This is a genomic window from Dietzia sp. WMMA184 (assembly GCF_002441635.1).
In the GTDB taxonomy this organism is placed as follows: domain Bacteria; phylum Actinomycetota; class Actinomycetes; order Mycobacteriales; family Mycobacteriaceae; genus Dietzia; species Dietzia kunjamensis.
Map to the genome: position 1 here is coordinate 1,780,499 of NZ_NXEI01000001.1, position 56,113 is coordinate 1,836,611.

General features: G+C 71.0%; 53 protein-coding genes, 1 tRNA gene and 1 pseudogene (2 of these 55 cut by a window edge). 23 read left to right on the top strand and 32 right to left on the bottom strand.

Features of this window, described 5'->3' with window-relative positions; genetic code table 11:
- Positions 1-2,358 carry the 3' portion of a Pls/PosA family non-ribosomal peptide synthetase gene (locus CK206_RS08190; RefSeq protein ID WP_096906118.1) on the top strand. The gene continues 1,491 nt to the left of window position 1, outside the view, so only the last 2,358 of its 3,849 coding nucleotides appear in the window; the start codon falls outside the window, past its left edge; the stop codon is at positions 2,356-2,358.
- Positions 2,359-2,371: 13 nt separating this feature from the next.
- Here the strand turns inward: CK206_RS08190 and CK206_RS08195 are convergent, their stop codons facing one another.
- Positions 2,372-2,782, bottom strand: coding sequence for a transcriptional regulator (locus tag CK206_RS08195; protein ID WP_227022180.1), 411 nt, complete (start codon positions 2,780-2,782; stop codon positions 2,372-2,374).
- Entirely contained in the window at positions 2,779-3,228 is a 450-nt protein-coding gene (locus tag CK206_RS08200; RefSeq protein ID WP_096906120.1) for a hypothetical protein, read from the bottom strand. The genes CK206_RS08195 and CK206_RS08200 overlap by 4 nt, the downstream gene beginning before the upstream one ends.
- A gap of 160 nt (positions 3,229-3,388) precedes the next feature.
- Here CK206_RS08200 and CK206_RS08205 point away from each other — a divergent pair, with 160 nt between their 5' ends.
- From CK206_RS08205 to CK206_RS08215, 3 genes are read left to right on the top strand one after another with little or no spacing between them, the layout of a single operon-like run.
- Positions 3,389-4,792, top strand: coding sequence for a M1 family metallopeptidase (locus CK206_RS08205; protein ID WP_167492377.1), 1,404 nt, complete (start codon positions 3,389-3,391; stop codon positions 4,790-4,792).
- Positions 4,770-6,071 (top strand): polysaccharide biosynthesis protein, encoded by a 1,302-nt coding sequence (locus CK206_RS08210; RefSeq protein ID WP_096906121.1) that lies wholly within the window; start codon positions 4,770-4,772, stop codon positions 6,069-6,071. Before CK206_RS08205 ends, CK206_RS08210 begins: the two co-directional genes overlap by 23 nt.
- Positions 6,068-8,041, top strand: a complete 1,974-nt coding sequence (locus CK206_RS08215; RefSeq protein WP_096906122.1) for an arabinofuranosyltransferase — start codon at positions 6,068-6,070, stop codon at positions 8,039-8,041. The genes CK206_RS08210 and CK206_RS08215 overlap by 4 nt, the downstream gene beginning before the upstream one ends.
- Before the next feature lie 59 nt (positions 8,042-8,100).
- Here CK206_RS08215 and CK206_RS08220 read toward each other — a convergent pair whose 3' ends face one another.
- Positions 8,101-8,448 (bottom strand): hypothetical protein, encoded by a 348-nt coding sequence (locus CK206_RS08220; protein ID WP_096906123.1) that lies wholly within the window; start codon positions 8,446-8,448, stop codon positions 8,101-8,103.
- A 7-nt stretch (positions 8,449-8,455) separates the two neighbouring features.
- Positions 8,456-9,352 carry a glycosyltransferase family 2 protein gene (locus CK206_RS08225; RefSeq protein ID WP_067711529.1) on the bottom strand — a complete coding sequence of 299 codons (897 nt, stop codon included), beginning with the start codon at positions 9,350-9,352 and terminating at the stop codon, positions 8,456-8,458.
- Positions 9,353-9,415: 63 nt separating this feature from the next.
- On the opposite strand from CK206_RS08225, the gene CK206_RS08230 reads away from it, so the two are divergent.
- Genes CK206_RS08230 through CK206_RS08250 form a run of 5 tightly spaced genes read left to right on the top strand, consistent with a single transcriptional unit; the run spans position 9,416 to position 13,377 of the window.
- Complete coding sequence (locus tag CK206_RS08230; RefSeq protein ID WP_096906124.1) at positions 9,416-10,168, top strand: glycosyltransferase family 2 protein; 753 nt, start codon at positions 9,416-9,418, stop codon at positions 10,166-10,168.
- Positions 10,165-10,554: a DUF2304 domain-containing protein gene (locus CK206_RS08235; protein WP_069389183.1), complete on the top strand. Its 390-nt coding sequence runs from the start codon at positions 10,165-10,167 to the stop codon at positions 10,552-10,554. Before CK206_RS08230 ends, CK206_RS08235 begins: the two co-directional genes overlap by 4 nt.
- Before the next feature lie 8 nt (positions 10,555-10,562).
- The gene (locus CK206_RS08240; protein WP_096906125.1) at positions 10,563-10,904 is read left to right on the top strand and encodes a hypothetical protein; all 342 of its coding nucleotides are present in this window, start codon (positions 10,563-10,565) and stop codon (positions 10,902-10,904) included.
- The gene (locus tag CK206_RS08245) at positions 10,901-12,547 is read left to right on the top strand and encodes an alpha/beta hydrolase (protein ID WP_096906126.1); all 1,647 of its coding nucleotides are present in this window, start codon (positions 10,901-10,903) and stop codon (positions 12,545-12,547) included. Before CK206_RS08240 ends, CK206_RS08245 begins: the two co-directional genes overlap by 4 nt.
- An 11-nt stretch (positions 12,548-12,558) precedes the next feature.
- Positions 12,559-13,377 carry a hypothetical protein gene (locus CK206_RS08250; RefSeq protein WP_096906127.1) on the top strand — a complete coding sequence of 273 codons (819 nt, stop codon included), beginning with the start codon at positions 12,559-12,561 and terminating at the stop codon, positions 13,375-13,377.
- A 21-nt stretch (positions 13,378-13,398) separates the two neighbouring features.
- Here CK206_RS08250 and CK206_RS08255 read toward each other — a convergent pair whose 3' ends face one another.
- From CK206_RS08255 to CK206_RS08265, 3 genes are all read right to left on the bottom strand, one after another.
- Positions 13,399-14,337: an SDR family NAD(P)-dependent oxidoreductase gene (locus CK206_RS08255; RefSeq protein ID WP_096906128.1), complete on the bottom strand. Its 939-nt coding sequence runs from the start codon at positions 14,335-14,337 to the stop codon at positions 13,399-13,401.
- Positions 14,338-14,429: 92 nt separating this feature from the next.
- Complete coding sequence (locus CK206_RS08260) at positions 14,430-16,616, bottom strand: DUF6541 family protein (RefSeq protein WP_173674782.1); 2,187 nt, start codon at positions 16,614-16,616, stop codon at positions 14,430-14,432.
- A gap of 136 nt (positions 16,617-16,752) precedes the next feature.
- Positions 16,753-18,747, bottom strand: coding sequence for a hypothetical protein (locus tag CK206_RS08265; RefSeq protein WP_254050521.1), 1,995 nt, complete (start codon positions 18,745-18,747; stop codon positions 16,753-16,755).
- 374 nt (positions 18,748-19,121) lie between these two features.
- Between CK206_RS08265 and CK206_RS08270 the strand changes: the two genes are divergently transcribed.
- Positions 19,122-19,967 (top strand): HNH endonuclease family protein, encoded by an 846-nt coding sequence (locus CK206_RS08270; protein ID WP_067711506.1) that lies wholly within the window; start codon positions 19,122-19,124, stop codon positions 19,965-19,967.
- A 45-nt stretch (positions 19,968-20,012) separates the two neighbouring features.
- On the opposite strand, the gene CK206_RS08275 is transcribed toward CK206_RS08270, so the two are convergent.
- The 4 genes from CK206_RS08275 to CK206_RS08290 form a co-directional block, all read right to left on the bottom strand.
- Positions 20,013-20,885: a hypothetical protein gene (locus tag CK206_RS08275; protein ID WP_096906129.1), complete on the bottom strand. Its 873-nt coding sequence runs from the start codon at positions 20,883-20,885 to the stop codon at positions 20,013-20,015.
- Between the two features lie 73 nt (positions 20,886-20,958).
- Entirely contained in the window at positions 20,959-22,110 is a 1,152-nt protein-coding gene (locus CK206_RS08280; RefSeq protein ID WP_096906130.1) for an acyl-CoA dehydrogenase family protein, read from the bottom strand.
- Positions 22,107-23,270: an acyl-CoA dehydrogenase family protein gene (locus CK206_RS08285; protein ID WP_096906131.1), complete on the bottom strand. Its 1,164-nt coding sequence runs from the start codon at positions 23,268-23,270 to the stop codon at positions 22,107-22,109. The genes CK206_RS08280 and CK206_RS08285 overlap by 4 nt, the downstream gene beginning before the upstream one ends.
- A gap of 8 nt (positions 23,271-23,278) precedes the next feature.
- Positions 23,279-24,082: a crotonase/enoyl-CoA hydratase family protein gene (locus tag CK206_RS08290; RefSeq protein WP_096906132.1), complete on the bottom strand. Its 804-nt coding sequence runs from the start codon at positions 24,080-24,082 to the stop codon at positions 23,279-23,281.
- Between the two features lie 383 nt (positions 24,083-24,465).
- On the opposite strand from CK206_RS08290, the gene CK206_RS08295 reads away from it, so the two are divergent.
- The 5 genes from CK206_RS08295 (at position 24,466) to CK206_RS08310 (ending at position 27,894) form a co-directional block, all read left to right on the top strand.
- On the top strand, positions 24,466-24,723 hold the full coding sequence (locus CK206_RS08295) for a hypothetical protein (protein WP_096906133.1): 258 nt from the start codon (positions 24,466-24,468) through the stop codon (positions 24,721-24,723).
- A 618-nt stretch (positions 24,724-25,341) separates the two neighbouring features.
- Positions 25,342-25,470, top strand: coding sequence for a DUF3800 domain-containing protein (locus tag CK206_RS20105; RefSeq protein WP_216824125.1), 129 nt, complete (start codon positions 25,342-25,344; stop codon positions 25,468-25,470).
- Between the two features lie 27 nt (positions 25,471-25,497).
- The gene (locus CK206_RS08300; RefSeq protein ID WP_096906134.1) at positions 25,498-25,824 is read left to right on the top strand and encodes a transposase; all 327 of its coding nucleotides are present in this window, start codon (positions 25,498-25,500) and stop codon (positions 25,822-25,824) included.
- Positions 25,817-26,968, top strand: a complete 1,152-nt coding sequence (locus tag CK206_RS08305) for an IS30 family transposase (RefSeq protein WP_007633757.1) — start codon at positions 25,817-25,819, stop codon at positions 26,966-26,968. Before CK206_RS08300 ends, CK206_RS08305 begins: the two co-directional genes overlap by 8 nt.
- A 20-nt stretch (positions 26,969-26,988) precedes the next feature.
- Positions 26,989-27,894 carry an IS3 family transposase gene (locus CK206_RS08310; protein ID WP_223210264.1) on the top strand — a complete coding sequence of 302 codons (906 nt, stop codon included), beginning with the start codon at positions 26,989-26,991 and terminating at the stop codon, positions 27,892-27,894.
- Between the two features lie 149 nt (positions 27,895-28,043).
- Here the strand turns inward: CK206_RS08310 and CK206_RS08315 are convergent, their stop codons facing one another.
- Together CK206_RS08315 and CK206_RS20290 are read right to left on the bottom strand one after the other, a co-directional pair.
- Positions 28,044-28,334 carry a hypothetical protein gene (locus tag CK206_RS08315; RefSeq protein WP_096906135.1) on the bottom strand — a complete coding sequence of 97 codons (291 nt, stop codon included), beginning with the start codon at positions 28,332-28,334 and terminating at the stop codon, positions 28,044-28,046.
- A gap of 187 nt (positions 28,335-28,521) precedes the next feature.
- A complete protein-coding gene (locus CK206_RS20290) occupies positions 28,522-28,923 on the bottom strand; it encodes a hypothetical protein (protein WP_254050522.1) in 402 nt (133 codons plus the stop codon).
- A 79-nt stretch (positions 28,924-29,002) separates the two neighbouring features.
- Here CK206_RS20290 and CK206_RS20740 point away from each other — a divergent pair, with 79 nt between their 5' ends.
- The 3 genes from CK206_RS20740 to CK206_RS08330 all read left to right on the top strand — a co-directional run bounded on the left by CK206_RS20740 (position 29,003) and on the right by CK206_RS08330 (position 30,847).
- Complete coding sequence (locus CK206_RS20740; protein WP_363426216.1) at positions 29,003-29,575, top strand: tyrosine-type recombinase/integrase; 573 nt, start codon at positions 29,003-29,005, stop codon at positions 29,573-29,575.
- The gene (locus CK206_RS19990) at positions 29,514-29,681 is read left to right on the top strand and encodes a hypothetical protein (RefSeq protein WP_173674743.1); all 168 of its coding nucleotides are present in this window, start codon (positions 29,514-29,516) and stop codon (positions 29,679-29,681) included. The genes CK206_RS20740 and CK206_RS19990 overlap by 62 nt, the downstream gene beginning before the upstream one ends.
- Before the next feature lie 68 nt (positions 29,682-29,749).
- A complete protein-coding gene (locus CK206_RS08330; protein ID WP_081470573.1) occupies positions 29,750-30,847 on the top strand; it encodes an IS630 family transposase in 1,098 nt (365 codons plus the stop codon).
- A 193-nt stretch (positions 30,848-31,040) separates the two neighbouring features.
- Here CK206_RS08330 and CK206_RS20590 read toward each other — a convergent pair whose 3' ends face one another.
- The 5 genes and pseudogenes from CK206_RS20590 to CK206_RS08350 all read right to left on the bottom strand — a co-directional run bounded on the left by CK206_RS20590 (position 31,041) and on the right by CK206_RS08350 (position 36,074).
- Complete coding sequence (locus CK206_RS20590; protein ID WP_096906138.1) at positions 31,041-31,661, bottom strand: DUF2335 domain-containing protein; 621 nt, start codon at positions 31,659-31,661, stop codon at positions 31,041-31,043.
- 48 nt (positions 31,662-31,709) lie between these two features.
- Complete coding sequence (locus CK206_RS08340) at positions 31,710-32,807, bottom strand: IS630 family transposase (protein WP_081470573.1); 1,098 nt, start codon at positions 32,805-32,807, stop codon at positions 31,710-31,712.
- Positions 32,808-33,069: 262 nt separating this feature from the next.
- Positions 33,070-33,693, bottom strand: a complete 624-nt coding sequence (locus CK206_RS19515; protein WP_143337707.1) for a hypothetical protein — start codon at positions 33,691-33,693, stop codon at positions 33,070-33,072.
- Positions 33,694-33,860: 167 nt separating this feature from the next.
- Complete coding sequence (locus tag CK206_RS08345) at positions 33,861-34,796, bottom strand: phage major capsid protein (protein WP_096906139.1); 936 nt, start codon at positions 34,794-34,796, stop codon at positions 33,861-33,863.
- Between the two features lie 348 nt (positions 34,797-35,144).
- Positions 35,145-36,074: pseudogene (locus CK206_RS08350) on the bottom strand (IS5 family transposase).
- A 70-nt stretch (positions 36,075-36,144) separates the two neighbouring features.
- Here CK206_RS08350 and CK206_RS08355 point away from each other — a divergent pair.
- Entirely contained in the window at positions 36,145-36,579 is a 435-nt protein-coding gene (locus CK206_RS08355) for a tyrosine-type recombinase/integrase (protein WP_216824126.1), read from the top strand.
- Positions 36,580-36,646: 67 nt separating this feature from the next.
- Here CK206_RS08355 and CK206_RS08360 read toward each other — a convergent pair.
- Together CK206_RS08360 and CK206_RS08365 are read right to left on the bottom strand one after the other, a co-directional pair.
- Positions 36,647-36,719, bottom strand: a tRNA-Thr gene (locus CK206_RS08360).
- A gap of 75 nt (positions 36,720-36,794) precedes the next feature.
- A complete protein-coding gene (locus CK206_RS08365; RefSeq protein ID WP_096906140.1) occupies positions 36,795-38,009 on the bottom strand; it encodes a DNA polymerase III subunit delta' in 1,215 nt (404 codons plus the stop codon).
- 73 nt (positions 38,010-38,082) lie between these two features.
- On the opposite strand from CK206_RS08365, the gene CK206_RS08370 reads away from it, so the two are divergent.
- Positions 38,083-39,654, top strand: a complete 1,572-nt coding sequence (locus CK206_RS08370) for an adenylate/guanylate cyclase domain-containing protein (protein WP_096906141.1) — start codon at positions 38,083-38,085, stop codon at positions 39,652-39,654.
- 76 nt (positions 39,655-39,730) lie between these two features.
- On the opposite strand, the gene topA is transcribed toward CK206_RS08370, so the two are convergent.
- Complete coding sequence (gene topA, locus CK206_RS08375; protein ID WP_067711464.1) at positions 39,731-42,709, bottom strand: type I DNA topoisomerase; 2,979 nt, start codon at positions 42,707-42,709, stop codon at positions 39,731-39,733.
- 135 nt (positions 42,710-42,844) lie between these two features.
- Entirely contained in the window at positions 42,845-44,551 is a 1,707-nt protein-coding gene (locus CK206_RS08380) for an alpha/beta fold hydrolase (RefSeq protein WP_069388589.1), read from the bottom strand.
- Positions 44,552-44,795: 244 nt separating this feature from the next.
- Between CK206_RS08380 and CK206_RS08385 the strand changes: the two genes are divergently transcribed.
- Positions 44,796-46,799 carry a 2-oxoacid:acceptor oxidoreductase subunit alpha gene (locus CK206_RS08385; protein ID WP_096906142.1) on the top strand — a complete coding sequence of 668 codons (2,004 nt, stop codon included), beginning with the start codon at positions 44,796-44,798 and terminating at the stop codon, positions 46,797-46,799.
- Positions 46,800-46,823: 24 nt separating this feature from the next.
- Positions 46,824-47,894, top strand: coding sequence for a 2-oxoacid:ferredoxin oxidoreductase subunit beta (locus CK206_RS08390; protein ID WP_067711452.1), 1,071 nt, complete (start codon positions 46,824-46,826; stop codon positions 47,892-47,894).
- A gap of 68 nt (positions 47,895-47,962) precedes the next feature.
- On the opposite strand, the gene CK206_RS08395 is transcribed toward CK206_RS08390, so the two are convergent.
- From CK206_RS08395 to CK206_RS08405, 3 genes are all read right to left on the bottom strand, one after another.
- Entirely contained in the window at positions 47,963-48,748 is a 786-nt protein-coding gene (locus CK206_RS08395; protein WP_067711449.1) for an NRDE family protein, read from the bottom strand.
- Between the two features lie 78 nt (positions 48,749-48,826).
- A complete protein-coding gene (locus tag CK206_RS08400) occupies positions 48,827-49,414 on the bottom strand; it encodes a hypothetical protein (RefSeq protein ID WP_067712074.1) in 588 nt (195 codons plus the stop codon).
- 88 nt (positions 49,415-49,502) lie between these two features.
- Complete coding sequence (locus CK206_RS08405; RefSeq protein WP_067711447.1) at positions 49,503-49,706, bottom strand: cold-shock protein; 204 nt, start codon at positions 49,704-49,706, stop codon at positions 49,503-49,505.
- Between the two features lie 199 nt (positions 49,707-49,905).
- Here CK206_RS08405 and CK206_RS08410 point away from each other — a divergent pair, with 199 nt between their 5' ends.
- Positions 49,906-52,278, top strand: coding sequence for a DEAD/DEAH box helicase (locus tag CK206_RS08410; protein ID WP_096906144.1), 2,373 nt, complete (start codon positions 49,906-49,908; stop codon positions 52,276-52,278).
- 4 nt (positions 52,279-52,282) lie between these two features.
- Here the strand turns inward: CK206_RS08410 and CK206_RS08415 are convergent, their stop codons facing one another.
- From CK206_RS08415 to CK206_RS08445, 7 genes are all read right to left on the bottom strand, one after another.
- Complete coding sequence (locus CK206_RS08415) at positions 52,283-52,687, bottom strand: Rv3654c family TadE-like protein (RefSeq protein WP_371606852.1); 405 nt, start codon at positions 52,685-52,687, stop codon at positions 52,283-52,285.
- A complete protein-coding gene (locus CK206_RS19860; protein ID WP_159981113.1) occupies positions 52,684-53,043 on the bottom strand; it encodes a TadE family type IV pilus minor pilin in 360 nt (119 codons plus the stop codon). The genes CK206_RS08415 and CK206_RS19860 overlap by 4 nt, the downstream gene beginning before the upstream one ends.
- Positions 53,043-53,315 carry a DUF4244 domain-containing protein gene (locus tag CK206_RS08425; RefSeq protein ID WP_371606853.1) on the bottom strand — a complete coding sequence of 91 codons (273 nt, stop codon included), beginning with the start codon at positions 53,313-53,315 and terminating at the stop codon, positions 53,043-53,045. The genes CK206_RS19860 and CK206_RS08425 overlap by 1 nt, the downstream gene beginning before the upstream one ends.
- A gap of 69 nt (positions 53,316-53,384) precedes the next feature.
- On the bottom strand, positions 53,385-54,047 hold the full coding sequence (locus CK206_RS08430; RefSeq protein WP_082923650.1) for a type II secretion system F family protein: 663 nt from the start codon (positions 54,045-54,047) through the stop codon (positions 53,385-53,387).
- Positions 54,044-54,901: a type II secretion system F family protein gene (locus tag CK206_RS08435; RefSeq protein ID WP_067711437.1), complete on the bottom strand. Its 858-nt coding sequence runs from the start codon at positions 54,899-54,901 to the stop codon at positions 54,044-54,046. Before CK206_RS08435 ends, CK206_RS08430 begins: the two co-directional genes overlap by 4 nt.
- A complete protein-coding gene (locus tag CK206_RS08440; RefSeq protein ID WP_067711434.1) occupies positions 54,898-56,082 on the bottom strand; it encodes a TadA family conjugal transfer-associated ATPase in 1,185 nt (394 codons plus the stop codon). The genes CK206_RS08435 and CK206_RS08440 overlap by 4 nt, the downstream gene beginning before the upstream one ends.
- Positions 56,072-56,113, bottom strand: the final stretch of a protein-coding gene (locus CK206_RS08445; protein ID WP_132062774.1) for a chromosome partitioning protein. Its footprint extends 972 nt past the window's final position; 42 of the gene's 1,014 nt are visible here — the last part of the coding sequence; its start codon lies off the right edge, out of view — the gene reads right to left on this strand; it ends in the stop codon at positions 56,072-56,074. Before CK206_RS08445 ends, CK206_RS08440 begins: the two co-directional genes overlap by 11 nt.

Here is a 56,113-nt window from a genome sequence, read left to right on the forward strand (position 1 = left end):
GAGTCGGAACTCGACGGCATCGAGGCGTGGGTCGCCGAACTGTGGTCGGCCGCCCTCGGGGCCGACGTCTCCGGGGTCGACGAGGACTTCTTCGCCCTCGGGGGCGGTTCGCTCGCCGCCGCGCACGTGGTGGCCCGCGTCCGGGAACGCTTCCCCGCGGTAACCGTCGGCGACATCTACGACCGCTCACGCCTGGGCGACTTCGCCGGGTTCCTGGACGAGCTCGAGCCCGAGGCCGAGGTCGAACCGCGACACGTCCGACCCGTCGGCCGCGGCGCGCAGCTCCTGCAGATGCTCGCCACGATCCCGCTGCTCACCCTGACCGGCTTGCAGTGGCTCACCTGGGTGGGTATCGCCAACAACGTCGCCGTCGGCCTCGGGCTGCCCTGGGCGCGGCCGGTGTCGTGGTGGGTGCTCGGGATCATGGTGGCTCTGCTCCTGCTGCCCGCCGGCCGCATGCTGGTCACCGCCGGCCTGTGCCGGGTGCTCACCGCCGGCGTGGCGCCGGGGACGTACCCACGGGCGGGGTCGGTGCACCTGCGGATCTGGGCCGCCGAGCGGTTGGTCGAGGTCTCCGGGGCCGCCAACCTCGAGGGTGCCGGGTGGCTCACCCCCTTCGCCCGGTTGCTGGGGGCGCAGATCGGACACGGTGTGGACATGCACACCCTCCCACCGGTCACCGGCCTGCTCCGGGTGGGCGACGGGGCCTCGATCGAACCCGAGGTGGACCTGGCCGGGTACTGGATCGACGGCGACCTCGTGCACGTGGGCTCCGTGGAGATCGGCGAGAACGCGGTGGTGGGCGCCCGGTCCACCCTGCTGCCCGGCGCGGTGGTGGGCCGCGGGGCCCACGTGGAGATCGGGTCCGCGGTGGTCGGCACGGTCAAGGCCGGTAAGCGCTACGCAGGCTCGCCCGCGCTCAAGCGCGGCAAGCGTGGATCGAGTTGGCCGGCCGAGCCCGCGCCCCACAACCGGCTCTGGAGCCTGGTCTACCAGTTCTCCGCCGTCGCGCTCGGTGCGATGCCGCTGGCGGCCCTGCTCGCCGGCCTCGCGCTGGTGGCCTGGGGAGCCCGCGGCGCGGGCAGCCCGAGCGAGATGGTCCTACTCGCCGCACTGTGGTCGGTCCCCGCCACCCTCCTCGCGCTCGCACTCTTCGCCGCGGCCACCCTCGGGGCGGTGAGGCTGCTGTCGATCGGCCTGGACCCCGGCTTCCACCCGGTCCACTCGCGGATCGCCTGGCAGGCCTGGTGCAGCGAACGCCTCATGGACGCCGCCCGGAACTGGCTCTACCCGCTCTACGCCTCCATGCTCACCCCGGTCTGGCTGCGCATGCTGGGAGCCAGGATCGGCAAGGACGTCGAGGCCTCGACCGTGCTGCTCATCCCCGCGCTCACCACCGTCCGCGACGGGGCGTTCCTCGCCGACGACACCATGGTCGCGCCGTACGAACTGGGCTCCGGATGGATGCGTCTGGAGCACGCCCAGGTCGGCAAGCGCGCCTTCCTCGGCAACTCCGGGATCGCCTCCGCCGGGCGGAAGGTGCCCGCGCGCGGCCTGGTCGCCGTGCTCTCGTCCGCCCCGCAGAAGGCCAAGAAGGGCACCTCGTGGCTGGGGTCGCCGCCGCAGAAACTCCCTCGCGCCGTCGCCGACACCGACGACGTCCGCACCTACCAGCCGCCGCGACGCCTCAAGGTCGCCCGGGCGGCGTGGGAGACCCTGCGACTGGTCCCCGTCTGGATGTCGTTCCTGCTGCTGGTGAGCGTCCTGGTGGTGATGCAGGAGATCCACCTGGAGTGGGGCTTCCGCGTGGCGGCACTGACCTCCGGGCTGACGCTCGCCTACGCGGGCCTGGTCGCCCTGGTGGTCGCCGCCCTGGCCAAGTGGATCCTCGTGGGCCGGATCCGCGCGGGCGAGCAGCCGCTGTGGTCGTCGTTCGTGTGGCGCAACGAAGTCGCCGACTCGTTCATCGAGTTGCTCGCCGCGCCGTGGATGGCCCGGCCCGCGTCGGGCACCCCGGTGATGAACGCGATGCTGCGCCTGCTGGGCTCACGGATCGGCCGTGGCGTGTGGTGCGAGTCGTACTGGCTGCCCGAGGCGGACCTGATCACCCTCGGGGACGGCGCCACCATCAACCGCGGGTGCGTGGTCCAGACCCACCTGTTCCACGACCGCATCATGCAGATCGACCGGGTGACGATCGAGGCCGGCGCCACGCTGGGGTGCCACTGCGTCGCGCTGCCGGCGTCGTCGATCGGTGACGGCTCAACCGTCGGCCCGGCCTCACTGGTGATGCGCGGCGACCGCATCCCGCCCGGCACCCGCTGGCAGGGCAATCCGATCGCACCCTGGCGGGGCTGAGCCGGTGGGCGGGTCAGCCGCCGGCGATGGCCCGCAGCGCCGCCAGGTGGGACGCGTAGGCCTTGCGTCCGTCGCGGGTGAGCGACAACCACGTCCGCGGTCGCTTGCCGACGTACCCCTTGCTGACCTTGACGTATCCGGCCTTCTCCAGCACCGATGCCTGCTTGGACAGTGTCGAGTCGGTGACCTCGACCGCGTCGCGGATGGTGGCGAAATCCGCGTAGTCGACGCCAGCCAGGGCCGCGACGATGGAGAAGCGGACGGGCGCGTGGATGACCTCGTCCAACCGGTGGCGGGCGTGCCCTCCCGATCCGCCGCCCGCCCCCGGGGCGGAGCCCCCCGATGCAGCCGGGGTGCTCGTCGTCGTCTCGTCGCCCGTCATATGACCGCCCGTCGTCTCGCCGCCCATCTTCTCTCCGCTCACCGCTCGGATCCCCGCCGGTCGATGATCGCGGCGGCCACCAGGCCGGGCAGGGCGACCAACAGAACCCCGAGGAGGTACCACCAGGCGGTGAGCCCGATCGTGGTGCGGATGACGTTCAGGCCGGTGACGACGACGAGGATCATCACGCCCGATCCCGCGACGCCCCACGTGTAGGTCCGTCCCGATCCGCGGGGGCCCGCCTTGATCGCGCGTCGCTGCCAGAAGATCGCCACGAAGAGCAACAGCACGTACGGCACGAGCGCCCAGTTGGAGAACATGATCGCGACTGTCCCGATCCCCATCAGAAGCGAGATGGCCGCGGCGAACGCCGCGAGCAGGCGGGCGTCGTGCCGGGAGCTGACCGGTGGGCGACCCTCGGCCTCGGCGAGCATGCGGGCGGCCTCCGCTCGATCGACCTCGCCGGTGCTGGAGTTCTGCGGGTCCATGGGTCTGCCTTCCGTCGGTGCCCCGGGGGAGTTTCCGCCGCGGAGTGGTCTTGATAGTAGGCAAGTACTTTCCAGTTTGGCAACTACTTTCTCGGGATCGGCCACGTCTCGCGTCGAGAAGGGCGTCGCCGGACGCGGGTCCTCTAGACTCGCGCAGGTCATGGAATTGAAGGCAGTGAAGTCAGACCTCGTCGCCAGGATCGCGTCCCCACGCACGCCGTCGGGCGCCGATCCGGTCGACCCCTACCTGCCCGGCGCGGGCAACCACGGATATCGCGTCACGCGCTACGAGCTGGACCTGAGCTACAAGGTGAGCCCCAACAACCTCCGTGGCGAGGCGGTGATCACCGCGACCGCCACCGAGCCGCTGGAGACGATCCGGCTCGACCTCTCCCCACACCTGACCGTGTCCAAGGTGCTCCTCGACGGGGGCCGCGTCACCCGCTTCACCCGGCCCCGCGGCAAGCTCTCGATCACCCCCGCCGAACCGCTCGCCGTCGGATCAGCGTTCACCCTGACCATCCGCTACTCCGGCAACCCGAAGCCGATCCGTGGGCCGTGGGGCGAGGTGGGCTGGGAGGAACTGACCGACGGAGTCCTGGTCGCGGGCCAGCCCAACGGCGCCGCCAGCTGGTTCCCCTGCGACGACCACCCCTCGGCGAAGGCCCCGTTCCGCATCAGGCTCACCACCGACTCGCCGTACCGCGCCGTCGTCACCGGCACGCTGGTCGGCAAGAAGCGCAGTGGCAGCACGACCGCATGGGACTTCGACCTCCCGCACCCCACCTCCCCTTACCTGGTCACCGTCAACCTCGGTCAGTACGACCACCTCGAGTCCACCGACGGGCCGGTGCCGTTCCACGCCTTCGTCCCCGCCGACCTCAAGCGGGGATTCCGGCAGGCCTTCGCCCGGCAACTCGAGATGATCACCGTGTTCTCCGATCTCTTCGGCCCGTACCCGTTCGACAGCTACAAAGTCGTGGTGACCGACGACGAACTCGAGATCCCGCTCGAGGCGATGGGCATGTCGACGTTCGGACGCAACACGTGTGAGGCCGCGGGCCGGCCGGACTCGGACGAGCGACTCATCGCCCACGAGCTGGCCCACCAGTGGTTCGGCAACGCCGTCACCATCGCCGAGTGGAAGCACATCTGGCTGCACGAGGGGTTCGCCTGCTACGCCGAGTGGCTGTGGACCGAATTCTCCGGCGGCGCCGACGCCGGCAGTCACGCACTGCGCTACTACTCCAAGCTGCAGAACTCCCCGCAGGACCTCCTCCTGTCGGACCCCGGACCCGAGGACATGTTCGACGACCGTGTCTACAAGCGCGGCGCCCTGACCCTGCACGCGCTGCGCCTGACGATCGGCGACGACCGCTTCTTCGATCTCCTCCGCGCGTGGGTCGCGACGTACTCCGGCAGGACCGTCACCACCGACGACTTCCTCCACCTGGCCGCCGACCACTCCCCCGTCGACCTGCGGCCGCTGTGGAACGCCTGGCTGTTCTCCGAGCCCCTGCCGCCGACCCTCGGTATGCCCGATGACGCCACCGGCAGCCACTGAACCGACACCCACCACCGGCCGGTCGGCCGCGGGCGGGATGCGGGCACTGACGCTGGCGACCGTGTTCGCCGCGGCCTCCGGGTACCTGGTGATGCTGGTGGCCGGCCGCGCACTCGGCCCGGCAGACTATCCGTTGTTCGCCACCTACTGGGGAGCGTTCTTCGCCCTCGGCGGCGTCGCCAACGGGCTGATGCAGGAGGTCACCCGCGCCGTCCGCTCGGCCCGCGGGGGTGGGACCGGCACGGTCGGCGCGCGGCCGCCGCGGTCGGCCGTCCGGTTGCTGTCGGCCGGGCTCACGCTGGGCCTGGTCCTTGCGGCCGCGGTGGCCGTGAGCGCACCGGCCTGGCCCGCGCTGGGCCTGCCCACGTTCTCCGGCGTCGGCGTCGCCATCATGGCGTTCGGCATCCTCGGCTTCACCCTCCAGGCCGCCACCGCGGGCGCCCTGTCGGGAACCGAACGCTGGGGCCTGTACGCGGTCCTGCTCACCGTCGACGCGGCGCTGCGCCTGGCCGTGGCTGGCGTCGCGTGGTGGCTCGGCGACGCCGGTCTCGGATTCGCCGTGGCCACGGTCGCAGGCGCCGTCACGTGGGCGCTGCTCATCGCCCTGTCCCCCGCCACCCGCGACGCGCTGGCCTCCGCCGTCGACGCCGGCCGCCGGCGCTTCTGGCGCAACACCGGGGCAGCCATGCTCGCCTCCGCCGGCACCTCGGCCCTGGTGACCGGGTTCCCGCTGTTCGTCACCGCCACCGTCCGCGCGGACGATCCGGCCCCACTCGTCGGCGCGGTGATCCTCGCCATCACCCTGACCCGCGCGCCGTTGCTCGTGCCGCTCACCAGTTTCCAGAGCGCGATCATCGTCTACTTCGTCCAGCGCCGCGCCCGCGGACCGCGGTCGCTGGCCGCCCCCCTCGGCCTGGTGACGGCGGTGGGAATCGTGGGAGCAGGGGCCGCGTGGCTGGTCGGCCCGTGGCTGATCCGCGTGTTGTTCGGCGGCGACTTCGAACTGCCCGGTGCGGTGCTGGCCGCCCTGACCGCCGCGTCGGTGGGCACCGCCGCCCTGATGGTGACAGGCAACGCGGCGCTGGCCTTCGACCGCCACCTCCTCTACAACGCCGGGTGGTGGGTCGCGGTCGTCGCCGCGGCGGCCCTCCTCGTCGCCGTGCCCGGACCACTCGACGTGCGCGCCGCGATCGCGCTCCTCGCCGGCCCCGGCATCGGGGTCGCGGTCCACGTCACCGGCCTGGCCGTGACCGCGCGCCGCCCGGAAACCGACGCATGACCGACGTCCGTCTGCTCGCCCGCCGGGGCGGCGAACTCCTCGCCGCCCTCCTGGTCGCGGCCGTGGTCGGTGCCCTCACGTTCGCTGGAGTCGACGCGCTGCCGTTCGTCGAACCCAGCTGGCTGCCCGAGACCTTCGGCGCGACCCTCGCCGCGGGGGTCGTCATCCTCGCCGGGTGGCTGTTGCTGCGCAGGGCCACTGGCGGCCGGGCCCTGTGGCTGCTCGGAACCGCCGGGCCGGCTTTCCTGGCCTCCTCCCACCTCGGACTGCTGCTGAACGGCACGCCGCACTACCTGTTCGGCCTCGGCGGCGACCAGCTCAACCGCGTCGCCTACGTCACCCGCTTCGCCGACTCCCCCGCCCTCGCCGACCCCTTCTACGCCGACGCCGCGCCCTTCTACCCGCCACAGTGGTTCTGGGTGGGCGGGCAGCTGTCCCGGATCACGGGCATCGACGGCTGGGAGTTCTACAAGCCGTACGCCATCGTCACCATGGCCATCGCCGGCGCGATCGCGTTCGTGGCCTGGCGATGGCTCGTCCCCGCGCGGCTTGCCGTCGTGTTCGGTCTCGTCACCTCAGTCATCGGCGGGCACACCAACGCCTACGAGCCCTACTCGTGGATCCTCATCTGCCTGCTCCCGCAGGTCGTCGTGGCGACGTTCCTCCTCTGCGCACGGGTGGCCGCAGCCGGATCCCGGACGAGCCGCGGACCCACGTGGCCGCTGGTCGCGACGACCGGCCTGTACCTCGGCTGGGCTGCGCTGGGCTATACCCTCATCGCGGGTGTCGCGGCGCTGATGGTGGGCCTCGTCGTCGTCATCCATTCCTGGCGATACCGCACCGATCGTGCGGTGGTCCTCGCCCTGCTCGGCCGCCTGGCCGCCATGGCGGCGATCTCCGCGGCGATCGCACTGTTGTTCTGGCACCGATTCCTGCTGGCCGCCCTCGGCGGCGCGGACACCGAACCCTCGGTGGCCAACGACTTCGCGCCCGAGATCGCCTCGCGGTGGCCGCTGCCGATGCTCGAGGTGTCCGCCGTCGGGCTACTGTGCCTGATCGGCGTGGTGTGGCTGGTCGTCACCGTCTGGCCCGACGGAGCCGGCCGGGCCTCCGAGCGCACGGCGGCGACGTGGCGAACGCGGATCGGCACCGAGCACGACACGGACCACGTCGCCGACACCGACGCCGACGGCCCTCTCCCCCCGGCCGATCGACGGCTCGTCCTCGCACAGGCCCTGGGCCTCACGGCGGTGACCGTCCTCGGGTGGTACGTGCTCTCGGGGCTGCGGGCGGTCACCGGCAGCACGCTGCTGCCGTTCCGGATGATCCCGATCATCACCCTCGTCCTCGCCCTGGCGGGCGTGGTCGGCGCGCTGACGCTGGCCCGGTGGGCCGTGCGGACCTCTCCCGACCGGTCCCGTGGCCGCGTCACCGCCGCGGCGGTGGTGGTCGCGGGCCTCGCTGCCGTCCAGATGGTGCAGCACGTCTCCGGGGAGGATGCGGAGTTCGCCGCCGAAGCCCGCGGGTTCCCCGCGGTGCCCCGCGACGTGCTGGACGCAGTGGACGACATGACCGGCGACCGGGCACCCTCGGACCTCGTCCTGCTGACCTCGGATCCGACCCTCTACGCCTACCGGCCGTACTTCTCGTTCCAGGCGCCGGCCCAGGCGTACGCCACGCCCGCCGGCCGGTACGAGGAGCGCCTCGACGAGATCCGGAGCTGGGCGGACACCGAGACCCCCGGAGAGCTGACCGCCGCGCTGGACTCGAGTGAGTTCCGCAGCCCCGACGTTCTGGTCCTCACCCGCGAGGGGTCCCGCCGCTGGGTTTTCCCCGCGATCGTCAACCAGATGCCCCGGGTCCAGAACAACGCGCGCGAGGAGATCGTCTTCCGGCCGCGGCAGTTCGACGATCCCGCTCGCTTCGACGTCCGCGAAGTCGGGGAACGGATGGTGATCGTGCAACGCTGAGGCCCCGGCGGGCGCGCCGGGGAGCACGGGCCCACCCGGGCCCCGGCAGCAGAGAGTCGCTATGCCCTCCGCAGCGATGCCTGCGCCGGGAACGGCACGACGATCTCGCGGCCCACGTCCTCCACCGCGTCGGTGAGCGCGGTGGTCAGCACGATGCGGTCGTCGTAGACGTGGGCGATGCGGACCTCGGTGTCACGCCCGTCCTCATCGACGAGGTAGCGGTCCATGAGGAAGCGGAGGCCGACCCGCTCGAGCGCGGCCTCCGCCTCGTGCCAGTCGTCGACCGGGCCCATCGGCCGGCCCAGCCTGTCGATCGGCACGAGCGCCGGCTCGGCGACCGTCATGTCGATCCAGCCGACCACCTCGCCGTCGTCGCGACGGTGCGGGATCCACGTCTCGGGGATCACCCGTCTGTCAGAACTTGCGGAACGTGTGCCCGAGCAGCTTCTTGCCGCCCTCGGTCAGCTTGCCGGCCCTGGCCGCGGTCGGGATCAGCGACAGCGCGTTGAGCCGCGAGGTGACGTGCAGGCGCGCGGCCCGCTCGGCGCTCTTCCAGCCGCGGGCGGCGAACGCGTCGGCCTCACCGGCGAAGAAGCGGGCCTCCTCGTCGAACCGCCGACCGTCGAGGGCGCGGACCGACGAGTCCGACGCCGAGTGCCGGCGGTAGAGGAACGCCAGCGTGGGGTCGTAGATCATGTGGCCGCCCCCGGTGATGACGTCGACCAGCAGCGCGAGGTCCTGCACCACGTCCAGACCCTCACGGAACCCGATCCGCTTGACCCACTCGGAGTTCCACGCCAGCGACGGGAAGTAGGTCCAGTTGCCGTGCATGAGCGAGGTCATGAGCTTCTCGCCGTGCAGCACGGTGCGGCCCTGCGCCTTGGGCTGGGTGAACGCCTTCACCGAGTCGGACAGCCCCCGGACGGGCGCGCCGTGCTCGTCGATGACGCTGACCCCCACCTCCATCACGGCGGCATCCGGCACGGCGGCGAACCCGTCTGCCACGACCTGCAGGTAGTTGGGCAGCATGATGTCGTCGGCGCCCATGATCACCACGGTCGGCGCGGTGACCATGTCCACGCATTTGCGGTAGTTGCCGTTCGCGCCGAGGTTGGTCTCGTTCTTCTCGTAGGTCACCCGCTCGTCGCGCGCGGTGATCTCGCCCATGTAGCGGGCCGGCTCCGGATCCGGGTAGCCGTCGTCCACCACGACCAACCGGAAATCGCGGTAGCTCTGCGCCAGGACACTGTCCACGGCCTTCTTGAAGTGGTCGACGTCCCCGTAGTAGGGGAGCATCACGTCGATGGCCATCAGGGGAACCGCCGTCCTTCTCGTCACCGGATTGTCCGTCCGGTCGCATAGTATCGACCTCCGATGAGCAGTGACAGTGAGCAGCACCCAGGCGGCGACTCGGCGGGCCGGAACGAGGACGTCCGAAACCACGACGTGTGGCTGATCGTCCCGTGCTTCAACGAGGGCACCGTGATCGAGGAGGTGCTCCGTTCGGCGCGTGGGACGTTCCCCAACATCGTGGCGGTGGACGACGGGTCGGCGGACAATTCGGCCGCGGCGATCCACCGCGCGGGTGCGCACCTGGTCCGCCATCCGGTGAACCTGGGCCAGGGCGCGGCCATCCAGACCGGTGTGGAGTACGCCCGCGCCCAGCCGGGGGCCCGGTACTTCGTCACCTTCGACGCCGACGGGCAGCACCAGGTCAAGGACGTGCTGGCCATGGTGGAGCGGGTGCGATCCGAGCCGGTGGACATCGTCGTGGGCACGCGCTTCGGGCGCCCCCGCCGCGACGACGACCAGGTGCCGCTGATCAAGCGTCTCGTGTTGCGGACCGTGGTGCTGCTGAGCCCGCGCACCCGGCGGCTGGGTCTGACCGACGCCCACAACGGTCTGCGCGTGTTCAACCGTCGCGTCGCGGAGGACCTCAACCTCCGGATGAACGGGATGAGCCACGCCAGCGAGTTCGTGGAGCTCATGGACGGTCGCGGCTGGCGGGTGGCCGAGCAGCCGGTCGACATCCTGTACACCGAGTACTCGATGTCCAAGGGCCAGTCGCTGCTCAACGGCATCAACATCCTCTCCGACGGGTTCGTGGGACGGAGGCTGCCCCGATGATCAAGGTCCTGCTCCTGCTGGCCGGCGCCGCGCTGGTCGTGTTCTTCCTGGCCAACCGCCGCAAGGCGCGCGCGAAGGCCGGGGTGAAGATCGGCTTCGTGCTGTTCGTCGTGTTCATGGTCTACGCCGTGATCCGGCCCGATGACCTCACCGTGGTCGCCAACGCGCTCGGGGTCCAGCGCGGCACCGACCTGGTGCTGTACGCGCTGGTCATGGGCTTCGCGTTCGTGACGGTGTCCACCTATGTGCGTTTCCGCGAGCAGGAACTGCGGTACTCGCGCCTGGCGCGGACGATCGCGTTACAGAACGCGGTGCGGCCCGACGACAAGGTCGACGCGGTGGTCATGAAGCCGGCCCCGGACGACGACGACCCGATGCGGTCCTGACCGCAGCCGTGGACGAGGGCGCGAACGAGGACGTCCGCGGCGAGGCCGCGCGCCTGCGACGCCGCCTCGGGGTGGCGCGCGGACGACTCGACGCGGTCCTCCATGCCGCTGGCGACCCGGGAACGGGCGGGGTGGGTGACGCCGCCGGTGGGGTCGCCGGGGCGCGCGGGGGTCTCGCCCGGATCGACGACGACGACGAGGTCCGCGCCCTCCTTCGCCCCGCCTCCGATCGGATCGCGCGCCTGCTCGAGCTGACCGACGGTCTCGCGGAGGGCACGCTGTCCGAGGCGTCGGTCGGCGACGCGGCCCGGGCGGTCGCCGACACCCAGCCGTTCCGGCGGCCGCGGTGACCGGCGCACTGCCGGAGACCCCGCCGCCGGCCCTGGTGATCCGGTTACTCGACCTGGCCGCCGGCCTCGTCTCGGCGCGGGACGCCCTGGCGACCGCGCGTGACGCGCTCCTCACCTCCACGATCCACTCCCCCGCCCTGGACGCGCTGGCCGACGCCGTCGGCGGCGAGGCCCGCGGCCTGACCGAGATCCTGGCGGGCGTGTACCGGCTGGTCGAGCTCGCCGAGGACTCCTGGGACGACCTCGACGGGCCGGACCCGCTTCCCGAGCCCGGGCGCGCGGCCCTGAGGGCGACGCTGGACCGGGCGGCGGACAACGCGCTGGCCGACCTGGCCAGGCTCGCCGGGGTCGCGGCGGGTGGGCCGGACGTGGCGGGCGGGCCGGGCGGATCCGGCGGGCTCGACACCGCCGCCACGGTCGCTGCCTGGGGCCCGGGCTCGGCCGGACCCGAACCTGCCGACCCGTCCGATGTGTACGCGACGGTCGAGCACATGCCCGTCGCCGACCGGCGACTCCTCGCGCTGGCCGAGCCGAAGGCCGTGGGCGGGACGTACGGCGTGCCCTGGCCGGTGCGGGCCCGCGCCAACGCGGTGGCCGTGCGCGCCGCGCTCCACCGCGAACAGCTGGCGGGTACGCCGTGGAGTCCGCGCATCGGGCGTCTGGAGACGATGGCGCGGCGTGATGCTCGTCGTCGTCGTCGTTCCTTCCCGGCGTTCTCACCGCGCCGCGGTGGGCGGATGATCGAGGTGGTGGGCGAGCTCGGCCCGGAGACCGAGGCGGTGGCGGTGTACGTGCCCGGCACCGGCACCAACCTGGACATGTCCCACGTCAACACCGACGTCGCGGTGGACCTCGTCGAGGCGGGCGGCGGGCGACTGGCCGTGGTGACGTTCCTCGACGGCGAGTTCCCGCAGGACATCATGGCCGACGCCGGCGACCCCCGGTTCGCCGACGCCATGGCGCCGCGCCTGATCCGCTTCTGTCGCGAGGTGGACCGGGTCATGGAGATCGAGTGCCCCGGCGCGGCGCTGACCGTGGTGGGGCACTCGTACGGCGGGCGGATCGTGGGCACCGCCGAACGGCTCGGCCTGCGCGCCGACCGGGTGATCTACGCCGAGTCGCCCGATCTCGGGGTGGGCGTCGCGGGGCCGTCGGACTGGCGCGCCCCCGGACCGGTTGACAGGTACTCCCTCACCGCACCGGGCGACCCCGTGGAACTGCTGCAGATCCGGCTCGGCCTGCGACAGCGCTGGTCGCACTCCGACCTGGGCGGCGGCGCCGTCCGACTCGACACCGGCTACTTCGCCGACGGCACGCCCGTCTACGGCACACGCGGTCACGGCGGCGTGTTCGACCGGGACTGCGGGGCGTTCCGGGCGATGCTCGCCGTGATGCTCGGCGGGCAGGTGCCCCTGTGGCGGGAACGGCGGATCCGGGCGCGCCACACCGGCGTGGACCGCGGCGAGGAAGGGCGCGTCGTCCCCGTCCTGCGCCGACATGCCGTGGGCCTGTTGCTCCGTCGCGATCAGGACCCCTACGGCGAGGCGGCCGTGCTCTGGGAGGGTCCCGAGCGACTGACGACGGTTCCATCGGCGACGCGCGCGGCGAGGGAAGAGGTTGGCGTTCCCACGGACGCTGTCTGATACTGGGGCCCATGGCTTCGCTCGACACCCGGTTCACCCCACCGTCCCTCACCACCGTGGGGATGGGCGCCCTGGGCGTCCTGTCGGTCGGGTTGATCTCCGCCGGCCTCTGGTACGACTCCCACCGCAGCGCCGAGGCCGTCGAGCGGGCCCGCGCGCAGGTCGAATCCGCGCAGACCACCGGGCCCACCGCCGAGCCGATCGCGAGCACCTCCTCGGAGACCAGCACCGAGTCGAGCACCGAGGACCCCACCAGCGAGGAGTCGACCGAGGCGAGCACCGAGGCGCCCGAGGAGACCGAGTCCGCCGACGATCGGGCCGAACAGGCGGTCGCCCCGGTGGCCCCCGTGACCAGTGTGCCGACCGCGGCGCCGGTTCCGCGGGCCGCCGCCGTCCAGCCGGTCCGTCAGGCGCCGGTTGTCCCGGTCGCGCCCGCGGCCCCCGCCCCGGTGGCGCCCGCTGCGCCGGCGGCGCCGGCGGAGGGCGACGGTGTCACCGGTGGCGGAGCCGAGGGCGGCACCGCGGGTGACGCCACGGGTGACGCCACGGGTGGCGCGGAGGACGCCGGTCAGGGCGGGGGGGAACTCGAGGTCACCGCGCCCGACGGTGCCCGGCCCGCGCCCGGATTCCCGGACCTGCTCCGCCCGTTCCTGCCCCGGCCGAACTTCGCCCCGCAGCAGGACGCCGTCGGCGCCGCGGCCGTGGGCGCCGACGCGGTCGGGGCCGACGGCGCCGACGCGGTCGGGGCCGACGGCGCCGCGCGCGCCGACGGCACCGCCGACGCCGACGAGCCGGAGGGCGACGGGCGCGCCGAGGCCGGCGAGAACTAGCGCGTCAGTCGCGGAAGGACGTCAGTCGCGGAAGTAGTCGACGGTCCGGGCGACGCCCTCGCGGATCGTCACCCGCGGCGTCCAGCCGAGCACCTCGGCGGCGCGCTCGGCATCGAGGGCCGAGCGGTCGACATCACCCAGGCGGGCGGGAGCGTACTCGGGATCATCAGCGGCCCCCGCGGCCTCGGCGACCAGGGTGTGCAGCCCACGGTCGGTGGTCTCCACGCCGGTGCCCACGTTGAACCGCAGCCCCGCCGCGGCCGGGACCTCGGCGGCGCGGACGAAGGCGTCCACCACGTCGTCGACGAACACGTAGTCGCGCGTGTTGCCGCCGTCGCCGAACACGCGAGTGGGCTGACCGGCCAGCAGGCGCTGGGAGAAGATCGCCACCACCCCGGCCTCGCCGTGCGGGTCCTGCCGCGGCCCGTACACGTTCGCCGGCGCCACGCCCGCCCACTCGATCCCGTACAGGCGCGAGAACATCTCCAGGTAGATCTCACCGGCCACCTTGCCGGCGGCGTACGGGCTCAGCGGGTCCACCGGTCGGGTCTCGGCGACGGGCAGCTCGGTCACGGGCCCGTAGATGGACCCGCCTGAGGAGGTGAAGACGATCCTGCGCACCCCGACCTTGCGGGCCGCCTCGGCCAGCCGGACGGTGCCGACGACGTTGACCTGGGCGTCGTGGACCGGATCCTCCACCGACAGGCGCACGTCGATCTGCGCGGCCAGGTGGAAGATGACCTCGGGCCGGGCGGCGGCCACCACGTCCTCGATGGCGGGGTCGGTCAGGTCGAGCTCCCGGAACTCGAACCGGTCACCGGCCTCACGGGCCGCCGCCAGGTTCTCGAGCCGCCCCCGGGACAGGTTGTCCACCACGGTCACGTCATGGCCCTCACCCAGCAGCCTGTCCACCAGGGTCGACCCGATGAACCCGGCCCCTCCCGTCACCAACGCGCGCATGTGATGCCCTCCCCTCGTCTGCGACGACACCGCCGCGGCTCCCTCACCTTCAGGCCCGTGCACAGGATACGACCGTGGGACCGGTGGCGAGGTCACTCCGGCCCGTATGTCCCGGTCGCCCGGGTGAGCGGGGACCGCCGCTCGGGCGGGAACGGGGAGTCCTCCACAATCTGCGCCAGTTCGGCGTCGGTGAACGCGTCCCGCACCGCGTAGATCCGTACCTGCGACTCGGCATACACCTTGGCCAGGCCGGGCGTGCCGTCGAGGCGCAACAGGTGCTCGTTGGGCTTCTGGAACCCCCAGTAGTTGGGCGGGCTCACGTACACGTACGTCACACCGAGCTCCCCCAACGCCCGGTCGACGCGGGGGTTCACCCCGGCCTCGTCCATCCGGGAGAACAGATAGGTGGTCAGCGGGGCCGTGGCGCCGGGTTGCAGGTAGTGCCGCGAGGTCGAGGGCAACCCGTCGGTGGCGTACATCCAGCCCGAGCCCTCGTCGGGATTGGTGTAGATGAGACCCGAGTAGGCCTGCGGCTGCTCGGACAGCCAGCGGAAGGCGCGCAGGTCGTGCTCGTCGACCATGCGGTTCCACCGCTGGTTCACCCCGGCCGCGACCGCGTACTCGGGCGAGGCCTGCACCACCCAGGACCCCACCCCCACCACGGCGGCCAGCGCCACGGCCACCCGGGCGAGCCGGACGCCGCCACCGTCCGGGTCGGTGAGGGGATCGACGAGCCTGCCTAACCATCCCGCCAGCGCCTGGACGGTCGCCCCGACGCCCACACCCACCGCCGCGGCCACGACCACGGCCAGCACCACCCCGATCCGGCGGGGGTCGTTGTAGTAGATGCTGCCGATCCCGCGGAGCACACCGCCGGTCCAGTTGCCGAACACGCTCATCGAGTTGACGCACACCACCAGCAGCCCGCCCCACAGCAGCAGCGGCCAGAACACCTTGCGGCGCAGCATCACCACCAGGCCCAGCGCGGCCAGGGACAGCAGCACCCACCGCACGCCCCAGTCCTCGACGTGGCGCACCTGCAGTGCTACCGCCTTGCCCCAGGTGGCGGCGCGGTCGGCGTCGATCTGGAACTCGAAGGCCGAGATGTCGTCGGCCTCCTCGGACACCGTGAGCACCTGCGGCAACAGGGTGAGCACCCCGGCGAGCCCGATACCGGCCAACACCACGAAGTCGCGCACGCGACCGCGGACCGGCCGCCACAGCCCGTCGAACAGCCACCAGAACAGCACGAACACGGCCGCGGTGACCATGGCCGACGGATGGACGCCGCCGATACCGACCAGTCCGAGCGCGGCGGCGGGGATGAGCCGCCGATCGGCCAGGGCCGCCACCACGACCGCGGCCCCCAGGCCGGCCATGCCGTTGGCCACGGCCGACGGGGTGGCGGCCACCATCACCTCGACGAACGGCAGACCCGGGAACAGCGGGGTGGCCATCGCGGCCACGGCCGCCGAGGTGGCCACCACGGGCCGGGAGAACCGGCGGTGGGTGATCAGCCACGCCAACGCCGCCACGCCCAGCGGGAACACGAGCGCGACACTGCCGATCTGCACGAGGTTGTACGTCTCGACGGCGCCGATCCCGCGCAGGCCCATGACCAGGGCGGCGATCGAGTGCCACGTGCTCGGGTAGTAGAGCGTCGCGCCGTTCTCCGGGTAACGCAGCTCCCCGGCGAGGTCGGGCGACGCCACGCCGAGGTCATGGATGAAGCGGATGTAGTTGGCGTGCCAGTGGGCGTCCCAGCCCTGGAAGATGTTCGCCGTGCCGCCGGGGGTCGCCGAGAGTTCGGTGAGGATCATCTGGCCGATCAGCCAGGCGCTCGCCAGGATCGCCGCGCCCGGCAGCAGCCACCACCACGAGCGCCGCCCGGGCCGGCCGTCCACCCGGCCGGGGCGCTCGACCCCAGCGGTCCCGCGAACCCTGCGGAGTCGGCTGACCCGGCCGGTTCGGCGGCGCCGGCGACGGCGTCGCCCGTCCGCCGGCGTGGCGTCGCGGCCTCGTCGTCGTCGTCGCCACACCCATGTCGCCCCGGTGATCAGCAGCCCCACCACGCCGACCACCGCGGCGGTCGCGGCCGTGGCGACCACGTAGGCGCCGAGCGACCACGGCACCCCGACCCGGCCGTAGACGTAGCCGGCCATCGCGGCGATCCCGAACGAGACCGGGATCGACGTGCCCAGCGCGAGACGCAGGGGCAGTTGCGCGGCGGCGCCCACGATCGCGCCGGGCACCACCAGGAGCGCGGTGAGGGTCATCATGACCAACGCGATGTCGATGACCCGCCTCCGTTCCTGGACCTGTCCGTGTTCTGGCCCTGTCCGTGTCCGTGTCCCTCTCGGCGTCCGTGGGCCCGCCGTCCGACCCGCCCATTATGGTCCACCGGGCCGTGGAACCTCAGCGCGGCACGAGTACGCCGACCGGTCCGCTGCCCACGCACAGCTGGGAGGCGCCCCCGCCCGGGGAGACGGTCAGGCCCGTCCCCCCGCCCTCGAGGCGGACGTACACCGTCCCCGGCCCGGCCTGGACGGGGGCCGTCACCTCGTCGCCGTCGTCGAGACGGACCGCGACGTGACCGTCGGCGTCAGCGAGGAGGTGGAGCCGGACCACCCAGTCGCGGCCGAGCAGCGGACCGTCCAGGGCGATCCGGGCGCCGTCCGGACCGACCTGGTGGCCGCAGCCGGGCACCGGCCCCTGCGGGATGGTGCGGCCCGGGACCACGTCGGCGGGATGCAGCGCCCCGTGCGCGTCGATCGCCACCGGGTCGCGGGTCCACGCCCCCACCGCCGGAACCCCCGGCACCCCGGCGAGCAGCGCGGACAGCCGGTTGGCGGGCGTCGTCAGGGGGAGCAGCACCTCGAGCGGGACCTCCTTGTCGAGCAGGGGCTCGGTGCGCTCGCGCAGCGCCGCGAGCAGCGGCTCGGTGTAGTCGCGGGACGGCTGCTCCGACCACACCTGGCGGTACGAGACGGTCGAGACGGCGGAGGAGGCGAGCAGCGCGACCAGGCCGAGCGCGCCCGCCGCCGGCAGCCACGTCCCCGCGCGGCCGATCCGCGGGGCGGGGTCCCCCTCGGGCGCGGCGCGCTCCCCGGGCGCGGCGTCCTGCCGGCGCGGGGCGTCCTGCCGGCGCCGGGCGTCCTGCCGGCGCGGTGCGGCGATCGCCAGAGCGGCGGCCGCAGCCAGCACCACCGGCAGTTCGGAGTGGTACCGGAGGGTCTGCACGATCTCCGTCGCGGTGTCCGGGCCGGTGCGCCCCACCGCGACCAGGACCACCGTCACCATCGGGTACAGCGCAGCGGCCACCCAGATCGCACCGGTGCGCCGCCGGGTGAAAACGGACCACGCCAGGACCGCCGCGACCGCCAGGGCGCCCACGACGACGGCCATCGTCGACGGGTCTGCCATCGGGGGTCCCGGGTGCCAGCGCTCCCAGCTCCACGGTCCCCCGCCCAGCGTCGGCACCACCGCCAGCCGGTAGGTGTGGTCCACCAGGTCGACGAATCCGGGCCCCGGGCTCCCGGCGCCGGTGCCGCCGGTGTCGTCCCCGCCCTCGGTCCCGGCCGGGAACCCGCCCGACGATCCTCCCCCGAGACGGCCGACGACGACGAGGAACACCGCCCCCCACACCACGACGATCGCGGCCAGTGCCGACCAGGCCCAGCGGGTCCGACGCCACAGGGCCCGCAGCTCACTGCGTGTTCCGCCGCCCGTCCACCACGACCCCAGCAGCACCGCCGCGGCCACCACCGGGATGATGAGCGCCTTCTCGACGAACAGCAACCCCAGAGCCGTGGCCACCGCGGCACCCACGGCATGGCGTCGGCGACCCGAGCGGGCGAGCAGGATTATCGACGCCACCGTCCACGCCATCGCGGCGGCGAGCGGCAGCGCGTTGAGGGCGGCCGCCCACCACGTGGCCGACGGCAGGCCGAGCGGGATCGCGAGCGTGGCCACGAGTGGGACCAGCAGGATCGCCCGGCCGGCCAGCAGGACCCACAGCATCCGGGCGAGCGCGGCGCCCGCGACCAGCTGGAGCAGCGCGATCTGTACCAGCGGCACGCGGAAGTCCAGCGGCGCGACGTGCGCCGCGACCCAGGTCAGGGCCATCGCGCCGGGCATGAGGTGACCGTCGTGGTCCGCGAACAGGAACGCGGGATCCGGGAACGCCTGCGCGGCCGCCCTGCCGTGCAGGAGGAGATCGTCCCAGTAGAACCAGCCCGCCGCGGCGACCCAGGTGCGCACCGCCGTGGCCGCCACCACCAGCGCGCAGGCCGCCAGGACGAGCCGACCGCGATCCGTCGGCCGGGCCCGCGCGGGAACGTCGGGCGTGCCCGGGGTGCGGTCGTCGGGCGTGCCCGGGGTGGGTCGGCGGCTGGACGTGGCGGGGGGCATCGCGGGCCACGCTAGTCGGCCCGGCGGGAGCGCACGTGCCCTCCCCTGAGTGTCAGGGCGCTCGGGAACGATGGCCGCTACGCCTGCGCCCCCGCAGACCCGCATCGCCGCGCATCCGGTCCCGCCCCACGCATCCGCTCCCGCGCCTGGCGTCTCGCTCGCGCGGCTGCACGCCCGGGCGACAGCCGCACGTCAACATGGCGTCTCGCCTGCCCCGAAGCGGGTGCGAGACGCCACCCCGGGGAGCGGCTGCGATGCAGGTGTACGGGCGCCACGACCATCATGGGCACAGTCGCGCCCGTGGGTGCGCTCCGGCCTGCGACGATGCTCGGCCGCGGGCGGGGGTGTCGGAGGCCCTCGATAGGGTGCCCCGCATGAGTTCCGGAACCCCTCGTGCAATCGGTGCCGTCGTCCTCGGGGTGGCCGTGCTGGCCGGGATCGGCTGGTGCGCCGAACCCGAGGAGGGCGCCCCGGGCACGGTCGGCGCCCCGGGCACGGTCGGCACTCCCCCGACGTCGGCGGTCGACCCGGAGGGGAACACCTCGCCGTCGTCGCCGGTGGAGCCCCCGCCCGTCGACGCGCAGCCGGCGCCCCCCGCCGAGCCCGCGCCCCCGGTCGACCCCGACGCCGGCCCACCCGGAGATCCCCTGGTCGCGGCGGCCCGCGGGGCCCTGCCGCAGCTCGAGGTCAAGGGCCGGGCGCCCAAGACGGGCTACGACCGCGACCTGTTCGGGCAGTCGTGGACCGACGACGTGTCCGTGGAGTTCGGCCGCAACGGCTGCGACACCCGCAACGACATCCTCCAGCGCGACCTCCGGGACATCACCTTCCGGCCCGGCACGCGGGACTGCGTGGTCCTCACCGGCGTCCTGGAAGGGCCGTACACCGGGGAGCGGATTGACTTCGTCCGCGGGCAGGACACGTCATCGGAGGTTCAGATCGACCACGTGGTGGCGATGTCGGACGCGTGGCAGAAGGGCGCACAGCAGCTCACCGAGGAGCAGCGGCGTGACTTCGCCAACGACCCGCTCAACCTGTTGGCCGTGGCCGGGTGGGCGAATCAGCAGAAGGGCGACGGCGACACCGCCACCTGGCTCCCGCCCCGTCGCGAGTTCCGGTGCTCGTACGTCTCGCGCCAGGTGCTGGTCAAGGACCGGTACGGCCTGTGGGTGACGCAGGCCGAGCGCGACGCGATGGACCGGGTCCTGGCCGGCTGCTGAGCCACCGCGGCGCACCGCGACCGGGCAGGGCGCACCGCGGCCGGGTCAGAAGTCGAAGAAGCCGCCGCCGTCGCCGCCGAACAGGCCGCCGTCGAAGAAACCGCCGCCGCCGTCTCCCCCGCCGTCGCCGCCGAACAGGCCACCGTCGAAGAATCCGCCGCCGTCGCCTCCGCCATCGCCGCCGTCCCCGCCCATGAGTCCGCCGTCGAAGAACCCCTCGCCGCCGTCGCCGCCGCCCATGTCACTGACGTCGGCGCCGCCCTCGCCCACCCCGGACGCGAAGTCCTCACCGGAGTACCCGATGCCCGACATGCCGGCGAACATCATGTTGAACATCATCATCGAGCCCATCATCCACACGCCCGTGGTGAGGGCCGACGCCCACCAGGGCTCCGAGTACCAGCCGGCCGGGACCGGTCGACCGGCCACGACACCGCCCGGGTAGTAGTGCGGGGTCTCGTCGCTCGGATCGGTCGCGGCCTTCATAGTCCGGCCCTCGACGTCGACCTCGCGGTCCTCCGTCACACGGCCGGCGCGGTCCTGTCCGGGGGTCTTGGGCAGCTCAGGGCCCGGGTCCAGGCCCATCGCCGAGCGCGCGGCACGCACGTAGTACAGCCCCTCCAGCGCGGTGTCCTTGGCCAGCTGCGCCTGCACCGGGGTGCGGGCGTTCTCCAACTCGGACACGGCCGCCGTGTAGCGCTCCGACGCGTCGGCCATGGCCTGCTTGGACGCCTCGTCGGTGCCGTCCAGGTTGAACACCTGGCCCCCGAGCCGCTCGACCCACCGGGCCGCCTCGGCCCGGTGGTCGGCGAGGTGGTGATTGTCCTGCGCCTCCAGCTGGGTCTGGCCCTTGTTCTGACTGCGCGAGACCACAGCGACGGCCACCGCGATCACTGCGGCGATGAGGAGGAATTCCACGACACGACCTTTCTCGGTACTGGTGTCGAGGGTACCGAGATCGCGGCCCGTGGCGCGCGGCCCAGCCCGGGGCTCAGCGGTCCCGCGAGGGCGCGGGGTGCGCCCGGGTAACGCGGTCGAGCCACGCCACCGCCGCACCGTCGATCGGGGTGCCCTCGACGACCATCGGCCACGCCCCGTCCATCCCGCCGGCCACGGCCGCGTCGGCGAGCAGGGACTCCCAGAACGTGGCCGAGCCGAACTCCCCGCGCCACTGCAGCGCGGGCAGCGTCAGGCGGTGCAGGGTGTGCTCGTGGGTCGTGCCCATCGCGCCGTGGACCTGGTGGGCGTTGCGGACGGCCACCGCCATGGCCTGCGAGACCGTGCTGCGCGCCACGGCCACCCGGAATCCGGACAGTGGCCCGCCGAGGTCGGTGGTGATGGCGTCCGCGACGGCCTGGTCGACCGCCGCGCGAGCGAGGACCGTCTCCGCGGCGATGTCGACGACGAGGTTCTGCACCGACTGGAACCGCGCCAGTGGCCGGCCGAACTGATTCCGCTGGGTGGCGTGCGCGACGGCCGAGTCGAGCATCCCCTCGGCCGCACCCACGCACTGCACCGCCCTGGCCAGTGCTCCCCGCAGGACGGCGGCCTCGACAGCGGCGGTGTCGACCGCGGTCCACGTCGCGTCCTCCGGCGGGCTCACATCGGCCAGCGGGACCGCGGACACCCCGCGGACGGCCGCGACGCCGATTCGGCCTGTCGGCACCTCGGCGAGCTCGTACCCGCCGGTCCGGCGCCCGCCCACCTCGTCGTCGTCCCCTCGGACCCGTCGGACGAACAGGACCGTGTCGGTGCCACCCGCCCAGGCCACGCGCCGCGCGAGGCCGCCGGGGCCGATCACCGCGAGGGTCGCCGTCGCCGTGGTGGCGTCGTCGAGCGAGGCGGCGCGGCGAAGGGGCCCGACGACGAGGTCGGTCTCGGCGTACGGGACGGCCACCCCCGCAGCCGCGGACAGGCGGAGCAGAGCAGCCGCCTCGGCCCAACCGGCGCCACTCCCGCCGCCCGCCTCCGGGGCGGTGAGCCGGGCGAGCCCCACCTCGACGAGGCTCTGCCACACCGTCGCCGGGTCGGGTTCCCCGTCGGCGCCGGTGTGCGCGGCGAGGACGTCGCGCATCATCGTGAGCAGATCCTCGTCGACGCCCGGGTCGGCGGTCGCCGCGTGCTGATCGGTGCCGTCGCTCATCGCATCCCCAGTCCCCGCGCGATCACGCCGCGCAGGATCTCGTTGGTCCCGCCGCGGAGCGTGAATCCGGGGCGTTGGTGGAGTCCCGCCCGCAGCAGGTCCGTCAGTTCGGCCGCAACCGGGTCGTCACCGGCCGCGAACTCGTCGCCGAGGCCCGCGGAGACCGCGTCCACGAGATCACCCTCGGTGGTGGTGCCCAACAGCTTGACCAGCGCGGCGGCGGTGTCCGCGGGCTCGCCCCGCTGGAGGGACCCGGCGATGTTCTGGCTGAGCGCGTGCAGACCGGCCATCCGAGCCACCGACCGGCCGAGGTCGGCGCGGGCGGGCAGCGCCCCCGAGGCGACCGCCCCGATCTCGGCGGCGAACACCCGGAAGGAGGACAGGAACCGCTCGGGACCGCTCCTCTCGAAGGCCAGCTCCGAGTTGACCTGCTCCCAGCCGTGACCGAGGGTGCCGAACACCATGGAGTCGGGCACGAACACCTCGTCGAGGATGACTTCGTTGAAGTGGTGGTCGCGCGACAGCGAGACGATGGGGCGGATGGTGACGCCCTCGCTGCGCAGGTCCACGATGAACTGGCTCAGGCCCGCGTGGCGGTTCGACGTGTCCAGAGGTTCGGTGCGGCACAGGGCGATGAAAGCCTCGGCGTGCTGGGCGCCGGACGTCCACACCTTCGTCCCGGTGATCGACCAACCGCCGTCGACCCGGACGCCCTTCGTCCGCACGCTCGCGAGGTCGGACCCCGAGTCCGGTTCGCTCATCCCGATGCCGAAGCAGCACTCGCCCGCAGCTATCCGGGGGAGGTACTCCCGCTTCTGTTCCTCGGTCCCGTACCGCAGCAGCGACGGCGCGATCTGACGGTCGGCGACCCACTGCGCCGCCACGGGTGCCCCGACGGACAGGAGTTCCTCGGTCACGACGAAGCGTTCGAGGAAGGTGCGCCCGTGACCCCCGTACTCGGTGGGGATCGTCATCCCCACCCAGCCGCGCTCGGCCAACCGGCGGGTGAAGTCCTCGTCCCACCTGGTCAGCCACGTGTCGATCCACGGGGTGAGGCGGCCTGCGGCGATCTCGTCGGATAGGAACGACCGTACCTCGCCCCGCAGGGCGGTCATCTCCCTCGACGCCAGGGTGGTCGGTGGGGCGATTCGCGACGGCATCGGAACCGCTAGCGGCCGGTGTAGGTGCCGGGGCGCTTCTCGCCGAACGCGGCGAGCGCCTCGCGGTGATCCTCTGTGTGGTGGGCGAGCGCCTGCATCGCCGACGAGAGTTCGAGCAGCGACTCCAACGACTGGTGCTGGGATTCGCGCAGGAGACGCTTGGCCATCCGCACCGCATGCGGCGGGTTCTTGGCGACCCGCGCGGCCAGGGCGTGGGCCGCCTTCAGCAGGTCCTCGGGCGCCACGACCTCATTGACCAGGCCCCAGGTCACAGCCTGCTCGGCCGTGACCCGGTCCCCGGTCAGGGCCATCTCCGCGGCTCTCGCCGGGCCGATCGCCTTGGTGAGCAGCCAGGCACCCCCGTCGCCGGGGATGATGCCCAGTTGGACGAAGCTCTCCGCGAACCACGCCTTCGTCGACGCGACCCTCAGGTCACACATCACGGCGAGGTCGCACCCCGCGCCCACCGCCGGCCCGTTGACCGCGGCCACCACCGGCACCTCGCAGTGGTACAGGGCGCGCGGGATCCGCTGGATACCCTGGCGGTACCCGTCGCGGAGCTCGTACGGGCTTCCGCCGAACATGCCGGCCCGGTCCACCATGTCCTTGACGTTGCCGCCCGCGGAGAACGCCGATCCCGCCCCGGTGAGCACGACCGCGCGCACGTCATGGTCCGCGTTGGCCACCGCCACCCGCTCGCAGATCGCGTCGACGATCGCCGGGTCCGAGATGGGGTTACGGACGTCGGGCAGGTTGAGCGTCCACGTCTCGATGTGGTCGGCTCGCTCGACGAGCAGGGGCGTTGAGGCCATGGGGCTTCTTCCTGGGTAGCGGGATCGGCGTTGTCGTTCCGGGGGCCCGGTGTCGGGCCACCTCGTCGGTACCCGACTGTATCCAGTGGCCCCGGTCGCCGTCACAGTTCGCCGACGCCTCCCCTCCGCTCGGCGCCGCGGCCGGGAGACGACGAAACCCCGGCCGGGGGGACCGGGGTTCGTGGATTTTCTGGTGGAGCCGCGTGTCGGAATCGAACCGACGACCTTCTCGCTACGAGAACAACCACCAGCCCCTGGCCAGAGAATCATAACCTCCTGGCCAGGGATTTTGCGTGTTGGCCACGTTGGTCACGGATAGGTGGACACGGACAGTCTGTGTCCAGAACGTGTCGACGGACGCCGGGGTGCGGCAACCTTGTCTCATGCTCTCGAAAATCACGACAGAAGAAATCCGCGACTACCTCGTGAAGGCCATTCCCCACACTTGGGCCGTCTGGGACGAGGCCAAGAAAGCGAACCCCGCAGACGATCAAAAGGCCCTCTGGGCATCGGGTCGCCTCGACGGCCTCACGCAGATACTTCACGTACTCGACAACGACGAGTTCGACCGCCTGAGTGAGGAGCGAGAGAAACGGATCAATGCCGTTCTGGGGATCGAAGACGCCGACGACGAGGACTGACCCTTTCCCTCCGCCGCCTGCCCTCACCACGTCGGGCCGACTGCGCATACGGACGGCGTGATGCTGACGAACCGCTTCGCCGGCCCTGACGGCATGGAGGTTCCCTCCGCCGCCGGAGTCGTCGTCATGTACGTGAAGGACTATTCGACCCGGCACTTTCTGGAGTCCGGCGCCTCCTACCCCCAGCCCGTGACGCCGACGGGTCCCTGGTGGTTGGGCAGAAAGCGACTACTTCGGCAACTTGGGCAGGTAGAGGCCGCATTAGGGCATGACGGTCAGGTCTCCCGACGACCAACGACTGCCGCCTCCTCAACTGCCGCAAACTCTCCTCGCTGCCCCACTCAAAACACGCCGAAGGTTGTCTGTGGAAAACTCTGTGGATTACTGGGGGATGCTTGTGGACAATTCCTATTCCGACCTCGGGGTTTACAGCTAGAACGCCACTTCCAGATAGGCGAGCAGCACTGTGACCAGCGGTTTCGCATCGCGACAACGCCACTTCCGCAAGGGAGCCACGCAATTCCCTAATTACGCATGTGTGTTTTCCCAGTTGGGGATGCTTTTCGAGGTACCACCGGGTTTGACTGCCCTGTCCGGTCGTGCGCTTATGCTCAGACCATGATCTTCGCGTACATCGACGACACCGGCGACGACGGCGACCCCGCCAAGAACGGGGCCACCAAGTGCTTCGGCCTCGGGTGTCTTGGACCGTTCCCGCTCTGGTGGACACCCGGAGATGAGCGGTGAGTTCCCCCAAGATAGAGGGAGCGGATTATGGGATCTACTCGTCGGAGCTTCACTGCCGAGTACAAGGCCAACGCGGTAAGTTTGGTCATCGATGATGGCCGTGCGATCGCCGAAGTTGCACGCAGTATCGGCGTTCACGAGATGACGTTGGGGAAATGGGTGAAGAAGACTCGAGACGAGGGAAACGGTGAGTCTGACCGCCCGTTGAATGAGGACGAGCGGGCGGAACTCGAGCGCCTTCGCGAAGAAGTGAAGCACGCCCGGATGGAGGTGGAGTTCGCAAAAAAAGTAGCCTTAGACTCAAACCGTCAACGCAACACCAAGCAATTTATGGTGGAGGTGGACGATGGCTAAGATTGGTCGGCCCGGACTGCCGCCGGAGGAACGGCAGCGGGTCTGGGATATGTGGAAGGCGGGGTCGTCGATCAGTGAGATCTCGCGATCGGTCGACTCGCCGCCGGGTTCGGTGTTTTCGATCCTGCGGCCCAAGGGCGGGATCTATCAGTCGCCGCAGAAGCGCCGGGCGGGGACATTGAGTCTGTCCGATCGGGAGGAGATCTCCCGCGGTCTGGCGGCGGGCGACTCGTACCGCCAGATCGGTCGCCAGCTGGGACGGCCTGCGTCAACGATCTGCCGAGAAGTCGGGCAGAACGAGGGTAGGGAGCGCTATCGCGCCATCGACGCAGACGACCGCGCCTGGCGCCGGGCCCGGCGTCCTCAGAAGCCCAAGCTGGCCACGAACCCTGTACTGCGAGGCTACGTCGCTGCACGACTGAAAGAGGAATGGTCTCCGGAACAGATCGCTGGTCGGCTGAAGAAGCAGTACCCAGCCGGGTCGCGGATGCTGATCTCGCACGAGGCGATCTATCGGTCGCTGTACATCCAATCCTGGAATGTGCTGGACAAGTCGTTACAGAAGCAGTTGCGCACCGGCAGACCGATTCGTCGCGCGGTCAGCAACACCACCTCCGGCCAGTGGCGCTCGCAGATCAAAGACGCCGTGTCGATTGATGCCCGTCCAGACGACGTCGCGGACCGCGCTGTTCCAGGTCACTGGGAAGGCGATTTGATAATCGGATCGGAGCAGTCCCAGATCGCCACGGTCGTGGAACGCTCCAGCCGCTACACCTGCTTAGTCCAGGTCGACTCACGCCATGCGTCCTCTGTTACTGAAGGACTGTGCCGGGAGCTGTCGGCGCTCCCGGAGACGATGTCTCGCTCCCTGACGTGGGACCGCGGCATGGAGCTGGCCGGACACAAAGACGTCGCCGCCGGCACCGGGATCAGCGTGTACTTCGCCGACCCACACTCGCCCTGGCAGCGCGGCACCAACGAGAACACCAATCGCTGGCTTCGTCAGTATTTTCCGAAGAAGACAAGCATGAACGGCTACTCCCAGGCTGACTTGCACCGAATCGCGGAGAGATTGAACAACCGGCCCCGGAAAACCCTCGACTACGACACTCCCGCCGAACGCTACGCCGCCCTGTTGCATTGACGATTTGAATCCAAGGCGACCTGGTTCGCGAAAGACCCGCGGTGAAATTCGCGGCTATCGCGGACTGGGCTGAATCCGATTCATATCCGGTCACGTTCATGTGTGCTCAACTCGGCGTATCGACTTCTGGCTACTACAAGTGGCGCGGCAAGTCGCGCTCAGCTCGAGACCTCCGAGACGACGAGTTAACAGCGCTGATCGAGTACCACTACGAGCACCTCAACGGCCGTCCCGGCGTTCGGCGCATGCGTGCGGAACTCGCCGCCGGCGGCCACCGGGTCTCGCACAAGCGGGTGTGGCGGCTCATGAAGGTCGCAGGTCTGGAAGGCCGCCACCCGAAGGCGTGGAAACGCACCACCGTCGCCGGAGACAGCCCCGTTGGGGCACCTGACCTCATCGGCCGCGACTTCACGGCGGCCGAGGCGAACACCAAATGGTGCGGCGATATTACTTACGTACGGACCTGGAACGGCTGGGCGTACCTGGCCACCGTCATCGATCTGCACTCCCGGATGGTCGTCGGATGGGCCGTGGCCGACCACATGCGAACCGAGCTGGTCACCGACGCACTGGACATGGCCATCGCTCGTCGTCGACCACCCGGAAAAGTCATATTCCACAGCGATCGCGGAACTCAATACACGTCCACCGACTTCCATAAGTACTGCACGAAAAACAATATCCGACGATCATTGGGGCGCACTGGCATTTGTTTCGACAACGCGGTCGCAGAATCATTCTTCGCGAGCTACAAGAAGGAACTCATTCACACGCGCCCGTGGCCCACTCTAAAAGCACTCAAAAAGAGCACATTCACCTGGATTGAGGAGTACTACAATAGGGCCCGACGACATTCCACACTGGGCTATTTGACACCAGCCGAGTTTGAACTAGGATTCAGAGACATATACGAACTCGCCGCTTAATTGCAGTGGCCACTTTAGCGGGAACACTCCAGACGGGACCGTGGGCCCGGCGGAGGAGACAGCCGGCCGGGTGCCCCAGTCTGTGGGCGCGGGAGAGTTCCGCGTCGGTCACCGGCCGGGCCAGGACGGCCTCCAGGGCTTCCCGGAAGTCACCCATGGTCGGCCACCTCCTCCACGGTGCCGTCGTCCTCCGAGACCTCGGTGTCGTCCACGGTGTCGCCCTCCGAGACGACCGGCGGCCGGTCGTCCACGACCTCGCGGGCGTGGTCCCGCTGGAGGCGGAGACGGACGTGGATCCTCTCGTCGGGGTCGAAGAACTCCCGGACGATCTCCCTAGGCAGGGAGCCGGAGCCCACCACGGCCGGGCGGCCGGCCCGAAGGGCTTCACACGCCCGTGTCACCGGGTTGTGGCCGTCGACCATCTGGGCGTACAGGTGCATCTGCCGGACTACCGGAGCGGCCAGGTAGTCATCGACTAGGTCCAGGTCGGCGCGTCCCTGGACCGCCTAGCAGAGCCGGCGACACCGGCAGTCCTGGAGACCCTGGGACCAGACCGCCGCGAACAGATCCAGACCGTCCTGGACTACGGCCGACTGGACGCCGAACTCATCGACCGCCGCGTGTCCCTCATTCGCGGCACCACAGAGGTGAAACGACCACGGCCACGATCACGAAGTACGAGACGTACGAAGTCAGGTACCAGCCCCTGGAGGGTAAGACGACCCGGAAGCGTGGCTTCTCCACGAAGCGGGACGCCTCCGCCTTCGCCACGTCCACGGAACACTCCAAGTCGGTCTGCGGGTACGTTGCTCCGCCGGCCGGGCGGGTCACCGTGGGCACCGTCGCCGCGCGGTGGGTGTCGGGTCTGGAGGGCCTGGCGGAAACCACCAGGGAATCGAACCTGTCCGTGTACCGGTCCCACGTGGCCCCGCGCTGGGCAGAGGTCCCGGTGGGGAAGGTCAAGCCCTCGGCCGTGAAGACATGGGTCTCAGAAATCCACAACGCCGATGCTGGGGCGTCCACGATCACGCGGGCGGTCGGTGTCTTCCGGCAGATTCTGGCCGTAGCCGTCGAAGACGGGCGCCTGGCCACGAACCCGGCCCTGGGCATGCCCCTCTCACGCCGCCAGCACCGGGCCAGGGGTTACCTCCCACGGCCTGGCGGAGGCCCTGGCGGAACGCCTGGAGGCCCCCGAGACGCCGCCCTGGTCCGGTTCCTGGCTTACACCGGCCTACGGTTCGGGGAGGCGGCAGGCCTGGTGATCGGTGACGTAGCCATGCTCCACCGCCGGGCCACCGTCCAGCGGTCCGCGGCGGAGGCCGGGGGGAAGGTCCTGACCACTCCCGGGAAGACCTCCACACGCCGCACGGTGCCGGTTCCGGCGTTCCTCGTGGTCGAACTCTCCGCCCTCATGGTTGGTCGGTCCCGCGACGATCTCCTGTTTACCGGCCCCGGTAGCCGAGTGCTCCGCCCGTCGAACTGGCGACGACGGGTGTTCTCTCCTGCCCTCACGGCCGCACGGTTCGATGACCCGGAGTTCCCAAAGGTCACCCCCCACGATCTCCGCCATACGGCGGCCTCCCTGGCGATCTCCGCCGGAGCCAACGTCAAGGCAGACCATGCTGGGCCACGCCTCCGCCGCCATGACCCTGGACGTGTATTCGGACCTGTTCCCGGATGATCAGGAGGCGGTGGCCGCGCGACTGGATGAGGCCCGGTCCGCGTCCATCGGGACAGTTTTTGCCCAAACGGTGTCCACATACGACGAAGGGACCGCCTCCGCCTAGTGCGGAAACGGCCCCTAGTGTCGTGCGTGTGAAGTAGTTTTACAGTTGGGTTTGTGAAATCATGGGGCATGGCGAATCGACCTGCCCCGGCATTGATGTTGCGTCCCGGCGATCGCGAGAAGCTTGAGAGAATGACGCGCTCGCAGTCGATGTCGGCAGGCATGGTGCAGCGAGCTCGCATCGTGCTGCTGGCTTCGGAGGGCCGGCGTAATGCGGAGATCGCCGAGTTGGCCGGGGCGTCGCGGCCGAAGGTGAACCTCTGGCGGTCCAGGTACGAGGACAAGGGCATCGGGGGCCTGGCTGATGAGAAGCGTTCTGGTCGGCCGCGCACGATCGATCACGCGGAGATCGTGACGGCGACCTTGATGCCGCCGCCGAAGTCTCTGGGCGTGACCCACTGGTCGTCGCGGCTGCTGGCGTCCCGGTTGAAGGTCTCGGCCTCGACGGTGGTCACGGCGTGGCGTGCCTACGGGATCAAGCCGTGGCGCTCGGAGTCGTTCCGGTTCTCCACCGATCCTGAGCTGGTCGGCAAAGTCACCGACATCTGCGGCCTGTACCTGGCGCCGCCGGAGAACGCGATCGTGTTGTGCGTGGATGAGAAGTCCCAGATCCAGGCACTGGATCGTACTCAGCCGATCTTGCCGATGCAGCCCGGCCTGATCGAGCGGCGCAGCCACGACTACGTCCGGCACGGCACCAGCACCCTGTTCGCGGCGCTGGACATCGCCACCGGTCAGGTCACCGCCGCACTCAAACCGCGTCACCGGAACCAGGAGTTCCTGGCGTTTTTGAAGCAGATCGAGCGGGCGTACCGTCATGTCGTCGATGCCGACGGTCAGCCAGTTGAGCTGCACCTGGTGATGGACAACTACGCCGCCCACAAGCACGCAAACGTCAAGGCCTGGCTGGCCGAAAATCCCCGGTTCAAGGTCCACTTCACACCCACCCACGCGTCGTGGATGAACCTGGTCGAGGTGTGGTTCGGCATCGTCGAACGCCAGGCCATCCGCCGTGGGATCTTTACATCCGTCAAGGACCTCAACGCGAAGATCCGCGCCTTCATCGACGGCTGGAACCACCGATCCCACCCCTTCGTCTGGACGAAAACCGCCGACGAAGTCCTCAAGAAAGCCAACCGTAAGAAGACTTCAAATGCGGACCACTAGCCTGATGCTCCTCTTCGAGCCGCGTGTCGGAATCGAACCGACGACCTTCTCAAGTCGAATCGCACGGTTAGAGGTTCCGACCGTTACGGGACGGCACCGACAGTGCAGGTCAACGCGGAGGGACGAGTTGACCGTTCCGTCGGGCACTAGTGAGAAGTGCCGGTTTTCGTGCCCGAACCGTGCCCTTGGCTGCCTACGGCGTCTCGGCTAGGTCACTGCCGGGGCCCTCCTCGTCCTCGCGTCCTTTTCCCTTGGAGCCAAGCTCGATGCCCAGGAAGCCCAGGATCACCGGGGCGGCGCCAGGGATACCGAACAGGGGGGCGACGATGTAGTTCGCTGGCGCGGGAAGTACGAACAAGATTAGGAGCGAGCTGGCAATTAGAACTGCACAAATTGCGAACGCGAACCACTGGCCCCGAAGGTCCATCTTGATCTTCGCATCCGCACCAGCCCTCGAGATCTCCCGGTCATGGCGAGAGTTGGCCATCGCGTCGTCGATAATTTCCCGGGCCGAACCGGGGACGATGTCTTCGTATTCCCGCAAGGTCCATGACGCCGGTATCGGGCCAAAGTGGGAGTGTATTTCCTCCCGCTGGATGAGCTCCAGTTGTTCCCCGCCGTCTATCCGCGGGGCGTGCCTCCACGGCTGCTCATCGCTCGCTGGATGGACGTCCCCGTTGCCTGGAACGATCGAGCGGTCCGAGTCTTGGTCCGCTGCCTCTCGCTCGCGACCATCTTGGCCATCCTGCCCCCGTCGCTCAGGCGAATGGTCCCCATGCCCCTGATGATCGGCTTCCCTGCGTCCATGGTCCATACCGTACCTGTCGAAGTTGAAAGCCCCGGCAACAGCGCCGAGGTGTGACTAGTGGTCCGCATTTGAAGTCTTCTTACGGTTGGCTTTCTTGAGGACTTCGTCGGCGGTTTTCGTCCAGACGAAGGGGTGGGATCGGTGGTTCCAGCCGTCGATGAAGGCGCGGATCTTCGCGTTGAGGTCCTTGACGGATGTAAAGATCCCACGGCGGATGGCCTGGCGTTCGACGATGCCGAACCACACCTCGACCAGGTTCATCCACGACGCGTGGGTGGGTGTGAAGTGGACCTTGAACCGGGGATTTTCGGCCAGCCAGGCCTTGACGTTTGCGTGCTTGTGGGCGGCGTAGTTGTCCATCACCAGGTGCAGCTCAACTGGCTGACCGTCGGCATCGACGACATGACGGTACGCCCGCTCGATCTGCTTCAAAAACGCCAGGAACTCCTGGTTCCGGTGACGCGGTTTGAGTGCGGCGGTGACCTGACCGGTGGCGATGTCCAGCGCCGCGAACAGGGTGCTGGTGCCGTGCCGGACGTAGTCGTGGCTGCGCCGCTCGATCAGGCCGGGCTGCATCGGCAAGATCGGCTGAGTACGATCCAGTGCCTGGATCTGGGACTTCTCATCCACGCACAACACGATCGCGTTCTCCGGCGGCGCCAGGTACAGGCCGCAGATGTCGGTGACTTTGCCGACCAGCTCAGGATCGGTGGAGAACCGGAACGACTCCGAGCGCCACGGCTTGATCCCGTAGGCACGCCACGCCGTGACCACCGTCGAGGCCGAGACCTTCAACCGGGACGCCAGCAGCCGCGACGACCAGTGGGTCACGCCCAGAGACTTCGGCGGCGGCATCAAGGTCGCCGTCACGATCTCCGCGTGATCGATCGTGCGCGGCCGACCAGAACGCTTCTCATCAGCCAGGCCCCCGATGCCCTTGTCCTCGTACCTGGACCGCCAGAGGTTCACCTTCGGCCGCGACGCCCCGGCCAACTCGGCGATCTCCGCATTACGCCGGCCCTCCGAAGCCAGCAGCACGATGCGAGCTCGCTGCACCATGCCTGCCGACATCGACTGCGAGCGCGTCATTCTCTCAAGCTTCTCGCGATCGCCGGGACGCAACATCAATGCCGGGGCAGGTCGATTCGCCATGCCCCATGATTTCACAAACCCAACTGTAAAACTACTTCACACGCACGACACTAGATGCTCACAATGTTGCCAGTACCAGATCACGGGCGTGCCCGATTCTGACGAGGAGCACTCGTGCGGACTATCTGGCTGCGCGGGCCAGCGCGCGGCAGAGCCCCGCCACCGCTGGCGCGAGGGGCGGGGCTCTGTGCTACCGGATCAATAAACACCAGTGGAGGGGCCAGCCCCAGCGATCCGACGGGCTTCGATATGTCCCCGGCAGTCACGACCTGACTGGTGCATTCACCCCTTGCCGTTGGAACTGCTTTTCGCCGATCCGATACACGGTCAGCGCCTCCGCCCCCTTGAGACAAGACTCGACTGATCCACCGATATCCGTCATCTCGTTACTCCAATCCCCCTCCGGAATGTGGTGCTTCAGTGGGAACTTAAACGCCTTGTCTCTATTTGGCGCCAACCTCGCCTTGGTCACGGGAGCATCCCTATACGGCAAGGCCACTGGTACGGCGGACTCAATCCACACGTCTCGATCGAGCCGGTTTCGGACCACGACCACCACGTATGTCAGCGGCTCTCCGTCTGCACCGGAGTTGCGAGGGTCGTCGACCGTCACCCATGACCAGACCTTCGATGCTTCTAAGCCCTCCCGTTCAATTGCTGCCGCTCGCTCTGCGTCCCGCTGCTTCCGTAGATCCTTCTGCTGAATAACGAATGTGGCTGCCGCCCAGAACACCGCGGCAGCTGTGGCGGCGGCACCGGCGACTTGCCCAGCAGCGGCGACCCACTCCGCAACCCACCCGTGAGTCTTGAGAACGCCGATCGCGAGACCGATGCCCAGAAACAGGACACCAACGGCAATGAGTGTGGTGATAAACCATCGCTTCATCCGGCCATAGTCTCAGACCTCGGTTGCGGTCGCCTCGACGGCCACCGGGGTAGTACCGGCGCGCTCGGCACCCTGGCATGGTTGAGCCCCGCCCCTCGACGGCCCAATAACGAGGAACGGGGCTCGGGCGGTCACCTCGCCTGAATGGGGACGGGGGATCGCCGGTCTTAAACGCCCGTGGCGGCCGAGGTGGACACGATCACGGACCCGGTCGGCTGGTACACGGCCAAAGGGAACCGGCCCTCACACCGGGCGCGGACCTGGTTGCGATCGAAGTCATCGCCGGAGGTGGACCACTCGACCGCGACACCCTGACGGTCCGAGTAGAGCGCCAGGGTCGATGTGTCGAGCATGACCGCGGACCCGACCGGGAGCGCGTTCGACACCGCCACCTGAACACCCCACACGCGGCGCGCGGCCCGGTCGATCGGCGACGAGGCGAACGTGAACTCGCCCGACCCCGACGAGGTCGACAGTTCGACGGCCTCCCAGTCCTCCGGGCGGATCACCACGGCGGTCGGCTGGTGCCCCACGTTCTCGAGCTTGGTCACCGACCGGCGCAGGGTCGTGAGCAGATCGTCGGCGAACGGCTGCGTCTGCACACCGGAGGTCTCGAGCAGGCCGGTGAGGTTCTGCCCCGTGCCGTCGCCGTTGAGGACTTGGTCCTCGACACAGGAGAACAGGCCGTAGCGCAGCTCCGAATCGAGGAACCGGGTGAGGGCGTCGACGTCGATCAGGTCGTACTTGCCGACCGGCTCGGTCAGGTGCGCCACGACCCGCAGCGACCCCTCGACACGGTCCAGGCCGTACTCCGAGGTCGGTTTAGGGGCGCCCGGGGCGACAGGCGCCGCGGCGTTGTTGCGGGCAATCTGGCGCAGGTACGCGAAGTCCGGCGAGTCTACGGTCACTGTGGACAGCAGCTGGAGGAACGACGTCGGGATCTGCGGGGTCTGCACGAGCCCCGGGGCGACCGTCACCGAGTCGGTGACAGACCCGCCGGCGGGCAGCAGGGACTTTAGCTCGGCGCCCGGATGGATCGTCGCGGACAGTTCCGCGGACCGGTGGCCAGGCGGCCGGCGAGGTCGCGGGAGGCGGCCGGCCACACCGCGAAACGATCCGTGCCGTCACCCTTCCCGCCGTCCTTGCGGGCCATGCTGTTGATCGGGTCGAACAGTCGCCCATCCTTCGCGGCCTTCGCGGCATGTTAGTCGCCGGACTTCACCTCAGCGGTCAGCCCGTCCATCCGGGCGCCGCGCTCCCTCACCCTTGCCGACCTTGCCGCCCTACGCGAGCGGGTCGCGGCGTGGACACTGCGCGAGCTGGACGACGAGCAGACCGGACGCCAGGGGCCCGCGCGCGGTCCGGACATGGCGGACATGCTCGAGGTTCTGATCGGCTCAGGAGTCCGCATCGGGGAGTTGCTCGCGCTCCGGTGATGCGACGTGGTCGGGCTAGGGCGTGTCTCCCAATTGGCGTAGCCAGGTGAGAATTGCACAGAGGGTGACGGCAGCGCGGTAGGTGATCGCGAGTTTGTCGTAGCGGGTGGCCAGCGCTCGCCATTGCTTGGCCAGAGCGAAGGAACGTTCAACGACGTTTCGGTCTTTGTAGAGGCCAGTGTCGAGTTTCGGGGGTCGGCCACCGCGGCTGCCGCGGCGTTCGCGAGCGGCGATGGTGTCGCTTTTCTCCGGGATGACAGCGGCGATACCGCGACTGCGGAGCTGGCGGCGGATCGTGCCGGACGAGTAGGCCTTGTCTGCGATCACCGCGTCGGGGCGGGTGCGGGGTCGGCCCTTGCCGTGGCGTGGGACGTGGATGTCGGCCAAGACTTCGGCCAGCATCGCGCCGCCGTTTCGTTGCCCACCGGTGATCACGTTCGCCAGCGGTCGGCCGCGGCCATCGACAGCACTGTGAATCTTGGTGGTCAGCCCTCCTCGCGAGCGACCGATGCCGTGACCTGCGGGTTCACAGTCCCGGAAGGGCCGGTTCTTGTGATTCGACCCTGCCCCCTGTGTCCTGCTCAGGGCGCGTTGTATTTGTGCCGTGCTGATGAGCGCGGCAGATGGTGGCGTCGACCGAGACGTTCCAGTCGATCTTTCCGGCTGCGTCGGCATCGGCCAGGATCACGTGCAGGATGCGATCCCAGGTCCCGTCCCGGGCGTAGCGGGCGTGACGCTTCCACACGGTCTGCCACGCACCGAACTCCTCGCGGGGTAGGTCCCGCCAGGGAATACCTGCTCGGTAGCGGTAGATGATCCCCTCGACGACCTTGCGATTGTCGCGAAACGGATGCCCCTGCGCCCTTCATTGGAGGGCAGCAGGGGCTCTATCCGCTCCCACTGCTCGTCGGTGAACTGGCGAAATCGTGACTTCGTCTGTCCCATACGGCCACGGTCTCGCGGGTCACCGCTCAGCTATGGGAGACACGCCCTAGACGGCGAGGGGCCGGTGACCGTGGCGGGGACGCTCGTTGAACTACGCGGCGAGGGCATCCGACGGCAGGGACACCCGAAGTCGTGGGCCGGGCACCGAACCGTGGTCCTGCCGGAATTCGCGGTGGCCGCGCTTCGCCGCCAACGTGCGCGCGGCATCCCCTCGGCGGAGGATCTCGTGTTCCCCGGGCGGACGGGCGGGCCGAGGTGGCCGGCGAACGTACGCACGGCGTGGAGAGCGATCCGCGGCGACGAGTACGCCTGGGTGAAGCCCCACACCTTCCGGCGCACGGTCGCGACTCTCGTCGAGCGCGAGGTGTGCCTAACGGCCGCCACGGCCCAGCTCGGACACTCCGGGACGGCCGTGACTGAGCGCCATTACGTCGAGCGCGCGGCCGGGGCGCCGGACCTCACCAGAGTGCTGGGCACGCTTTCCCCTGCGGATTCCGCGCCATAATCGTGCCCTGACACCAGAAAAGCCAGGTTCACCGGGCGGACTTACCACCTGGACCTGGCCTCTTCTGAGCCGCGTGTCGGAATCGAACCGACGACCTTTTCATTACGAGTGAAATGCTCTACCGACTGAGCTAACGCGGCGAACCCTTGTGGGGCGTCGCAACTATATCCGACCGACCCCCGTCGCCGAAAAACGACCCGCCCCCGCCCCCGCTGTCAGCCCAGTGCGGCGCGGATCGCGCCCACCATGGCGGACACCGCGAACTTGGGTTTGACGTTGACCTCGATCGCCGCCCGGCACTCCTGGATCGCCTCGATCGCCCGGAGGATCGAGGCGGCCGGATAATGCCCGCCGAGCCTGGCCGCCTCATCCGCCTTGTCCGGATGGACAGGGTCGACCTCACGGGCGCCGAGCGCCGACATGAGCGCATCGCGGTAGAACCCCGCCAGGTCCACCAGCGCGAGATCCAGTGAGTCGCGGGTGGAGCGGGTCCGTCGCGACTTCTGGGCCTTCTCGAGTTCCTTGACCGCCCCCGTCGCACCCCGCCCGGCCGACGCGGTGCCCTTGCCGGTGCCGCCCGCCCCCAGCGCGGTGCGCAGCTCCTCGACCTCCCGCTCGTCGGACTCACTGTTGCGGGCCACCGCCTCCTGCTCCGCGGCGCTGACGAGCCGGTCCGCGAGCGGGAAAGCCCGACCGGGGTTGTGCATGACCATAGGCAACTGGAGGACGACGTCCCGCCGCTCGCGGGTCGCCTCGTCGGTCGCCAGCCACCGAGCCCGACCCACGTGTCCCGAGGACACCGACGCCGCCCACCGCGCCAGATCGGGTTCAATCGGGTCCCCGCCAGCGAGCAGCGCACGCTCGACCGATGCCGCGTCCGGCTGACGCAGTGCGACGTTCCGCGAGCGCGACCGCAGGGTCACCATGATGTCCATCGGGTCGGTGGTCGGCGAGCACAGGAGGAACACCGTCCGGCTGGGCGGCTCCTCCACGACCTTGAGCAGTGCGTTTCCGGACTGCTCGGTGAGCCTGTCCGCCTCCTCGACCACCACGATCTGCCAGCGCCCGGTGCCGGGGCGACTGGCCGCGCGGTGGATGGTCTCCTTGACGTCCTTGAGCAGGATATTCACGCCCTGCGGGGCGAGCAGGTGCACATCCGCGTGGGTGCCCGCCAGAACCGTGTGGCACGCGCGGCACTCCCCGCAGCCCACCACGTCCGGGTGCTCGCACTGCAGAGCGGCGGCGAACGCCATGGCCGCCACGCTGCGGCCGCTGCCCGGTGGACCGGTGAACAGCCATGCGTGGACCATCCGGGCATCCGACTCGTCCCACCCCTGTCCCGGCACCCGGGCACGAGCGGCCGTGGCGGCAGCGGTCAGCTCCGCCACGGCGTCGGCCTGTCCGGCCAACCGATCGAACACCCCGGGCATGGCCCCCACCATATCCCCGCCTACCGACATACCTGCGCTCCCGGCATCACAGGTGCGAACTAGGCTTGGGCCGATGGAACGATGGGTCAGGTTGTTCAGGTGGCTGTGGGCCACCCCGTGGCCCGTCTATGCCCTGACCATGGTGCAGGCGAACATCATCGGCGCGGTCTTCGTGTTCTCGTTCCTGCGTTTCGTCCTGCCGATGGACCGGTTCCTCGACCTCGACCAGTTCCGCTTCCTCAACCAGTACCTGTTCATCGGCTATCTCGTGCTGGCCTTCGTCGGCGGCGTCATCGCCTCGACGCTGCTTCTCCTGCCCGTATTGCGGGTCGACCGGTCGGGGGCGGACTTCGACGGCGCCATCCGCCGCCGTACCCTGCGGCTGCCGTTCCACCAGGCGCTCATCTCGGGCGCCACGTGGGTGATCGGGACGCTGCTGTTCGTCGCCGTCAACGTGGGCCACTCCCCCAGGTTGGCTCTCATCGTGGCGGTGACCAGCCTGCTCGGCGGCAGCACCACGTGCCTGATCTCCTACCTGCAGGCCGAGCGGATCATGCGGCCGATCACGGTCCGGGCCCTGTCGCAGGGGGTCCCGGAGAACCGGCACGTCCCCGGCGTACGCCGTCGGATCTTCCTGGGTTGGTCACTGACCACGGTCATCCCGATCGCCGGCATCCTGCTCATCCTGACCGGCCACTGGTTCGGCCTCTTCGGCGACGATCCGGGCCTCATCCTGGTCGCGTTAGCGGTGTTGGCCAGCGTCGCCGTGATCGCCGGCGCGATCGGCATGGGGTTGGTCTCGGACTCCATCGCGGACCCGGTCCGCGAGATGCAGGCGGGCGTCAGTCGCGTCAAGCAGGGCGACCTCGAGACACGCGTGACGATCTACGACTCCTCGGAGATCGGCCGACTCGCCCAGGGGTTCAACGAGATGGTGACGGGGCTGCAGGAGCGGGAGGCCATCCAGGACTTGTTCGGCCGCTACGTCGGCGAGGATGTGGCCCGCAACGCCCTCGAGCGGGGCACCGAACTGGGCGGGCAGGAGCGCCAGGTCGCGGTGTTGTTCGTCGATCTCACCGGATCCACCGAGTTCGCCGCGTCCCACGAACCCGCCGAGGTCGTGAGGGTGCTCAACGAGTTCTTCCGGATCGCCGTCGAGTCCGTCGACACCAACGGCGGGTACATCAACAAATTCCAGGGTGACGCCCTTCTCGCGGTCTTCGGGGCGCCCCTCGAGGTCGACAACGAGGCCGGCCGCGCCCTGCGCGCCGCCCGGGCACTGCAGGCCAGGCTCGCGGAACTGGCACCGCTGACCGCCGGCATCGGGGTGTCCTACGGGACCGTCATCGCGGGGCACATCGGTCACGCCAAGCGGTTCGAGTACACGGTCATCGGCGACCCCGTCAACGAGGCGGCGCGGCTGACCACGCTGGCCAAGATGGAGCAGGGGCACGTCCTGGCGTCGGCGGCCACGATCCACCGGGCCGACGCCCCCGAGGCGGCACGCTGGGTGCTGGGCCGCAGCGTCGAACTGCGCGGCCGGGGCATCATGACCCAGCTCGCCCGGCCCCTGCGCCCCACCCTCGCAGACCGGTGGCAGGCGGGCTCCGTGGCGTTGCGCCCGGCCGACGACCCGGCGCGCTGACACCCCGCGACTCGAGACCCCACGAGACGCCGACACCCCGCGCGGCCTCAGCAGCGCGGGGTGTCTCGTGCGGGTCTCAGCGGCGCGACGCGGCCGTCTTCTTCGCCGGCGACTTGCGGGCAGGGGCCTTCTTCGCGGGCGCCTTCTTCGGCGGCGACTTGGCGCGCCGCTCCGAGAGCAACTCGGAGGCGCGGGCGTCGGTGAGGCTCTCCACGGTGTCGCCCTTGCGCAGGGAGGCGTTGGACTCGCCGTCGGTCACGTACGGGCCGAAGCGACCGTCCTTGACCAACATCTGCTTGCCGGAGACCTCATCGACACCCATCTCACGCAGAGCCTTGGGGGCGGCGGCCTGCCGGCCACGACGCTTGGGCTCGGAGTAGATCTTCACCGCGTCCTCGAGCGTCACCGTGAACACCGCGTCCTCGGAGTCGAGGGTCCGGGAGTCGGTGCCCTTCTTGAGGTACGGCCCGTAGCGACCGAGCTGGGCGGTGATCTCCTCGCCGCTGGTGGGGTCGACGCCCACCACGCGCGGCAGCGACAGGAGCTTGAGCGCGTCCTCCAGCGTCACCGTCGCCGGCTCCATGGACTGCATCAGCGAGCCGGTCCGGGGCTTCGGCCCGGTGGGGCTGTCGGCCTCCTTCTTCGCCCGGCGGGTCACGGCGGCCTTCGCCTTGGTGGCGGCCTTCTTGGCCTCAGCCTTGGCGTCGTCGTCCTTGGCGGCGGCGATCGCGGCGTCGCGCTCGGCGTCGATCCGCTTCTTCTCCGCATCCGCGTCGGCGAGCACCTTCTTGGCCCAGACCGCCTTCTCGGCGTCGGTGGCCTCGGGGAGCTTCTCGGTGACGTAGGGGCCGTAGCGCCCGTCCTTGACGACGATCTCGTGTCCGGTCTCGGGGTCCACGCCCAGCGGGCGGCCGTCCTGAGGGGTCGAGAAGAGCTTCTCGGCCACCTCGAGTGTGAGCTCGTCCGGGCTCATCCCCTCGGGCAGGTTGGCCCGCTGGGACTCCTCGGCGCCGTCCTCGCCGGCGACCATGCGCTCGAGATACGGACCGTAGCGACCGACCCGGACGTGCACCGGGCGGCCCTCGGAGTCGTCGAACACCCGGATCGAGTTGATGCTGCGGGCGTCGATCGCCTCGAGGTTGACGTCGACGAGGTTCTTCAGCCCCACGGCGTAGTTGGCCTTGTCCTCGTCGCCGGACCCCTCGGTGGCACCGAAGTAGAAGCGCCGCAGCCAATCGTCCCGGTTCTCGCGACCCTCGGCGATCGCGTCGAGTTCGTCCTCCATCAGCGAGGTGAAGTCGTAGTCGACGAGCCGGCCGAAGTTCTGCTCGAGCAGTCCGACCACGGCGAAGGCGACCCAGCTGGGGACAAGCGCGTTGCCGCGGACGTAGACGTATCCCCGGTCCTGGATGGTGCGGATGATGCTGGCATAGGTCGACGGGCGGCCGATGCCCATCTCCTCCATCGCCTTGACCAGGCTCGCCTCGGTGTAGCGGGCGGGCGGGCTGGTGGTGTGCCCGTCGGGGACCAGGTCGGTACCGGTGAGCTGCTGTCCCTCGTCGAGGCGGGGCAGGCGCCGCTCGGCGTCGTCCGCCATCTGCTTCTCCGAGCCCTCGGCCGGGTCATCGGTCGCCTCGACGTAGGCCTTGAGGAAGCCGGGGAACGTGATGGTGCGGCCCGAGGCGGCGAAGGTGGCGCGCTCGTAGCCGGAGGCGTTGTCGCCGGCGTCACCGCTGATGCGGATGCTGACGGTCGTGCCGCGCGCGTCGGCCATCTGGGAGGCGACCGTGCGCTGCCAGATGAGCTCGTAGAGCCGGTATTCCTCGGCGTCGAGGGCACTGTGGAGCTGCCCGGGGGTGGCGAAGGTCTCGCCGGCGGGCCGGATGGCCTCGTGGGCCTCCTGCGAGTTCTTGACCTTCCGGGTGTACTGCCTCGGCGTGGGTGAGACGTAGTCGCTGCCGTACAGCTCCGTGGCCTGCGCGCGGGCGGCTGCGATGCCGCCCTCGGACAGGGTGGTGGAGTCGGTACGCATGTAGGTGATGTAGCCGTTCTCGTACAGTCGCTGCGCGATCCGCATGGTGCGCTCGGACGTGTACCGCAGCTTGCGGCCGGCCTCCTGCTGGAGGGTGGAGGTCATGAACGGCGCGTAGGGGCGCCGGGTGTACGGCTTGGACTCGACGGAGTCGACGACGAAGTCGGCACCGGTCAGCGCGTCGGCCAGCGCCCGGGCCGCCGGTTCGGCGAGGACGACGGAGTCCTTGGCCGCGCCGGTGGACTTCAGACGCCCGTCCTGGCCGAAGTCGCGGCCCTGCGCGACCCGGGCGCCGTCGACGGCGGAGAGGCGGGCGGTGAAGCTGCGGGGTTCACCGGCGTCCCCGCCGGCGGATCCCTTCGTGGCCAGGGTCGCGGTGATGTCCCAGTAGTCCGCGGCGACGAACGCCATGCGCTCGCGCTCACGCTCGACGATCACGCGGGTGGCCACCGACTGCACGCGGCCAGCGGACAGTCGCGGCATGACCTTCTTCCACAGCACCGGGGAGACCTCGTAGCCGTAGAGACGGTCGAGGATCCGGCGGGTCTCCTGGGCGTCGACGAGGTCGGTGTCGAGCTCGCGCGTGTTCTCGGCGGCGGCGAGGATGGCGGGCTTGGTGATCTCGTGGAACACCATCCGCTTGACCGGCACCTTGGGTTTGAGGACCTCGAGCAGGTGCCAGGCGATCGCCTCGCCCTCACGGTCGGGGTCTGTCGCCAGCAGGAGCTGGTCCACGCCGGCGAGTTCCTTCTTGAGCTCGGCGACCTTCTTCTTCTTGTCGGCGCTGACGACGTAGATGGGCTCGAAGTCGTCGTCCGGGTTCACCCCGAGCCGCGCCCACGGCTCCTTCTTGTACTTGGCCGGGATGTCGGCCGCGCCCTTGGGCAGGTCGCGGATGTGTCCGACCGACGCCTCGACCACGTAGTCGGACCCCAGATAGGGCTGGATCTTACGTGCCTTGGTGGCGGACTCGACGATCACCAGGCTCCGTTTGCCGCCCGATGCTGCCTTCTTGCTCGCCACTGGAGTGCTCCCAACCTGCGCTGATTCCGTCGTCGACGCCCTTCACCGACCACCGGTCCCGGCTACGGTACGCGTGCCGGGGCCCTTCTATAGGAATTCATACCAGGCGGGATGCCCTCCACGAGAACCGTCGAGTCACCCCTCCGGCACCCACGGTGGGCTTCCCGGCGCGGGGCGCGGGGTGTCCAGATACTGCCCGGGTTCCGCCTGACCGGTCTCGAGATACCGCAGGACGATCTCGTCGACCGCCTCGTTGCCGGTGTCGAAATGGCAGTGCACGGTGCCCCGGATCCGGACGAGTGTGCCTCCCGTCGCGTCGGCGGTGGCCGGACCGAACATCCCCGGGGTGTTGGGGTCGTGGTCGGCCTGGAGGATCAGGGGCGGCGCGGCCATCTCGCGTGCCTCGATGCGCGGCGGGACCGCGGAGGGCGGGTAGAGGCAGTATCGGGTCTGCTCGGTCAACGCCCACACGTCCTCGCCGGTGCTACCCGCCGGGTCGCTGCTGCCGATCAGGGCCGGGGCCGCCAGGTTCGTCCGGGGCGGCGCGGTCTCGTTGCAGTTGATGATCTTCAGGTAGGTGGCCTGGTCGGACGTCACCGGGGGCCGGCCGGTGCGCTCCTCGGCCTCCTCCTCGATCCGCTCGTCCAGCTCCTCCGGTGTCTCGACGTCGGGCGCCGTGCCGTGCACCTTCGCCGAGATCGCCCAGGCGATGTCGGGCCAGGCGTCGGGGGACCGGCTGTAGAAGTCGAGGACCCGGAAGTAGCCCACGGCGTCGTCCGGCGTCGAGTCGAACCCGCCGGTGGACGCGACGGCGGCGTTCTCCGCCCGCACCGACCCGGTGTTGAGGGCGTCGAGGGAGCCCGCCGCCAGCGATCCGGTGGGAACCGACCCCGGGGCGTCATCGCCCGGCACGGCGGGGGGCGGAAGGAACCGGCCCGCGGCCGCCCCCTCCGACAGGTCGAGCTCGTGGATCCGCCGGTACACCTTCAGGGCGGTGTCCCCCAACGCGTAGACGTCGTCGTACTCGGCGATCCACGCGAGGACGTAGTCGCGCGCCCGGTGCCGATTCTCCGCCTGCCGCTGGTGGAACTCGTACCACCACGTCTCGGACGGTCCGACCGAGGAGTCCAGCACCATCCGGTCGAGGCTCTGCGGGAACAGGGTCTGGTACATCATCCCGATCGCGGTGCCGTAGGAGTACCCGAGGAAGGAGATGCGCTCCAGGCCCATGCGTTCGCGGACCACCTCGTGGTCGCGCACGACGTTCTCCGTGGTGATGGACCGCACGAACTCCGGGTCGGTGGCCATGCACCGCGCGGCCTGCTCGTTGAGGTCGTCGTCGTCGTCGGGGTCGGAACGGTCCGGGGCCTCCACCTCCGGCCCGGGGAGACACTCGAGCGCGCCCGATCCCGCCAGGCCCCGGGGCTGCACGATCACCAGATCGTGGGTGCGACGGATCTCGTCGACGGCGGAGTCGTCGTCCCTGTCGAGTGCGGTGTACCAGAGGGTGCGGGCGTCGCCTCCCGGCCCGCCGGGGTTGGAGAACAGTGCCCCCTGACGATCGCCCGTGGCGGTGATCCTGCGGACCTCGATCCCCACGGTGCGACCGTCGGGGTCGGCGTGGTCGACGGGGACCGTGACGGAGGCGCACAGGACGTCGGGGCGGGGCAGGCGGTGGAGGACGTCGGCCGCCGACTCCGCGGGGCACGGGGTCCAGGTCACGACGTCAACCCCGGTCAGGGTGGAGGTGGGTGCGGGCGTGGCCGGGGCGACGGGTGGTAGTACGACGACGACGAGGGCTGCGGTCGCGGACGCGACCAGGCGTCGTGAGAAGTGGGGCATGATGACGAGTTTTTCATCTCCGCTGCGTTCCGGGGGGTTTTCCTGCGGGGGGACCGCCCGACTGGCAGCAATAGACAGATCGGTCTAGGGTGAGGGAAGAAGCCACGTCGCCGAACTGGAACCTGTTACAGTCCCGGTCACACGGTCGTGGCCGCGGGCTGCGCCGGAATCGGCGTACCGTCGAGGGCTGAACGGGAGCCGCGACAAGCCTCGATTCATCACGACTTTCTGGAGGTCAGCACCGGTGGGCAACTCGTCCAAGACCAAGCTGGACAAGGTGGTCATCCGCATCGCGGGTGACTCGGGCGACGGCATGCAGCTCGCCGGTGACCAGTTCACCTCCGAAGCCGCCGCCTTCGGCAACGACCTGGCGACCCAGCCCAACTACCCCGCCGAGATCCGGGCCCCACAGGGCACGATCCACGGGGTCTCGAGCTTCCAGATCCAGATCGCGGACTATGACATCCTCACCGCCGGTGACCGTCCCGACGTGCTGGTGGCGATGAATCCGGCGGCGCTCAAGGCCAATATCGAGGACCTGCCCTCGGGCGGCATCCTCATCGTCAACTCCGACGAGTTCACCAAGCGCAACCTCACCAAGGTCGGGTACGAGTCCAACCCCCTGGGGTCGCCGGCCTTCGAGGCGTTCCAGGTGCACGAGGTCGCGATGAGCACCCTGACGATCGGTGCGGTCGAGTCGGTCGACCTCGGCAAGAAGGACGCCGAGCGCTGCAAGAACATGTTCGCCCTGGGGCTGCTCACGTGGATGTACGGGCGCACGGTCGACTCGATCGAGAACTTCCTCAAGGACAAGTTCGGCAAGAAGCCGACCATTCTTGAGGCCAACATCCTCGCCCTGCACGCGGGCTGGAACTACGGCGAGACCACCGAGGCCTTCGCCTCGGAGTACGAGATCGCCCCCGCCAAGCTGCCCGAGGGCCGCTACCGTCAGGTCACCGGCAACACGGCGATGGCCTACGGCCTGGTCACCGCGGGCCGGTCCGCCGACATGCCCGTCTTCCTGGGCACCTACCCCATCACCCCGGCCTCGGACATCCTGCACGAGCTGAGCAGGCTCAAGCAGTTCGACGTCACGACCTTCCAGGCCGAGGACGAGATCGCCGGCGTCGCCGCGGCACTGGGCGCCTCCTACGGAGGAACCCTCGGTGTCACGTCCACCTCCGGTCCCGGTCTGGCCCTCAAGTCCGAGGCCATCGGCCTGGCCGTGATGACCGAGCTGCCGCTGGTGGTCATCGACGTCCAGCGTGGCGGCCCCTCGACGGGCCTGCCGACCAAGACCGAGCAGTCCGACCTGTTGCAGGCCCTGTTCGGGCGCAACGGCGAGTCCCCCGTCGCGGTGATCGCCCCGCAGTCCCCCGCGGACTGCTTCGAGATCGCCCGCGAGGCCGCCCGGATCGCGGTCACCTACCGGACCCCGGTCATCGTGCTGTCCGACGGCGCGATCGCCAACGGCTCCGAGCCGTGGCTGCTGCCCGACGTCGCCGCCCTGCCTGCGATCGACAAGAACTTCGCCACGGCCCCCGAGGCCGAGGGCGAGGGCGACGACGGCAAGCCCGCCTCCGAGTACCTCCCCTACGCCCGTGACCCGGAGACGCTGGCGCGCGACTGGGCCATCCCGGGCGAGCCCGGACTCGAGCACCGCATCGGCGGACTGGAGAAGGCCAACGGCACCGGCAACATCTCCTACACCGCCGACAACCACGACCTCATGACCCGGACCAGGGCCCTGAAGATCGCGCTCATCGACGTGCCCGATCTCGAGGTCGACGACCCGTCCGGTGAGGCCGACGTGCTGGTGGTGGGCTGGGGTTCGTCCTACGGGCCCATCGGCGAGGCCGTACGCCGCGCCCGCGCGAACGGCCACCGCGTGGCCCGCGCCCACGTGCGTCACCTCAACCCGCTGCCGCACAACATCGGTGAGGTGCTCGAGCAGTACCGTCGGATCCTCGTCCCGGAGATGAACCTGGGACAGCTCGCCATGCTGCTCAAGGCCCGCTTCCCCGCCGACATCCAGCCCATCACCAAGGTGCACGGTATGGCGTTCTCGGCCGAGGAGCTGCAGACCGCCATCGAGTCCGAGTTCGCCGGCCGCCTCGCCCACACCGAGCACGACAAGTACCGCCTGGCGCTCGACGGGGTCATCACCACCACCGGCGAGCCCGCGGCCCGCAACCGGCGGATCGGGCACACCGCCACCGGCACCACCACCGCCAACCGAACCCGCTGACCTGCGAGCGAGGAGAGGAACCCCATGACCACCACCGAATCCGGCCTCGTCGGCAGCGCATTGCCGCTCGACGCGTTGGCGTCCGTGCCCAAGACGGATGCTCCGCAGAAGCCCAAGGACTACACCTCCGACCAGGAGGTGCGCTGGTGCCCCGGCTGCGGCGACTACGTCATCCTGGCCACCATCCGCGCCCTGTTGCCCAAGCTCGGGCTCAAGCGCGAGAACATCACCTTCATCTCTGGCATCGGCTGCTCGAGCCGTTTCCCGTACTACCTCGAGACGTACGGGATGCACTCGATCCACGGCCGTGCCCCGGCCATCGCGACCGGCCTGGCCACCGCACGCCCCGACCAGTCGGTCTGGGTCGTCACCGGTGACGGCGACGCCATGTCCATCGGCGGCAACCACCTGATCCACACGCTGCGCCGCAACGTGAACTTGAACATCCTCATGTTCAACAACCGGATCTACGGGCTGACCAAGGGCCAGTACTCGCCCACCTCCGAGCCCGGCAAGGTCACCAAGTCCAGCCCGATGGGCTCGCTGGACCACCCGTTCAACACCCTGTCGCTGGCGATCGGCGCCCAGGGCACCTTCATCGCCCGCGCCCTGGACTCCGACCGCAAGGGCCTGACCGAGGTCCTCGACGCGGCCGCACGCCACCGCGGCACGAGCTTCGTGGAGATCCTGCAGGACTGCCCGATCTTCAACGACGGTTCCTTCGACCTGCTCCGCAAGGAGGACGCCGGCGACCACCTGATCCCGGTGCGCCACGGCGAGAAGATCATCTTCGGTGACGACGGCCAGCACTGCGTCGTGCGCCGCGGTTTCTCCCTCGCGGTGGCCGCGACCGCCGACGTGGACGAGGCCGACATCGTCGTCCACGACGCCCACGCCGACGACCCGACCTACGCCCACGCCCTGGCCAACCTGTCCAGCCAGGACCTCGAGTACACGGTCACCGGCATCATCCGGCAGGTCCGCCGCGACACCTACGACGACCTCGCCCGCGGCCAGGTCGCCTCCGCCAAGGAGACCTCACCCACGGACCTGCAGGCGCTGCTCGACGGCAGCAACACCTGGACCGTCGGCTAGGGCCGAAGGCACCACCCGCGCCGCGTCAGCGGCGTCGGAACCAGCCGCCCGCGGGGGCGGTCACCGGCTCAGATGCGCCTGGTGACCGTCCCCGTGATGCGTCCTCGGGCGTCCCACGTGCGCTCGACCACGTCGGCCACGCCGTGCTGGTCGACGCGCACGGCGGTGGTCGACCGGGTGCCGTACCGCCGGCCGATGCGGACGAACCTCGACGACAGCCGCCACTCGTGCGTCAGCGGCACGCCCGTGCGCGGCATCGTCCACGGTGTCGCCGGGCGACGATCGGCCAACACGTCCAGCAGCGCCCCGGACCAGTCCGGGCCTGTCATGACGTCGGTGCCCATGAGCGCTCTGACGTCGTGGACCGCGCCCACCACCTTCGGCCAGGGGGTGTCCAACGAGGCGTTCGACAGCCCGTGGACGCCGGTGCCGAGCGCAACCGGGCCGCGGGTGGAGCGGTTGGACGCCCACCACATCCGGTCGAGGTCGCCGGCCAGGAGGTTGACGCCCCCGTAGCGATCGAGGTCGTCGACGACGTGGTGGGCGAACTCCGCGACGGGCACCGGCCCGGTGAGCGCGTCGATGGGCAGCTCGCCGCGGGAGGCGGCTGCGGGGAGCACGGGTCCGGGCTCGCGCACGTTGGTCACCGCCGAGAACCGTCCGCCCGGGGCCACCGCGAGCCAGGTCCCGCCCGCGGTGACGTCCCGGCCGGCGACGATGCCCTCGGCGCCACCGGCGTCGGCGGTCCACTCGTGCAACGGCTCGGTGGGCCGGCTCAGGACCTCGTCCCGGTTGGCCACCACGATCAGCGGGTAGTGAGGGTGGACCCGACGGGCGACGACCAGCATGCACATACCCCCACGGTACTTCGGGCGGCGTCCGCGCAGCGCAGGGCCGACGTCCGGCGCGACGGCGCCAACTATGAGGTCCAGCTAGCCGGGCCAGTGCTGCGGCGGGACCCCGGCGGGCGCGGGCCCGATGCTCTGCGCCAGACGCGTGCGAGCTCGGGCCGTCCCGAGCCGCAGCAGCGGCCCGCCACCCTTGGAGCCGACGTAGGTGGTCCGGATCCCGACGCGGTCCAGCGCCGCGCGCAGGGCGTCCCGTCGAGGCGCATGGTGTTCCATCGCGGCGTCGATGCCCAGCTCGACCGCTCCCCCGTCGGTGACGTGGCCGGCGGTGAGCACCCAGACGCGCAGCGCACCGGCGGAGGGCGTCCACCCCTCGGGCACCGCGGTGACCGCGCCCCGCCGCCAGCGGCGCACCACCGGTACCAGGGCCGGGGTCCGCGCGGTCGACACCGTGCAGCGGCCGTCCGGGCCCGCCTCCGAGCGGATCGGATCGAGTCCCGCCTCCGCCAGGAGGGACTCCAGCGCGTCCGCCCGCCAGGCCGCGTCGAGGGCCACAGAGACCTGCGCGAGCTCGCCGGCGAGGGTGGACTGACCCCGGGCGGCCAGCGCCCCCTCCAGGTCCGAGGGCTCGGGGACGTGGTCGTCCGCGGCGAAGAACGACAGCTGCGTCACGGACCAGAGCCTACGGTCGACCCCCGACACATCGCGAGGCCCCCACCGCGCGTGCGGTGGGGGCCTCGCCGTGATCGAGCGGAGCGCCTCAGATGGCGCGGACCTCCTGGGCCTGCGGCCCCTTCTGGCCCTCGCCGACCTCGAACTCGACGCGCTGGTTCTCCTCGAGCGACTTGAAGCCCGAGCCCTCGATGGAGGAGTAGTGGACGAAGAGGTCGGCCGAACCGTCCTCAGGGGCGATGAAACCGTAGCCCTTCTCCGCGTTGAACCACTTGACGGTGCCCTGTGCCATTTTGATGTGTTCCCTTTTCCGTACTGCCAGGTGCGACTCGCGGGATGGCCACGCGTGTCGGGCCGGCGCCCCCGACCACGGGGTTCCCGTGGACGATGGTGACGACCGGGTCCAGTACATCACGACCGCGGCGCGAGGAGAACAGATCCGGGGTAGGCCGATCCGGCGCACGGGGTGATCAGCCCTCTACGGTCGAGGGGTGACGACCTACGGACGCGAACTCCTCGGCCACCTGCTCGAGCAGCTGCCGGCCGGGGCGTCACCTCTCACGCGCGCCGTCGACCTGCCGGCGCGCGAGGCCCGGCACGCCGACTGGCCGGCCTGGGCGCACCCCGGTCTGGTGGACGAGCTGCGTGGCCGCGGGGTCGAGCGCCCGTGGGCCCACCAGGTGGCCACCGCCGAGCACGCGCACGCGGGCCGGAACGTGGTGGTCGCGACGGGGACGGCGTCCGGCAAGTCCCTCGGCTACCAGCTGCCCGCACTCAGCGCGCTCGCCGCGGACCCGGGCGCCTGCGTGCTCTACCTGGCCCCGACCAAGGCACTCGGGCAGGACCAGCTGTCGTCCGTCATCTCGCTGGTGGACGCCGTGCCCGAGCTCTCCCACGTGGCACCTGCGTCCTACGACGGCGACACCCCGACCGACGCCCGGCCGTGGATCCGGGAGAATTCCCGGTGGATCGTCACCAATCCCGACATGCTCCACCTGTCACTTCTCGGCCGGGCCCGCCAGTGGACACGGATCCTGCGGGGGCTCCGCTTCGTCGTCGTCGACGAGTGTCACTCCTACCGGGGGGTGTTCGGCTCCAACGTCGCCCTGGTCCTGCGCCGGCTCGACCGTCTCGCGCGGGCGCTCGGCGCCGCACCGACCTACGTCCTGGCCTCCGCCACCACCTCCGACGCCGGCGTCGCCGCGACCACGCTGGTCGGGCGCGAGTGCGTGGAGGTCACCGAGGACGCCTCCCCGCAGGGCGGACGGACCGTCGCACTGTGGGAGCCACCGCTGATGGAGGGCCTGTCCGGGGAGCACGGCGCGCCGGTCCGGCGGCCCGCCCCGGTCGAGGCCTCGACCCTCATGGCCTCCCTCGTCGCGGAGGGTGCGCGGACCTTGACCTTCGTCCGGTCGCGGGCCGGTGCCGAGTCGACCGCGTTGCGGGCCCGCGAGCGGCTCGCCTCCGAGCACGGGGAACGCGGCCGCGAGCTGGCCGGACGGATCGCCGCCTACCGTGCCGGCTACCTGGCCGACGACCGCCGCGAACTCGAACGCGGCCTCGCCGAGGGCGAGCTGGTGGGCGTGGCCTCGACCTCGGCGCTCGAACTGGGCGTGGACATCTCCGGGCTCGACGCCGTGGTCAGCGCCGGCTTCCCGGGCACGATCGCCTCGTTCTGGCAGCAGGCCGGCCGCGCCGGACGCCGAGGACAGGGCGCCCTGGTGATGCTGGTCGCGCGCGACGACCCGCTCGACACCTACCTCGTCCACCACCCCGACGCGCTGCTCGGCCGCCCGGTCGAGGCCACCGTCACCGACCCGCGCAACCCCGTCCTGCTGGCCGGGCAGCTCAGGTGCGCCGTGAGCGAGCGGCCCATGCCGCACGACGAGGCCCGCGCGTGGGGTGCGACCGACGTGCTGGAACGGCTCGCCGCCGACGGGTTGGTGCGGCGCCGACCGGCCGGCTGGTACCCGGCCGCCGACGACCACACCCCGCACGCCGAGGTCGACATCCGCGGCACCGGTGGGGCGGAGGTGGTGATCGTGGACGCGGTCGACGGCCGCATGCTCGGCACGATCGACTCCGTTCGGGCCCGCTCCCAGGTCCACCCGGGGGCGCTCTACCTGCACCAGGGTGAGTCGTTCGTGGTGGACGAGCTGAACCTGGAGGACGGCCTGGCACTGTGCCACCCCGAGGTGCCGGACTGGACGACCAGCGCACGTGAGCAGGTGTCGATCGACCTGATCGAGACCCTGGAGTCGGTACCCGCCGGTCCCGTCACCCTCTCGCTGGCCGACGTCGAGGTGACCACCCGCGTGACCGGCTACCAGCGGCGGCTGCGTGGCGGCGAGATCCTCGACGTCACCCCGCTGGACCTGCCCGAGACCACTCTGGCCACGCGGGCCGTGGTGTACACGCTCACCCCGCAGTTGCTGCGGGTCGCCGGGCTGGAGGAGGCGGACTGGCCGGGGGCGCTGCACGCGGCCGAGCACGCGGCGATCGGGCTGCTGCCGCTGGTCGCGACGTGCGACCGCTGGGACATCGGCGGCGTGTCGACCGCCCTGCACCCGGACACCGGGTTGCCCACGGTGTTCGTCTACGACGGCTACTCGGGCGGCGCGGGCTTCGCCGAACGCGGGTTTCGGCGCGCGACCGCGTGGCTCGGCGCGACGCTGGCCGCGATCCGCTCCTGCGAATGCGAATCGGGCTGCCCGTCCTGCATCCAGTCCCCCAAGTGCGGCAACGGCAACGACCCACTGTCCAAGCCTGGCGCGATCGCGCTGCTCACCGAGGTGGTGGGACAGCTGGGCGGCGTGGGTGTCGGGGAGCCCGCGCCGGCCGGGCCCGCCGCCGGTCCCCGCTGACCCGTCAGGCCGGCCCCGCCCGGGCCACCGCCGAGCCCGACCGCACGCCGAACACCCCGAGATCCACGCGCACCTCGGCGCGGGCCACGACGTCGTGGCCGTCGACCCGGCAGACCGACAACTCCGCACTGTTGGAGGCCGCGATCCCGGCCGCCGCGGCACACGCGTCCTGCCCCGCGCGCAGGGCGTGCGCTCCGGCCAACGCGGCCAGGTCCGCGGCGGCCCGGGCCGCATGCGCGGCCACCGCGGCCCGTCCCACCAGGAGAACCGCCACCGTCAGTGCCAGAACCGCGGCGACGGCGAAGGCGGTCATGACGGTCATGGCGCCCTCGTCGTCGTCGACCACCCGCCGCCACCCCGGCGAACGGGGCGCGGCCGCACCGGATCGGTCAGGTACGGGGGGCGTCATCCCACCGCCCCCGGCTCGGTCCGCGCGACCGCCCGGCCGCGAAGCTCGACACCGGGCAGGCCCCGCGCCGGGGCCACGACCACGGCCGTGACGTACGACCCGCCGCCGTCCACGGACACTTCCGCACCGGGAGCCACCGCCCGTCCCGCCGCGACCCCGTCGCCCGCGCTCGCCATCGCCGCCACCCGGGCGGCCTCCCTCGCCGCGTCGACCACCCGGATCTGCGTGAGCGCCGCGCCGGCCCCGGCGGCGGCGACGCCGAACACCAGCACCAGGGAGGCGATGCCGAGGGCCGCCTCCACGGTCACCGACCCGTCGTCGCGGGCCGACGCGGTCCGGAGCCGCCGCAGCGCCATCACACCGAGGTGTTGAGGGCTTGTTCGATGATCCCGCCGAGCGCGTCGGGGATCGAGTCGCCGCTGACCACGGTGTAGAGCACCGCGCCGAACGCGGCGGCGGCGATCGTCCCGACGGCGTACTCGACCGTCGACATGCCGGCGTCCGGTCTGGTCACGGCACTGAACCGCCTGGCCAGGGCGGCACGGGCCCGGGCTATCGGCGCGCCGGAGACCGCTGGCGTGCAGGCGGCGTTCCGGGCGGTGGAGTGGGTGGTGGAGTGGGTGTTCATCTGGGTTCTCCTTCTTCGGTGACCGGGGCGGCGTCTCCGTCCCGGAATCGGTGTGGCCGGCCGGTCCGCTCACGGCAGGACTCCCGGCAGCATCCCGTCGGCCAGGCCCACGACGACGGGGAGGACTCCCAGGCAGACGAACGCCGGGAGGAAGCACAGGCCGAGCGGGCCGGCGACCATGACGGCGGCCCGCTCCGCCCGGGCGGTGGCGACGGCGTCCGCCTCGGAGCGCAACCGATCGGCGGCGTGTCCGAGCGCGGCCAGTACCGACCCGCCGCCGTCGGTCGCGCGGGCCAGAACCGGGGCGATCGGGGCCAGCCGGGCGGCGTCCGGGACCTCCCGCCACGCCTCGGCCGGGGCGGCGCCCAGCCGCATCCGCGCCGCGGCCGCCCGCAACGGACGCGCCGACGCGGGATCGGAGTGATCGACGGCGTCGGCGACCGCGGCCAGTGCGTCGGGCACGGGCAGACCGGACTGCAACGCAACCGCCAGCAGGTCCACCAGCTGGGCCAGGGCTCCGGTGTCGGCGCTGGTGGGGCCGCGGCGCGTGATCGTGGCCAGGGCGCGGGCGGCCACCTTCGAGGGGAGCCTGCCGCCGGGTCGATCGCTGTCGCGCGCCCGGGGTGTCGATCCCTCGGCACCCACCGGGAGGGCGTCCGCCCTGTCGGCGGCCCGCGGGCGCCACGGTGCCACGCACAGCGCGGCGGCGAGCAGGAGGACGGCCGCGGTCATCGGGCGGCACCGCCCGCGATGCGGTCGGTCCACAGCAGTCCGGCGGACAGCAGGACCGACCCGGCCAGACACAACCCGCCGCCCAGCGCGCCGCTGCCCAGGACCCCCAGCGGGTCGGCGCCGAAGCCGGACCCCAGGAGCACGCCCAGTCCGGGGAGCGCGGTGAGGATGACGGAGGTGGCTCGGGGTCCGGCGAGGGTGGCGTCCACACGCAGCGCCCGCTGCCGCCGCGAGGCCACGTCGGCCCGCAATCCGTCCACGACGTCGGCCAGCACCACCCCGTGTCGGGTGGCGAGGAGCCAGGCGCCGGCGAGCTCCCCGGCGACCCGGTCCCCGTCCGGGCCGTCGCCTCCGGCGGGTCGCAGGGCTGCCGCGACGTCGCCGCCCAGGCGGGCGTGTGACCCCGCCGCGGCGAGGATCCCGGCCACCCGCGGGTCGTGCGCGGCCGCGGCGTCGGCGGCCTGCCCGAGGGCGCCTCCCGGCCCGGCGCCGGCACGCAGGGCCGAGGAGGTGTCGTCGAGCGCACGCTCCCACGCCCCCAGTCGCGAGAGACGCTGTCGGCGTTCGGTGGCCCGCCCGCGCAGGTCGGCCGCGGCGCCACCCAGCACGGCGGCCGCGCAGGCGTGGATCGGGCCCGCCGCCACGAGCGCGACCGTGCCCGCGGCGACAGGCCACAGCACGCCGATCGGCACCTGCGCGAGGGCGTACCGCAGCCGGGCCACGCCCGCGCCGCCCGCCTGCCCCGCACCGCCCGCCTGCCGCGCACCGCCGACCCCGAGCGCGCGTACCCTGCCGGCCGCGATCCCGCCCGGCCACACCAGCAGCGCGGCGGCGAGGAGCACCGCGGCCGTCATGAGACCCTCGCCCCGAGCACCGCGTCCAGGCCCGCGCGGCCGGGAACCGCCCCACCGTCGGCGCGCCAGGCCGGGTCCACGACGATCCCGTGCGCCTCGCGCCGCACCACCCCGATCGAGTCGACGCCCCGCCGCCCGTCGGGCAGCCGGCGCATCCCCACCACCACCCGCAGGGACGCCGCGACCTGTGCGGACAGGGCCGCCCTGTCGAGTCCGCCCAGCGCGCCGAGCGCCTCCAGCCGGGCGGGCAGCTCCGTGGGCGAGTTGGCGTGGACGGTGCCGGCGCTGCCGTCGTGGCCGGTGTTCAGCGCGGCCAGCAGGTCGGCGACCTCGCCGCCACGCACCTCCCCCACCGCGATCCGGTCCGGTCGCATGCGCAGTGCCTGCCGGACCAGGTCGGCCATGGTCACCTGTCCGGCGCCCTCGACGTTGCCGTGCCGCACCACCAGTCGCACGACGTGCGGGTGCGCGGGTCGCAGCTCGGGGGAATCCTCGACGCACAGCAGCCGCTCGGTCGCCGGGACCAGCCCCAACAGCGCCGCGAGCATGGTGGTCTTTCCGGAGCCGGTGCCACCCACCACGAGGTAGCCCACCCGGGCGTCGACGAGCCCCCGCAGCAGCGGCTCCGCGGAGGCATGCACCGTCCCCGCCTCCACCAACCGGTCGAAGGTCACCTGCGCCGGCCGCGACACGCGCAGCGACAGGCAGGTCCCGTCCACGGCCACCGGCGGCAGAACCGCGTGCAGTCGCCACGCCATCCCGTCGCGGGAGCGCACCACGCCGTCGGCCCAGGGTCGGGCGTCATCGAGCCGCTGACCCGCCCGTCCGGCCAGGCGTACCGCGAGCGCCCGCAGCTCGGCCTCGGTGGGTACGACGACGTCCGTCTCCTCCAGGCCGCGTCCGCGGTCCACCAGTGCCGGCCCCGGCCCGTCGACCACGACGTCGGTGACACCGGGGCTCGCGAGGAGCGCCTCGAGCGGCCCGGCCCCGGCCAGGTGCTCGCGGACCAATCGCGCTGTACGCAGCAGGTCGAGGTGGCCGTGCAGCACCCCGGACTCGGCCCGCACCGCGCGGACCACCTCGTCCGGCTCGGGCTCCACGCCCAGGCCGGCGAGCCGCGCGCGCACCCTGTCGACGAGGTCGGCCGGCGGTGCGACCACCGCCGGATCGTCACCGTTCATCGAGGTCCACCTGCTCCAGCAGTGCGTCGGC

Bases quoted from the DNA above. Each gene is read 5' to 3' on its own strand.
- CK206_RS08200 (WP_096906120.1), bottom strand. From the start codon at position 3,228: ATGGACCCGCAGAACTCCAGCACCGGCGAGGTCGATCGAGCGGAGGCC.
- CK206_RS08205 (WP_167492377.1), top strand. From the start codon at position 3,389: ATGGAATTGAAGGCAGTGAAGTCAGACCTCGTCGCCAGGATCGCGTCC.
- CK206_RS08210 (WP_096906121.1), top strand. From the start codon at position 4,770: ATGACGCCACCGGCAGCCACTGAACCGACACCCACCACCGGCCGGTCG.
- CK206_RS08215 (WP_096906122.1), top strand. From the start codon at position 6,068: ATGACCGACGTCCGTCTGCTCGCCCGCCGGGGCGGCGAACTCCTCGCC.
- CK206_RS08225 (WP_067711529.1), bottom strand. From the start codon at position 9,352: ATGGCCATCGACGTGATGCTCCCCTACTACGGGGACGTCGACCACTTC.
- CK206_RS08230 (WP_096906124.1), top strand. From the start codon at position 9,416: ATGAGCAGTGACAGTGAGCAGCACCCAGGCGGCGACTCGGCGGGCCGG.
- CK206_RS08235 (WP_069389183.1), top strand. From the start codon at position 10,165: ATGATCAAGGTCCTGCTCCTGCTGGCCGGCGCCGCGCTGGTCGTGTTC.
- CK206_RS08250 (WP_096906127.1), top strand. From the start codon at position 12,559: ATGGCTTCGCTCGACACCCGGTTCACCCCACCGTCCCTCACCACCGTG.
- CK206_RS08255 (WP_096906128.1), bottom strand. From the start codon at position 14,337: ATGCGCGCGTTGGTGACGGGAGGGGCCGGGTTCATCGGGTCGACCCTG.
- CK206_RS08260 (WP_173674782.1), bottom strand. From the start codon at position 16,616: ATGATGACCCTCACCGCGCTCCTGGTGGTGCCCGGCGCGATCGTGGGC.
- CK206_RS08265 (WP_254050521.1), bottom strand. From the start codon at position 18,747: ATGCCCCCCGCCACGTCCAGCCGCCGACCCACCCCGGGCACGCCCGAC.
- CK206_RS08270 (WP_067711506.1), top strand. From the start codon at position 19,122: ATGAGTTCCGGAACCCCTCGTGCAATCGGTGCCGTCGTCCTCGGGGTG.
- CK206_RS08280 (WP_096906130.1), bottom strand. From the start codon at position 22,110: ATGAGCGACGGCACCGATCAGCACGCGGCGACCGCCGACCCGGGCGTC.
- CK206_RS08285 (WP_096906131.1), bottom strand. From the start codon at position 23,270: ATGCCGTCGCGAATCGCCCCACCGACCACCCTGGCGTCGAGGGAGATG.
- CK206_RS08290 (WP_096906132.1), bottom strand. From the start codon at position 24,082: ATGGCCTCAACGCCCCTGCTCGTCGAGCGAGCCGACCACATCGAGACG.
- CK206_RS08295 (WP_096906133.1), top strand. From the start codon at position 24,466: ATGCTCTCGAAAATCACGACAGAAGAAATCCGCGACTACCTCGTGAAG.
- CK206_RS20105 (WP_216824125.1), top strand. From the start codon at position 25,342: ATGATCTTCGCGTACATCGACGACACCGGCGACGACGGCGACCCCGCC.
- CK206_RS08300 (WP_096906134.1), top strand. From the start codon at position 25,498: ATGGGATCTACTCGTCGGAGCTTCACTGCCGAGTACAAGGCCAACGCG.
- CK206_RS08305 (WP_007633757.1), top strand. From the start codon at position 25,817: ATGGCTAAGATTGGTCGGCCCGGACTGCCGCCGGAGGAACGGCAGCGG.
- CK206_RS08315 (WP_096906135.1), bottom strand. From the start codon at position 28,334: ATGCACCTGTACGCCCAGATGGTCGACGGCCACAACCCGGTGACACGG.
- CK206_RS20740 (WP_363426216.1), top strand. From the start codon at position 29,003: ATGCCCCTCTCACGCCGCCAGCACCGGGCCAGGGGTTACCTCCCACGG.
- CK206_RS19990 (WP_173674743.1), top strand. From the start codon at position 29,514: ATGCTGGGCCACGCCTCCGCCGCCATGACCCTGGACGTGTATTCGGAC.
- CK206_RS08330 (WP_081470573.1), top strand. From the start codon at position 29,750: ATGGCGAATCGACCTGCCCCGGCATTGATGTTGCGTCCCGGCGATCGC.
- CK206_RS20590 (WP_096906138.1), bottom strand. From the start codon at position 31,661: ATGGACCATGGACGCAGGGAAGCCGATCATCAGGGGCATGGGGACCAT.
- CK206_RS08340 (WP_081470573.1), bottom strand. From the start codon at position 32,807: ATGGCGAATCGACCTGCCCCGGCATTGATGTTGCGTCCCGGCGATCGC.
- CK206_RS19515 (WP_143337707.1), bottom strand. From the start codon at position 33,693: ATGAAGCGATGGTTTATCACCACACTCATTGCCGTTGGTGTCCTGTTT.
- CK206_RS08365 (WP_096906140.1), bottom strand. From the start codon at position 38,009: ATGCCCGGGGTGTTCGATCGGTTGGCCGGACAGGCCGACGCCGTGGCG.
- CK206_RS08370 (WP_096906141.1), top strand. From the start codon at position 38,083: ATGGAACGATGGGTCAGGTTGTTCAGGTGGCTGTGGGCCACCCCGTGG.
- CK206_RS08380 (WP_069388589.1), bottom strand. From the start codon at position 44,551: ATGCCCCACTTCTCACGACGCCTGGTCGCGTCCGCGACCGCAGCCCTC.
- CK206_RS08390 (WP_067711452.1), top strand. From the start codon at position 46,824: ATGACCACCACCGAATCCGGCCTCGTCGGCAGCGCATTGCCGCTCGAC.
- CK206_RS08395 (WP_067711449.1), bottom strand. From the start codon at position 48,748: ATGTGCATGCTGGTCGTCGCCCGTCGGGTCCACCCTCACTACCCGCTG.
- CK206_RS08405 (WP_067711447.1), bottom strand. From the start codon at position 49,706: ATGGCACAGGGCACCGTCAAGTGGTTCAACGCGGAGAAGGGCTACGGT.
- CK206_RS08415 (WP_371606852.1), bottom strand. From the start codon at position 52,687: ATGACGCCCCCCGTACCTGACCGATCCGGTGCGGCCGCGCCCCGTTCG.
- CK206_RS19860 (WP_159981113.1), bottom strand. From the start codon at position 53,043: ATGGCGCTGCGGCGGCTCCGGACCGCGTCGGCCCGCGACGACGGGTCG.
- CK206_RS08425 (WP_371606853.1), bottom strand. From the start codon at position 53,315: ATGAACACCCACTCCACCACCCACTCCACCGCCCGGAACGCCGCCTGC.
- CK206_RS08430 (WP_082923650.1), bottom strand. From the start codon at position 54,047: ATGACCGCGGCCGTCCTCCTGCTCGCCGCCGCGCTGTGCGTGGCACCG.
- CK206_RS08435 (WP_067711437.1), bottom strand. From the start codon at position 54,901: ATGACGGCCGCGGTGCTCCTCGCCGCCGCGCTGCTGGTGTGGCCGGGC.
- CK206_RS08440 (WP_067711434.1), bottom strand. From the start codon at position 56,082: ATGAACGGTGACGATCCGGCGGTGGTCGCACCGCCGGCCGACCTCGTC.